The organism is Paraburkholderia sp. RL17-381-BIF-C, assembly GCF_046026435.1.
Classification (GTDB): Bacteria; Pseudomonadota; Gammaproteobacteria; order Burkholderiales; family Burkholderiaceae; genus Paraburkholderia.
Genome location: NZ_JARESX010000042.1, coordinates 1 through 57671 on the forward strand (window position 1 = coordinate 1; position 57671 = coordinate 57671).

Consider the following 57671-nt stretch of genomic DNA (forward strand, 5'->3'; position numbering starts at 1 on the left):
CCGCCCGCGTCTTTTGTTTATAAGACACCCCACAAACGGGGGGCGCTGTTTCGGTGGGGGCCGGGGCGCGGTGCCCGCGCGTGCGCCCCCACGGCTCACCTGGACACGGCCTTGAAATAAGACATATTTTTCGGGGGTTGTCATGACCATACATTTCAAGCGCGCCGGCGCGGCACAACCGGCGCATGAAGGCACCGCGCGTTCGGCCGGCGCCACTTATCAACGCCACCTGGCCGCGCCGCGCGCCATGTTCGCCGCGCCGCCGGCCGATCTGCTGACGCTGGTCATTGCCGAAGCAATCAAGCGTAAGGCGCAGGCGGAGATCCAGCGCGAGGCGTTGCGTGACGCGATGTATGAGATGCCGGCATCTCCGGACCGATACCACGATCGCGGGGCGGACATTCGCCCCTCCGATTCCGACGAATAATCAGAACATAGACCGTTGTCGCGGTGGCCACGGCAACCGGACGGCGGCTGAGCGGCGGAGAGCCGGCATGATCGACATCTTCCTGATTTCATCCAGCATGGAGCGCGCGCCGCAAATCGTCGCGCGTCTCGAGGCAAGCGGCGTGGCCTACCGGCTGCGCACCGCTCACGGTTCGGCCCGGCAGGTGCGCGCGCACGCCCGTGCGGTCCGCAGCGCCGAGCTGCTGATCGTCGACGATGTCGATCTGAGCGCGCGTGACCTGGACGGCATCGAGGAGGCGCTTGCCTGCACGCCGGCGCTGCATTGCGTGCTGATGACGCCGGCGCCATCCACGGCATTACTGGGCGTGGCGATGCGTGTCGGCGTGCGGCACGTCCTGTCGTGGCCGCTCGACGCCGACGAGCTCACCACCATCCTGATTCAGGTCGAGGCGCGAAAAAACGCGAGCGGACGGCGCGCCGGACGTGTCGTCTCGCTGGCTTCGAGCAAAGGCGGCAGCGGCACGACGCTGATTGCCGTGAATCTCGCCTATTCGCTCGCCGCGCTGAGTAACCGGCGTGTGCTGCTGATCGACCTGAGTCAGCAATTCGGCGACGCCAGCCTGCTCATGGCCGACAAACCGCCGCCCACCACGCTTGCCGATCTCTGCTCCCAGGTGGAGCGCCTCGACGCCGCGCTGCTCGAATCTTGCGTGATGCATGCCCACGCAAATCTCGATGTGCTGGCGGGCGCAGGCGATCCGCTCAAGGCCGCCGAACTGCTGCCGGCCCAGTTGGCGCGGATTCTCGCACTGGTGCGCGAGCGTTACGACGCGGTGTTGATCGACATTGGCCAGAGCCTCAATCCGCTCACGATCCATGCGCTCGACCACAGCGATGTGATCTGCATGGTGGTGCGCCAGAACCTGCTGTACCTGCACGGCGGGCGCCGCATGCTCGATATTTTCAGGGAACTGGGTTATCCGGCGAGCAAGGTGCGGGTCGTGGTGAATCAATACGACAAGAACGCCCAGATCAACCTGCCGAAGCTCGAACAGACGCTCGGCGCGAAGGTGGCGCATCAGCTTCCGCGCGACGACAAACAGGCCAACGAGGCGCTCAGCCGCGGCGTGCCGCTGGTGACGTCGGCTAAAGACAGTACGCTCGCGCAAGGCATCAGCCTGCTGGCGGACATGCTCTGGCCGTCCAGCGCCGAGCGCCGCAAAGGCGTGCTCGGCCGGCTGTTCGCGTCGCGGCCGAATACGCCGCCGCAGCTCAAGCCGGGGCATTGAACTCCACGGGTCAAGCGCGATCTGCTACGTGTTAGCAGGGAATTCGCACGCGCGTGGCATGATCCTGAGTGGAAGGACGCACCGGGTGAAAGTCCGGCCCGCCCGATCCGCCCGATCACTCTCGAGAGCGCCACCGTGAGCGCCGCATCGACCATGCAAAACGAGTTCAACGGTCTCAACGATATCGCGTCGATCCTGTCCAATCCGATTCTCAACACGGATTCGTACAAGGCGTCGCATTACCTGCAATATCCGCCCGAAGCGTCGGCGATGTTCTCGTACATCGAATCGCGCGGCGGGCGCTACGACCGCACGCTGTTCTTCGGCCTGCAGATGCTGATCAAGGAGTACTTGTGCCGCCCGGTCACGCCGGCCATGATCGATCAGGCCAAGGCATTCTTCACGACGCACGGCGAGCCGTTCAACGAAGCCGGCTGGCGCCACATCGTCGAACACTACGGCGGCTATCTGCCGGTGCGCATTCGCGCGGTGCTGGAAGGCTCGGTCGTGCCGACGCACAACGTGCTCGTCACGGTCGAGTGCGACGATCCGCAAGTGTTCTGGCTGGCTTCGTATCTGGAAACCATGCTGCTGCGCGTGTGGTATCCGATTACGGTGGCGACGCAAAGCTGGCATCTACGTAAGACGATCCGCGACTATCTGCTCAGGAGCAGCGACGACCTCATGCAATTGCCGTTCAAGCTGCACGACTTCGGCGCGCGCGGGGTGTCGAGCGCGGAGTCGGCGGCGATTGGCGGCGCGGCGCACCTTGTCAGTTTCATGGGCTCGGATACCGTGCTCGGCGTGGTCGCGGCGAACCACTACTACAACGAGGCGATGGCGGCGTTTTCCGTGCCGGCAGCGGAGCACAGCACGATCACCTCATGGGGACGCGAACGGGAAACCGACGCGTTTTGCAACATGATCGCGCAGTTCGGCAAGCCGGGCGCGATCGTTTCGGTGGTGTCCGATTCCTACGATCTGTTCGCCGCGCTGCATGCCTGGGGCACGGAGTTGAAGCAGGCGGTGCTCGACTCCGGCGGCATGCTCGTGATCCGGCCCGACTCTGGCGATCCGCGCACGATCGTCCTGCAAACCATGCAGGCCCTGGAGGCGTCGTTCGGTTCGTCGGTGAATGGCAAAGGCAGGCGCGTGCTCGACAACGTGCGCGTGATTCAAGGCGACGGCGTGAATCCCGACTCGATCGAAGCGATCCTCGCCGCCATCGACGAAGCCGGTTTCGCGGCGGACAACATCGTGTTCGGCATGGGCGGCGCGCTGTTGCAGCAGATCAACCGCGACACGCAGCGCTTCGCGATGAAATGCTCCGCGATCCGTTTAGGCGATGAATGGCACGACGTGCTCAAGGACCCGGTCACGGACGCCGGAAAGCGTTCGATGAAAGGGCGGCTCACGCTGCTGCTGAATCGCCATACCGGCGAGTATCGAACCGCGACGCTACCCATTGAGTGGAACGAACGCACGGTCGAAGGCGATTGGGAAGAGGCGCTGGTGACGGTGTTCGATTCCGGCAAGTTGCTGATCGACATGTCGCTGGCCGAGATCAGGAGCCGGGCTCACGCGCACGAAGCCTGACGCGAGCCGCTCGCTTGCCAGACCGCAACGCCTGAAGCGCGGAAGTCGATCCTGCACGGCGCGCCTTCGCGTAGCCGGGTGTCTTCATTGGCCATGTCGAACCGGACCCCGGCAATATTCACGCGGACATAGCGCTCGCCGCGCCGCAATTCGACCGCGTCGACCACGCCGGCATGCATGCCGTCGTCCGTCACGTGAATGGCGTGCGACGACACGCGCCACATGATCCGCTCGCCGGCGTCGAGCGCGAGCCCGCTGTCACCCGTGCCGATCACGAAGCCCGGAGCGATCTCCACGTATGCCGAGGCGCTCATCACCCCTTCGCCGACGTTGTGCAAGCCGAGCAGGGCGGCCACCCGCATCGACGCCGGCCGCTCGAACACGGCGTCGATCGGACCCGCTTGCAACACGCGGCCCTGTTCGACGACCAGCACTTCGTCAGCCAGCAAAGCGGCTTCATCCGGATCGTGCGTGACGATGATCGTCACCGCCGCGATCTCGCGCTGCAAGGCGCGCAACGACTGCTGCAAGCGGCGCCGCCGCGGCGTATCCAGCGCGGCGAACGGCTCGTCGAACAGCAGCAGTTCGCTATGCCGGGTCAGCGCGCGCGCGAGCGCGACCCGCTGGCGCTGGCCGAACGACAATTGATGCGGCAGGCGCGCGACCAGTTGCGCGAGACCCAGATGATCGAGCCAGTAACGCGCGCTGGCGGGATCGGCATCGACGGGGAAGGCCAGTTGCCGCGCTACCGTCATATGCGGAAACAGGCCGTAGTCTTGCGGCATATAACCGATCTGCCGACGCTCGGGCGGCAGCGTGTCCAATTGCGTCGTGCCGAGCATTACATTGCTCGACGCGTTGGACTCGAGCCCCGCAATCAGCCGCAGCGCCAATGACTTGCCAGAGCCGGACGGCCCGATGATCGCAAGACGCCGCGTGAGCGGCGTCCATGCAATGTCGAGATCGAACGCGCCGAGGCGGCGCCGCAAATGGAAGGCGAGGCGCAGGTCCGTGGTGTCGCCGCGGCTCGCGCTCAGGTCCGTGCCGGGTTCGAGCGCGTCGTCGCCATTTTCGGTTCGTGGGAGTGCGCGCTTCTGCCGAAGGCTGTAAATCGACAATGCCGCGCAGACGATCGCGATGCCAAGCGTAGGCAGCAGCAAGGGCATCATCGCCGGAAGGCCCTGGCCGCCGAATACGACATATGTATAGACCGGCAACGAATACGGGTGATAGGCGACCATCACGGTCGCACCGAATTCGCCGAACGCGCGCAGCCACGCGAGCGCGAGTCCCGCGCGAATCGCCGGCCACGCCACCGGCAACATGACCCGGAAAAAGCGGCTGGCGGCGTGATGGCCGAGTGTCGCGGCCACGTCGTCGAGTACCGGATCGACGGCGGCGAACGCGGATTTGGCGGCGATGATCAGGAACGGCGCGGCGACGAAAACTTCCGCGAGCACGATGCCTGCGAACGAATCGGTCAGCATGCCGTGAGTCAATTGACCGACCCAGCTATACGAGCCGAGCAGAAACAGCAGCAGCACGCCGCTGGTGAGCGGCGGCAACGCCAGCGGCAACTGCACGAAAAAACCGAGCAGCGCCACCTTGCGCGAATTCGAGCGCGCCAGAAAATAGCCGAGCGGCATGCCGCCCAGCAAAATCGCGAGCGAGGCCACGCTGGCGCTCGCCGCCGAAACACCGACTGCGGACCACGTGGCGCGCCAGTCGACGTTTGCCCAATCCGCCGCGCCGAGCTGCGGCACACTCGCGATAAACGGAGCGCACAGATAGACGGCCAGCAGCGCGGCTAGCCACAGCAGCGGACGCGCAGCGGTGCGTTTCACCGCGCTTACCGCGTGGCGGCGTCGATCACGGCTTGCAGCGACGGCGGCATGGCCTGCAGGTTGCCGCTCACGGTCGGTTTGATGACGTCCACGCCATGTTGCTTCAGCAACTCGCGTCCTGTTGCGCTCAACAGGAAGTCGGCGAAGCTGCTCGCGCCTTCACGGTTCGGCGCGTCGCTGAGAATCGTCAGCGTGTAGCTGGCCTTGGCCTGCAATTCGGGCGCCGGGCGGAGCGCCGGAATCTTCAGGTCGGATGTTTCGGTGGAATAGAAAAAGCCGGCGTCGAGCTGGCCAGATTGCAGGCGGCCAACCAGCGTTTCCTCAGGCAAGACCTGCTCCGGGTTCTCCGCTGCGCCAAGCGTCTTTTGCACGAGGTCCGGCTGATGGTAGAGCTCGGCCGCCCTGTTCATCATCTCGACGGTGAATGCGCCTTTGGGGTCGAGCTTCGGATCGGTCCGGCCGATGCGGATGCCCGGCTCCTGCAGCACCTCGTCCCAGCGTTTGGTCTTGAACTGCGCGGCGAACCGGCTCTGCGGGTTATAGCCGATCATCAACGGCGATTCGGCGAAGTTCACATACCACGTAACGTGATCGCCGTTCGCCGCGCCCATCAGACTGTCATTCACCTTGGGGCTCGCGCTGATAAACACGTCGCCGCGACGCAGCTTGCCCTTGATCTCGTTGGCGATCTTGTTCGAGCCCGCTGCGTAGCCGCGGAAATGCTGGCCGGTGGCCTTCTCGAATGCCGGGCCGATGCTGCGCTCCATCAGATTGACGAGCGAGCCGGCGTACAGCACGTTGACCGTGTTGTCCTGCGCCAACGCGGGCGTCGCGGCCACGATGCCGGTGACAGCCACGAGTGGAGCAACGAGAGAAGCGAGCAGCTTGCGAATCATGCGACGACCCCGAAACGTTATTAAGAGCGCTATATTACGACGTCGGCGCGTTGCACGCCTTGCAGCCCCCACTGATTGCCTCGTTTGAGCAGCATCGTCGCCGGGTTGTCCGGATTGTGAAGACTACGGACACTGTTTCCCCGGCCCCCGCTGACGGCTATCCGGCCAGGTGGCAGCACCAGGCGGTTCGTGTATGCTTTCGCGCATGGCCGACACCCCCAAAACCAAATCCGCACCCGCGGCAAAAAAAGCCGCGAAGGCGCGCCCCGAAGTGCGCTTCAGAATGCGCATTCGCAGCGCAGACGCGGTCGCTCTCGGGCCGGGCAAAGTCGACTTGCTCGAAGCCGTGCGCGAATTCGGCTCGATCTCGGCGGCGGCGCGCAGTCTCGGTATGTCGTACCGGCGCGCGTGGCTCCTGATCGACGAGCTGAACCGTTCGCTCAAGTCGCCTGCCACGCATTCGGAGCAGGGCGGGCAAAGCGGCGGCGGCTGCACGCTGACTTCCGTTGGCGAAACCATCATTCGCCTGTATCGCGACGTCGAAGTCGAGGCGCAGCGAAGTTGCGCGAAACAGATTGCCGAGCTGACCCGGTTGATCCGCTCCTGAACGGTTGAGTCTTTCAGGCGTTGCTAGCCGTGTCGCAGGCAAAAAGCCGAAGACGGCGGATTGGCGAGTCGCGCGAGATTCTCGGGGTTCAGGCGGCCCATCAATTCGACAAAGCTCGCCACGCTCGCCGTACGTAGCGGGCGATAGTCGATCTGGTGGCGCTCGCACACGCGTTTGAGCGTATTCATCGAATCATGATCGACGCAGTCAACCGGAAACACCACAAGATCCGCTCCCGGCAATGCCGCGGCAAGCAGGCCTTTGCGGTCTTCCACGCCGCCGTCGTGCACGACCAGATCGCCGCCGGCCGCTTCCACCAGCCGCTTGAGCGCGGCGTTGGAGCCTGGCCTTCCGCCCACATACACGATCCGTTTGCCGCGTACGCTGTCGAGGCTCGCCGCGCGCGCGCCCGGTCCACTCGCTGCGTCGGCGGTTGCGTGCTCGAGGGCGTCGCATTCGCTCTGGACCAGCTTGAGCAGCGTCAGCGTTTGATCGTAGCGCTTGCGCAGCGCGAGCGCCGCGTCCTGTTCCTGGAGCACCCGTTGCTCCGCGGCCTCGCGACGGTTCGTATGCAGCGCGACACGCTGATCGGCATCAACCAGTTTGTCGCGTAGCCGGTGTATCTCGGCTTCGAGACCGGCGGTGTCGGCTGGTATCTGACGGGGTGTCCGTGCTGTGAGCCGGGCGATCTGCTCATCGAGCGCGGCACGCGACGCGTCGTGTTGCAGGGTGAGTTCCTGCATGCGGCGCTGCTGCTGTTCAATTTTGTCTCTCAAGGCGGCGTTTTCCTCTTCGAGCGCGACCAGCCTGCGAATGTCCGCGCGATTGGCGGCGCCCACCAGATGCGACAGCATGTGCAAGTCGCCGAACGCCTTCTGGCGCACGGGCATGGTTGCACAGGGATGCGTCATTAACGCCCAATAGGCCGGTGGGATTTCGCCGCTTTTCAGCGCCTCATCCCAGCGATCGAGCAGGTCCGCGTCATTGGTGGCTTTGTCGAAGCGGCGGATCGCGCCGGCATAGTGGTCGTCGAGCAGCTTATGCAGCGCTTTGGCGGCCGCACCGCCTTCGATCGCGAGTTCGACCGCCGCGTGATGAATCTCCAGATCGCTCGCGTCGTGGCGATCGAGTCCCGTGAATTTGGGCACCAGCTTGCGCAATTCGTGCGTGCCGAGACACGTGCCGATGATCGAACAATGCAGATGGCTGTCGAGTTCGCCGAGGCGCGCGCGCCGTTTGGTATTCGGGAGCGACACCTTGCCGGGCGTGCAGCACGGATCGGTGCCGCGCATGCCGGTCACGGCAAGCTCGTCGCCGGAGAGTTTCAGACGCGTGGGCTGGGCGAGGCGGAACGGGGGCGTGTGCATGGGAATCTCGAATCCGGTTTGGTCAGGCGGATTGAATGTGCGTGCAGAGCGCGTCGCGCACTTTCGCTGCGCGAGCGTGGGTACCGATATATTCGGAAGGATATAACGGTGGGCGAGAGAAAGCGTTCATCTGTGGCAGTCGCGATTCAGTCGTTCGAGCGGGCGAGGGCGGGTTCGGCGGTGCGCAACTTGCGTCGGTCCACGGTGGCGTCTGTCGTGCCTGGGGCTGCGGCGCGTTTGCCGGCTGCCGGAGCCAGTTCGCCCGCCGCCCATGCGTGCTGGTCGAGCACATGCGCGACGCACAGGCCCACGAAGGCCGCATCGAGCCGTTCGAGTTCGGCGACCACCTTGCGTAGCGCCGCGAGGTCGTTGCTGAACGTGTCGGAAAAGATCGCGTCGCGCAACTGTTCGGCGCAGCGTGCTTCTTCGATCGTCGCTTTCAGATCGCGCAGACGCACGAACGCCGCGGCTTTCGCCTGCTCGGCGAGGACCGATAGCAACTGGTTCAGCGAGTGCGAGCCGGACGTGCCGACCGAGGCGAAATTCCACTGCTCGTCGGTCAGCATGAGGACGAAGCGCTGCACGCTGCCGTAGAGGCGCCGGTAAGCGTCGACGACATCGCGGATCGACTCGGCGCGACCGCGCTCGGACGCCGACTTCACCGCGACGATGGTCGACGAAAGCTCGTTCGGCAAGCGCGCGAGGCGTCCTGCTGGGGCGGATGAAATGGATCGGCTGCGCACCGCTACTGGCTCCTGCTTGCTTGTTTTGCTTCGTCGCGCGCGGCGGGGAGGCGCGATGAAAGACACGCCGCCACGCACTACGAAGCCTACCGTGATATTCGGCAGGATATAATGAAAAGCAAAAGGTGTGTTGAATAGACGCCGTTTCCCGATGCATTACGCCAGATTTGAATTGCGATCGGCGAATCGCGCGATCCCAACCTCGGTCGGCCTGCTCTCGCCAGCCGCCCTCTGTTCGGCACCGCGCTCTGCCGCGCAGCGCGGCGTCGAACGGATAGGCGTGCCGGGCCGCCCACGTGGGTCCGGTTTTCCGATATCGTGTGCTGCGTGTCCGTCGCCGAATTTTCGCCGGGCCGCTTTCCGGATCGCATTCACGACCGGGCAACGCAAAACGTCAAAACAATGAGCCATCCCAACACCGAACTGATCCAGCGTTTCTACACGGCGTTCCAGCAACGCGACGCCGAAACCATGGTGGCCTGTTATGCCGACGACGTCGTCTTCAGCGACCCGGCGTTCGGCGAGTTGCACGGCGACGAAGCGCGCGATATGTGGCGCATGCTGGTGGCGCGCGCGCAAGACTTCTCGCTGACGTTCGAAGGCGTCGAAGCGGACGACCGTCACGGCCGTGCGCACTGGGTGGCCAGTTACCTCTTCAGTCAGACGGGTCGTGCGGTGGTCAACCGCATCGACGCCCGGTTCGTGTTCCGCGACGGCCGTATCGTCGAACATCGCGACAGCTTCGATTTGTGGAGCTGGACCCGTCAGGCATTGGGCCTCAAGGGAACGCTGCTCGGCTGGTCGCCGCTCGTGCAGCGCGCCATCCGCGCCCAGGCGAGAAAGGGGCTCGACCTTTACCGGCGGCGGCAACGGCGCGCGTGAGCCGCGCGTCGCCTTCAGGCCGAGGGCGGCGCGCTTGCTATCATTCAGCCACGTGATGCTGTATTTCTTCAAGCGGACGAACGAGGAACGTTATGCCAGTAGTGGATGCCGCATGGGAAGAGTGGCTGAGCAGCAACGTGGCGCGCGGCTGCAGTCCGGATTCGATGATCGACGCCATGGTGCAGGCCGGTTTCGCCACAGATGCCGCGCGCCTCGCCGTGCACAAAACCTTCGGTCTGAACCCGGCCAATGCCGCCTTTGCCGCGGCCGCCGCGACCGAGGCGGCGCTAGCCAAGGCCGCGCCGCAAACGTACCAGTACGACGATCCGCCCGTCGCGCGCGGCAACGTGATCCGGGCGTACGATCGTGACGTGCGCGTGCTGATGCGCTGCGAGCGGCCACAGGTGATCGTGTTCGGCGACGTGTTGTCGCCGGATGAGTGCGCCGAGATGATCGAACGCTCGCGGCATCGGCTGAAACGGTCCACCACTGTGAATCCGGACACCGGCAAGGAAGACGTGATCCGCAACCGCACCAGCGAAGGCATCTGGTATCAGCGCGGCGAAGATTCGTTTATTGAGCGGATGGACCGGCGCATATCGAGTCTGATGAACTGGCCGGTCGAAAATGGCGAAGGGCTGCAGATTCTGCATTACGGCACGACCGGCGAATACCGCCCACATTTCGACTACTTTCCGCCGGATCAACCCGGCAGCGCGGTGCATACCGCGCAAGGCGGCCAGCGCGTGGCCACGCTGGTGATCTATCTGAACGACGTACCCGACGGCGGCGAAACGATCTTCCCGGAAGCGGGCATGTCGGTCGCGGCACAGCAGGGCGGCGCGGTGTATTTCCGCTATATGAACGGCCAGCGTCAACTCGATCCGTTGACCTTGCACGGCGGCGCGCCGGTGCTCGCCGGCGACAAATGGATCATGACGAAGTGGATGCGCGAACGTGCTTACGGCTAGCGCACGCGCACTCCGCGCAGCCGCCTGAGCGGCGCTAGCGGATTTGCTCGCCGGCCTGATTCGTTGTGGTGTGGTTCGCCCGCGCCGTGTTCAAGCTGTCTTGTAGACGTCGGGGTTATGCAACTCCATATAACGCTCCGGATTCGCCGGTGCCCGGAAGCCATGCGGCTCGTAGACGTGATGCGCGTCCGTCGTCACCAGCATGATTCTCCGCAAAGCCTGGAGCGAGGGGCTCGCGAATACGTGCTTCATCAATGCGGACGCATATCCCTTGCCGCGATAGGCCGGCAACACGAAGACATCGCACAGATACGCGAAGGTCGCTTCGTCCGTAATCAGGCGCGCGAACGCGATCTGCCGGCCTTCGATATAGCCGCCGAAACATAGCGAGCCCGCGACAGCCCGCTCGAACGTCTCGCGCGGCATGCCCTTGGCCCACGCGGTTTCCTGCGACAGGAACGTGTAGACCGTTTCCATCTCGAGATCGGCCTTGTTGCTCGAAATCGTCAACTCGTGTGTGTGCACTGTGTCTCTCCGCCTGTTTTGTCGAAGCGTGCCGCCGTCAACCTTTCGCCGGATCCTCGCTGCCGCGCGACCCGCCGCCTATGCTCTGGCCGGCATTGCGCGCGAGACCCATGTAACCGGTCACGGATACCAGTGTCACGACGCCCGCGAACAGGAACGCGAGGCGAAAATCGTCGAGTGTGAACAGGCGGCCGGTGGTCTCGCCGTTGAAGAAGGCTGCCGCGCGCAACGACACGGCGCCGAATGCGATGCCGAGGCCGATCGTCATCTGCGCCGCCGCGCTCCATAGCGTGCTGGCCGCGCTCATCTGCGGTTGGGCGACGTCAGCGTAGGCCAGCGTGGCGAGTGTCGAGAACTGCATCGAACGCGCCACGCCGTAGACGAATACGACGAACAGCACCAGCACGAGCGGCACGTTCGGCGTCAGCAACCCGCACGCGATGATGAACACACCGGCCACCGTCACGTCGACGATCGACACCATGCGGAAACCGTAACGCTGCAGGATGCGCGTGGTCAGCGCCTTCATGCCGAGATTGCCGAGCGCGCTCGCGAGCAGCAACAGCCCCGACTTGAACGCCGACAAGCCAAAGCCGACCTGGAAGAGCAGCGGCATCAGATAAGGCACCGCGCCGATGCCGATGCGCGTGAACGACCCCGTCACGACGGTCACGGAGAAGGTCGGGATCTTCAGCGTCGAGACATCGACGAGCGGATGGGGATGACGTTTCGCGTGCTGGAACGCCACCACGCCCATCAGCAGGCCACCGAGGATGATCGCGCCGGCGACCCACGGATTCTCGCCGGGCTGGCTCGCCAGTTCCGCGCCATAGAGAATCGCTGTCAGCGTTGCGCCGCTCAGGAGCAGGCCGACCACGTCGAGCGGCTTGCGTTCGGTGCCGCGCAGGTTCGGCACCAGCACGAGCGCGATCGCCATGGCCGCGAGGCCGAATGGCACGTTGAGCAGGAAAATCCAGCGCCACGACGCGTAGGTGGTGATGAAGCCGCCGATCGGCGGCCCGACCACGGGAGCTGCAATTGCCGGCCATGTAATGGTGGAAATCGCCTGCATCATGCGGCTTTTTTCGGTGCTGCGGACCACGATCAGGCGGCCCACCGGCACCATCATCGCGCCGCCCATGCCTTGCAGCAGACGCGCGGCGGTGAACTCCACGACGTTCTGCGAGAGACCGCACAACACGGAGGCTACGGTGAATATGCCGATCGCGCTGAAGAACACCGTGCGTGAGCCGCAGCGGTCGGCGACCCAGCCGCTTGCCGGAATGAAGATCGCCAGCGCCAGCATGTAGGCCGTCATGCCGAGGCTGAGACTGTTGGGACCCACGCCGAACGAGTGCGCCATCTGCGGCAGCGCAGTGGCGATCACGGTGGTGTCGAGGTACTCCATGAAGAAGGTGGCGGCGACGATATAGGGCAGCCAGCCGACATGCGCGTTGCGCGTATCCGTGCCGCTCATTGCGCTGTCTCCGCCGCGCTGCGTGCCGTGTCGTGCGAACGCCGGTGGGCGTCGATGCGGTGAGCGCGCCGGTGCGTTGGGCGCGATGGTTTGGCCTTCATGTTCTTGCGACTACCTTTCGAAAACGTGTTTCCGGCATCCGCGTGAGGCGGACGAGCGACGCGCGCGCAGCCGCGTTTGACGCGCCCGCGAAACCATCCTGGATGGCACGCGAGCGCCAGCCCTGAATCCTAACGCAATAAATGGCGCCACACCGAAGGTGAGGACGGTCGCCGCGCATCACGCAGGCGGCGCACGGGGCATGCCTGCAAGCCGGCCTGCGCCCCTCTACCGGAAACACTGCTTTCTATAAACCGCTCAGTCTTTCGCGGCGTACTCGCGGTCCAGCTTGTCATACAGCGGCTTGTTGACGAGCCGCTGACGTTCGCTAAACGGCGCGACGAGCGTGGCGTCCTCGTCGAGGCGGCCATTGCTCTTCAGCGTGCCGAGCGCGCGCTGCATGCCGAGCACCGCGCTTTGCAGCGCCGCATTCGCGTACAGCACGATGCCGTAGCCGAGCTTGGCGAGCGCCTCGCGCGATTGCACCGGCGTCTTGCCGCCAATCACGATATTGATCAGTTGCGGCTTGTCGAACAGACCCGGCAGACGCTCGATGTCGGCGAGCGATTCGGTCGCTTCGATAAACAGAATGTCGGCGCCGGCTTCGATGAAACGATGGCCGCGCTCGATTGCGTCCTCGATACCGTGGACCGCGGCCGCGTCCGTGCGCGCCATGATCTGCAGATTGCCGTCTTCGCGGGCATCCACGGCTGCGCGAATCTTGCCGACCATCTCGCTTGCGCTCACCACTTCCTTGCCGGCGAAGTGGCCGCATTTCTTCGGCATGATCTGGTCTTCGAACTGGATCACGTCGGCGCCGCTACGCTCGAGCACGCGCACCGTCTGGCGCACGTTCAGCGCGTTGCCGAAGCCGGTGTCGGCGTCGACGATCAGCGGCAGCGCGACCGCGTCGCGAATTCGCGCCGTGTGTTCGGCCACTTCGGCAAGGCCGATGAAACCGAGGTCGGGCAGGCCGAGCGACATATTGGTGACCCCCGCGCCCGTAATGTAGATCGCCTCGAAACCGGCGTCCTCGATCACGCGCGCGCTCATCGCGTTGAAGGCGCCAGGCACGAGCAGGCCCTGGCGTTGGTTGACTTTGGCGCGGAAGGCGGCGCGGCGGGTAGCGGAAGTGCTCATGACAGTGTGTCTCCAGAAGGAAAAGGCAGGGCGTAGTTGTGCAGGAAGCGTGCCATTTCGTCGTCTCGGCGATTTGGTTCGAACAATCAACAGGTTAGCTGGAAAGCCGAGGCGTGACGGTTGGTGGCACAATGGAGCCCGTGTTCCGTGGAACGTTTCATGGAACGTTTCAGAAAAGAACGGAGCGCTGCTGTGTCCACTTTCCCGTCGTCCCTCGCGAATGCCGATCCGGGCCGCCCAGGCGTTGCATTGGTGAGTATCAGCCGGTTGCAGTCGCTTTGCGAGACCGTCGCGCCGCGCTATGCCGGGCGCGCGAAATTCTTTTCGGTTCGGGAAGGCTACGGCGCCGCCGTCACCGCCTTGCAGGCTTACGTGGACGCGGGTTCGGTGGACGTCGTGCTGGCCGCCGGCTCGAACGGCGCGTACCTGCGCGATAACCTGAATGTGCCGGTGGTGATGGTCAAGGTGAACGGCTTCGACGTGCTGAGCGCGATCACCCGCGCCACGACCAGCTGGCCCAACGCGCAGATCGGCCTCGTCCTGCACGAAACGATCTCGCACGAACTGGCCGACCTGAGCGCGTGGTTGAAAGTCGGCCTGAAACAGCGCGCCTACCGTTCGATCGACGAAGTGCGGCTCGCGGTCGACAACCTCGCCGCCGAAGGCTGCAGCGTCATCATCGGACCCGGCATGGCCTGCGATTTAGCCCAGCAGGCCGGCCTCGCGAGCGTGTTCCTGTATTCGCTGGGCGCGGTCGAGGAAGCGTTCGAGCGCTCAGTGGAACTGGCGCGCGTGAGCCGTCAGAAGGAATCGAAACGCGTGCGCCTGAATACGATCGTCGCGCATCTGCGCGACGGCGTCGCCGCTTTCGACGACGCCGGCCAGGTCGAGGCCGTCAACCCGGCCATGCTCGATCTGCTCGGCATCGACCGCGAGCGGGACGTGTCCGCGCAAGTGGAGCGCGCCGTCGGGCCGCTGCTGCGCGAGACGCTCGACCATGACCTTCCCATCGAGGAGCGTATCGAGCAGATCGGCGCCCGCGCGCTGATCGTCAATTGCGTGCCGATCGTCGAACAGGGCGTGCGCTCCGGTTCCGTGGTGACGCTGCAGGACGCGCTGGTCGCGCAGCGGATCGACCGCTCGCTGCGCACCAGCCAGCGGCCGAAACATTTGGTGGCGCGGCATCAACTGGACGATCTGATCGGTGACTCGGCGGCGCTCGGCCGTGTGCGGCGGCTCGCGCGCGCAGGCGCGGCGCACGACGCGACCGTGCTCCTCAGCGGCGAAAGCGGAACCGGCAAGGAACTGGTCGCGCAGGGCATCCACAATGCGAGCCGGCGGCGCGGCAATCCGTTCGTCGCGTTCAATTGCGCGGCGCTGCCCGAAGGGCTGATCGAGAGCGAACTGTTCGGCCATGAGGAAGGCGCGTTTACCGGCGCGCGGCGCGGCGGCAAGCCGGGCCTGTTCGAAATCGCCCATACCGGGACGATTTTCCTCGACGAAATCGGCGAGATGCCGGCGGCGCTGCAAAGCCGTCTGCTGCGGGTTCTGCAGGAGCGCGAGGTGATGAAGCTCGGTTCGGGACGCGCCACGCCGGTCGACGTTCGAGTGATCGCCGCCACGCACCGTGACCTGCACGCGCTGGTCGAGCAGGGCGGATTTCGCGCGGATTTGTATTTTCGTCTGAATCTGCTTCAGATAGAATTGCCGCCGCTACGCGAACGTCGTGAAGACGTCCCGCAACTGGCGCAGCACTTGTTAAGCCGCAGCGCGCTCCAATATGGGTTGTCGGAGGCCGCGGTGGAGAGGGTGCTGGCGTTTCTTGCGCCCCTGTTCGCCCGCTACGCGTGGCCCGGCAATGTCCGGGAACTGGAAAATCTGTTGACGCGCGCCGCGATCTATCCTGGCGGCGCTGCCGGCGAAGCCGATGAGGATTGGCAGGCGGTGTTTCCGGAATTCGGACGCATGGAGCAGGCGACGGCCGGCAAAGCGAGCATAAGCGGCCCGAATGGCTCGAACGGCACCGCCGAAACCGCCCCGGCCCGCTCGAGCCCGACCCGCGAGGACGTTCTGGACGCTCTCGAAAAGGCTGGCGGCAACCGCGCAGCGGCAAGCCGGGCGTTAGGAATCGGCCGCACGACCCTCTGGCGGCTCATGAAAGACCAATCCACGGCGTGATAGCCCGCGAGAGCTGATAAATAGCGTAAGACTATCGCCATCATTAAAACAATCCGCTTTACCTATTAAGCGACGTCTGACATACTGACTCCACTTTCCAACCACTCAGAAAGAGGACTCAGCAAAATGCCGATCATCAATAGTCAAGTCAAACCGTTCAAGGCACAGGCTTATCACAACGGCGATTTCGTGACCGTTACTGAAGAAAGCCTGAAGGGCAAGTGGTCGGTTTTCGTTTTCTATCCGGCCGACTTCACGTTTGTTTGCCCGACCGAACTGGGTGACCTGGCCGATCGCTACGCCGAATTCCAGAAGCTCGGCGTGGAAATCTACAGCGTGTCGACCGATACGCACTTCACGCACAAGGCATGGCACGACACGTCGGACACGATCCAGAAGATCAAGTACCCGATGCTGGCTGACCCGACGCTCGCGATCTCGCGCGCATTCGACGTGCTGATCGAAGAAGAAGGCCTGGCACTGCGCGGCACGTTCGTGATCAACCCGGAAGGCGAGATCAAGCTGAGCGAAGTGCACGACAACGGCATTGGCCGTGACGCCGGCGAACTGCTGCGCAAGGTGCAAGCTGCGCAATACGTCGCGGCTCACCCGGGTGAAGTGTGCCCCGCCAAGTGGACGCCGGGCGCAGAAACGCTGACCCCGTCGCTCGACCTGATCGGCAAGATCTAAGGTCTCAGGACCAGTGTTACCGGGCGCCTCGCGGCGCCTCATCGTGCGGACCGCTTCTTACAGTGGTTCGCGCGTCCCCGGACCGCACCTGTCCTATCCGGATGCGTGCGGCGCCGGGAACCCAACACCCATCGTCACGGAATCGAATAGCCATGCTTGATGCCAATCTCAAGACTCAGTTGAAAACGTACCTCGAAAAGGTTAGCAGGCCTATCGAGATCGTCGCATCGGTCGACGACAGCGCAAAATCGCAAGAGCTGCTGGCATTGCTGAACGATATCGCGACGTTGTCGGAACGCGTCACCGTGATCGAGCGTCGTGGCGACACCGAGCGCAAGCCGTCGTTTTCGATCGGCGAGCCGGGCAAGGAAACGGGCATCCGTTTCGCCGGTATTCCCATGGGGCATGAATTCACGTCGCTCGTCCTCGCGCTGTTGCAGGTCGGCGGCCATCCGGTCAAACTCGAAGACGCCGTGATCGAACAGATCCGCAATCTCGACGGGGACTATCAATTCGAAACGTATTTTTCGCTGTCATGCCAGAACTGCCCGGAAGTCGTCCAGGCACTGAACGTGATGGCGCTGATCAACCCGCGCATCCGCCACGTGGCGATCGACGGCGCCCTGTTCCAGAACGAAGTCGAAGCGCGCCAGATCATGGCGGTACCGACCATGTTCATGAACGGCGAAGTGTTCGGCCAGGGGCGCAGCGGCGTGAAGGAAATTCTCGCGAAGCTCGACACCAACGCCGGTGCGCGTGCCGCGAAGGAACTGGAAAAGAAGCCGGTGTTCGACACGCTGATCGTCGGCGGCGGGCCCGCGGGCGCGGCTGCGGCCATCTACTCGGCGCGCAAGGGTATTGCGACGGGCGTGGTGGCGGAGCGCTTCGGCGGCCAGGTGCTGGATACGCTGGCTATTGAAAACTTCGTCTCCGTGACGGAAACCGAAGGGCCGAAGTTCGCCACGGCGCTCGAACAGCACGTGAAGAGTTACGAAGTCGACATCATGGACGTGCAGCGCGCTGAAGCGCTGATCCCCGGCCGCATCAACGAAGTGCGTCTCGCGAATGGCGCGGTGCTGAAGGCGAAGACGATCATTCTGGCAACCGGCGCGCGTTGGCGCGAAATCAACGTGCCGGGCGAGCGCGAGTACCGCAATCATGGCGTGGCGTACTGCCCGCACTGCGATGGTCCGCTGTTCAAGGGCAAGCGTGTTGCGGTGATCGGTGGCGGCAATTCGGGCGTCGAAGCGGCAATCGACCTCGCGGGTATCGTGCGTGAAGTGACGCTGTTCGAGTTCGGCGCCACGTTGCGTGCCGACGAAGTGCTGCAACGCAAGTTGCGCAGTCTCGCGAACGTGACCATTGTCACGCAGGCACAGACCACGGAAATCACCGGCGACGGCAAGAAGGTCAACGGTCTGGTCTATAAGGATCTGCGTTCGGGCGAAGTGAAGCAGGTCGAACTGGAAGGCGTGTTCGTACAGATCGGTCTCGTGCCGAATACCGAATGGCTCAAAGGCACGGTGGAGTTGTCGAAGCACGGCGAGATCGTTGTCGATGCACGCGGCGCAACCTCAGTGCCGGGCGTGTTCGCCGCGGGCGACGTGACCACGGTGCCGTTCAAGCAGATCGTGATCGCCGTGGGCGAGGGCGCAAAGGCATCGCTCTCGGCATTCGATTACCTGATCCGCAATAGCGAAGAAGTGGAAGTGGCTAGTGAGGTTGAGGCCGAAGTAGCAGCTTGAGGTGGTGGTAGGGAAAGTGGACGGCGGCCTTCGGGCCGCCGTTTTTGTTTGAGGTTGCCGTACAGGGCTGTTGCGCAAGAGTCTCGTTCCTCGGTGGAGTGCCGTGTTTTGCAACGGTTTTTTAGGAAAGGCCTTATCGAGTTTTCCATTGCTCTTGCTTGAATGAGACATTGTCGGTATCGACTAAGAAAGCGGCGAGTCCTATGTCATTTGGTAGAGTCAATCTGCATAACGAATGAATGAGTGAGACGTAGAATGTAACCGGTCCATGCCCGTCGTTCGTCTATGTCGAAGTTTGAAATACAAGTACTTGATTCAGCCGAACACGCTGTACACCGCTTTCAATCAATCGAATACGATGGCTCAACATGGGATTTGAGCCACCTGGATTCTTTCGCTTTCAAATGTGACCTTGGTGGCAATTGCGTGGTAACAGTGGTCGTGATGTTTTCCTGCCATTGTTTTTCGCACAGCTTCGCACGCGATGAAAGAGCGCGTGCGGAAATTCCAGACACCGAGATTTACGACGACGGGCGTGAGCAGCGAGTGCTCGATCCCGGCCGCTACAGGTTGTCAAAGCGTTTGCTGAGAAATCTCGTGATGACACTGTGCAGTCGTCCCATTGTTGTCGCTGATGAGCGGCAACCGAATTTTGTGACCATGCAACAGATAAACGACGATGGAACGTCGTCGTTATACGCAGTGTTTTTCGACGTGGAAAAGAATAAGGCGAGACGGCAACGTCTTGTCTTAAGGATTCAATCCGCCTATCTTCTCGAGCGAAATCTGACCAAACGCCAGCGGCAGGCCAAGAGGGTGGCCTTGACGACTTTATTGCGGGCGACCTATGAAGGTCGGAAGATTCGTGCGTAGACGCGAGAAAGCGAGCCTAAAAAACCAACGGCCGCCTTTCGGCAGCCGTTGTATGCGGGGTTCTCTATCTGCCTCTCGGCGAATTTTCCACTCCAGGTGGAACCCGGTTGCCCGGGCGGCGCTACGTTTTTCGCACCCGCTCGTACGTAGTTTTGAAAGCTGATTATATGGATTCGCCCAGCAAGGGTCAAGCCGCCTTGCGCGAGGCGAGCCGCTTCCCAAACACCCGTTTCATTCCCCCGCTCGATCCACACTCCACACGCCTCTTCAGCGCCCCCTATGTTTGGAGACTCCCACCTGGCGCAATTCCTTGGCTATCCCGCTCGCCAAGCCATATAAATCTGGGAGTCGGGAAAAGTCCCGCCGACCCGTGCGTGCGCCTTGCCGCCACGCGTGGACACCGGGCGACATAAAACAAGGAGGGAGACAATGGCAACATCGCAAGCGGCGCCCGCGCGGTGGGTCGACGGCAAGCGCTATTGGTGGCTGCTCGGCGCGCTCACCATCACCTTGCCGCTGCACGCCGCAAGTCTGGCGCTGAACACCGGTTGGCACATCTTCTGGTGGTTCGGGCCGATTTTCGTGTTCGGCATCATTCCGGTACTCGACTATCTGATCGGCGACGATCCCAGTAATCCGCCCGAGGAGATTGTCCCCACACTCGAAAAAGAGCGCTATTACCGCCGCGTCGTTTATCTCGCCACGTTCATCGAGTACATGTCGTTTTTCGGCGCGCTATGGATCGTGGGTACACATGCGCTGAAATGGTACGACTACCTGGGCTTCGCGCTCTCGCTCGGCGCGGCGACCGGCGTGTCGATCAACACGGCGCACGAACTCGGCCACAAGACGGATCGCTTCGAGCGATGGCTCGCCAAAATCACGCTGGCGCCGGTCGCTTATGGACACTTTTTCGTCGAACACAATCGTGGGCATCATGTGCGGGTGGCCACGCCGCCCGATCCCGCCAGCGCGCGCTACGGCGAATCGTTCTGGGCCTTTCTGCCACGCACGGTGTCGGGCAGCATCGCGTCCGCGTGGCGGCTCGAAAAACAGCGCCTCGCGCGTCTTGGCAAGTCGCCGTGGACGTGGCGCAACGAGGTCCTGCATTCATGGGCCATGACCGTGGTGCTGTGGGGGGCGATGATCGCGCTATTCGGCAAAACGGTGCTTCCGTTCCTGCTGATTCAGGCGGTGTATGGTGCGTCGCTGCTCGAAGTGGTCAATTATCTGGAGCACTACGGACTTGGCCGCAAGCAGCTTGCGAGCGGCCGTTACGAGCGTTGCCAGTCACAGCACTCGTGGAACAGCAATCGCATCGTGACCAATCTGTTTCTGTATCAATTGCAACGTCACGCCGATCATCATGCGAATCCGACGCGGTCGTTTCAGGCGCTGCGTCATTTCGACGGGGCGCCGCAATTGCCTTCCGGCTACGCCACGATGATCATGCTCGCCTACGTGCCCCCACTCTGGTTTCGCGTCATGAATCCACGCGTGGTCGCGCACTATCGAGGCGACATGGCGCAGTCGAATATCCGCCCGGCCATTCGCGAGCGCGTCCTCGCGCAGTTTGCGGGCTAGCGCTGACGGGTTGATACAAACAAAAAGCCGCTCGGGGTCAACCGCGCGGCTTTTTTGTCAGTGTGCTGTGCAGCGGCGTGCGGATTCAACGCCGGTCGATCGAATACTTCCCTGCGCCTGTCACGCACAACAACAGCAGTCCGCCGATAATGCTGATGTTCTTGTAGAAGTGAATCATATTGTCGTACTGCACCTCACCAGTCATATTCCAGTAATGGTGGCCGATGATCGCGGTGCCGAGCGTATACACCGCCAGCAACAGGGCAAGCGGCCTGGTGAAGAAACCGACCAGCAGCGCAATGCCCACCACCAACTCCATCACCACGGCGATCACCGCCGACAACTCGGGCACCGGTGCGCCGCTCGAAGTCATATAAGCCACGGTGCCGGCAAAGCCGGTCAGCTTCGACCAGCCGAACATGATGAACAGCACCATCAACAGAATGCGGGCGACGAGAATGACCGCGTCTTTCTGATTTTCCAATAGCGTATAGCGCATGATTTTCTCTCACAGGATAGGAAGAGTGGGGCCCGCCAGTGTTTTCCGGCGAGTCCCGCCCAGATTCTGGACCCTCGGGCCTTCAGGCCTTCAGGCCGCGAGGCCAGTCAAGTCACGCAAGCCGCTTAGGCCCACAACTCCGACATTTCGATGTCGCGCAGGTCGAACACCAACACTTCCGCGTCATGCCCTTGCGTGAAGGTTAGCGCTTCTTCGCCGCGCACACGCGCACCGTCGCCTGCCTTGAACTCGACGCCGTTCACGCTCACGCTGCCGCGCGCCACGTGAACATACGCATAACGATTGCTGGCCAGTTCGAGCCGTGCAGTTTCTTCGCCGTCGAAGAGACCGGCATAGACCCGGGCGTCCTGTTGCAGCACCAGCGAGTCGTTCGCGCCATCCGGCGAGAGCACGAGGCGCAAGACACCGCGCTTCTGGTCGGCACCGAAGTGGCGCTGCTGATAACGCGGCGCCGTACCCTTTTGCCCCGGCGCGATCCAGATTTGCAGGAAGTGCACCGGCTCGCTCTTCGAATGGTTGTACTCGCTGTGCGCGACGCCGGTTCCTGCGCTCATCAACTGGATGTCGCCAGGCACGATCACCGAGCCGGTGCCCATCGTGTCCTTGTGCTCCAAGGCGCCTTCCAGCACATACGAGAAGATTTCCATGTCGCGGTGCGGATGCTTGCCGAAACCTTGTGCCGGCGCGACGCGGTCGTCGTTGATGACGAGCAGGTCGGAGAAGCCATTCTGCTTCGGATCATGATAGTTCGCGAAGGAAAATGTGTGACGCGAACTGAGCCAGCCGTGCTCCGCGCGGCCGCGTTGACTGGCGTGTCTGATTTCAAGCATCTTTTTTCTCCTGAGTTGTGCGATCCGGCCAGATGTTTGTCCGCGATCCATGAACGACAGTGTAGGTCAATCCGGATGGCTATAATCGAGCTTAAAACGGAAACACTGTCACTATGGAGTGGACAATTCAATGCAGCTCGACGACATGCGGATTTTCGTCGCCACGGTCGACGCCCATAGCTTCACGGCGGCCGCGAACCGGCTGTCGCTGTCAAAGCAGTTCGTCAGCCGGCGGGTAATGGGGTTGGAAGAGACGCTGGGCGTGCAGTTGCTGATCCGCAATACGCGCAAGCTGGCGGTGACCGATCTGGGACAGGAGTTTTACGAACGCGCCAAACGCATTCTCGGCGAGGTCGAAGACGCGGAGCAGGCCATGTCGCTGCGGCGCGCCGGGCCGCGCGGGCTGTTACGCGTGAGCGCGCCGATGTCGTTCGGCATGGCGCATCTGTCGCCGCTCGTCGCGACCTTCCTGCGGGAACACGGCGACGTGCACATCGAGATGGACTTGAGCGACCGTACCGTCGACGTCGTGGGCGAGGGCTTCGACATGGCGATCCGGATCGGCACCTTGCCCGATTCCACGCTGATCGCGCAGAAGCTCGTGGACATCAGGGTGGTGGCGTGCTGCAGTCCCGGCTACGTGCGGCGCCGGGGTGCGCCTGTGGTGCCAGGCGATCTGACGCGTCATTCGTGCCTCTTGTATGGCCACGGCGGGGCGGTGAGTTGGGAGTTCGTCGTCGATGGCGTGACGAAGGGCGTCGAAGTGCACGGTCCGTTGCGCGCCAACAATGGCGAGCTGGTGCGCGATGCGGCCGTTGCGGGTTTGGGGATTGTTCGGCTTCCTGACTTTATCGTCGCAGACGCGCTAAGGAGCGGTCAGCTCGTGCCGGTGCTCGAAGATTTTCTGCCCACCGCGACGAGCGTCTACGCCGTTTATCCGCAGCACAGACAAAGCTCCCTCACGATCCGGGCGTTCGCGGAATTCTTGAGGGAGCATTTGAAGGCGCGTTTGATGGCGTAAAGCCGTGTGTGCCGCGCGAGGATTCCATGCGGGCGGCAATCCGGTTCAGCCGTACGATTGACGCGGCGACCCGCTTGACGGGAGCCTGCCGCAGCGTGTCATTGCCGCCGCCCGTCCCGGCGTTTAACCGTCGCGGAAAATAAAGCTATAGCCGTTCAACGCCGGCACGCCGCCCAGGTGCGCGTACAGCACGCGCGACCCTTCCGGAAATTCGCCGTTACGCACCATCTCGATCATGCCATGCATCGATTTGCCTTCGTAGACGGGATCGGTCAGCATGCCTTCCGTGCGTGCACACAGGCGGATCGCTTCCAGCGTGCCTTCATTCGGCAGCCCGTATTCCGGACCCGCGAAGCGCTCGTCGAGCACCACGTCCGCGCTCGTGATATCGCGCTCCAAACCGACTTTTTCCGCGGTCCGTCTGGCGATTCTTGTGATCTGCTCGCGCGTTTGCGCGGGCTTTGCCGAAGCGTCGATGCCGATCACACGAGCGGCGCGCTCGTCAGCGGCGAAGCCCACGACCATGCCGGCCTGCGTGCTGCCGGTCACGGAGCACACTACGATGTAGTCGAACTTGAAGCCCAATTCGGCTTCCTGCTCGCGCACCTCCTCCGCGAAGCCGACGAAGCCGAGGCCACCGAGCGGATGGTCCGAACAGCCGGCCGGAATCGCATACGGTTTGCCGCCGGCGGCCCGCACGCTTTCCAGCGCGTCTTCCCAGCTCTTGCGAAAACCGATGTCGAAGCCATCGGGCACGAGCCGCACGTCGGCGCCGAGAATGCGCGACATCTGGATGTTGCCGACCCGGTCGTAGACCGCGTCCGAATAGTTGACCCAGTTCTCCTGGACCAGCACGCACTTCATGCCCAGGTGCGCCGCCACGGCCGCGACCTGGCGCGTCTGGTTCGACTGAATTCCGCCGATCGACACGAGCGTGTCGCAACCCTGAGCAAGCGCTTCAGGGATCAGATATTCGAGCTTGCGCGTCTTGTTGCCACCAAATGCGAGGCCGCTGTTGCAGTCTTCACGTTTCGCATACAGATGCACTTTGCCGCCGAGGTGCTTGCTCAGACGCGCCAGCGGTTGGATCGGCGTCGGCCCGAAAGTGAGCGGGTAACGAGGGAAACGTTGCAGGTTCATGGCCTCTCCTTGGCGGGTAAGTTTGACGCGAACAGCATCTCGTCGCGTTGGAGAAATGGTAGGTAAAACCGTTGGAAATGTGCTTGCAAAAAAATTGCCGGCGGCATACTTTTAGGACAAGATTAACTTAAATTGATTAACAAAGATGGTATCCAATGGCATATGAGCGCAACAAAATTTCGTAAGACCCGCGACGGTGCCATTGCCGCTGCCGCCGTTCAACCCGATCCGCTGCAATCGCTCGACCGCATCGATCGCGCGATCGTGCGGCAACTGCAGATCGACGCGTCGATTTCAAACGTGGCGCTGGCGGCCAAGGTCAAGCTGAGCGCACCGGCGTGCTTGCGGCGTGTCGAGCGACTCAAGGAATCCGGATTGATCCGCGCGATCGTCGCGCTGATCGACCCGAAGGCGGCGGGGGCGGGAATGCTGGTGATCATCGGCGTGGTGCTGGATCGCTCCACGCCGGATTCGTTTGCCGAGTTCGAGAAGGCGGCGCAGAAAGTGACCGGATGCATGGAGTGCCACGTCGTGACCGGCGAGTTCGACTATTTCATGACTATCCGCACGCGCGACAGCGACAGCTTCAACCGCCTGCACGCGGAGCAGTTGCTCTATCTGCCGGGAGTCCGGCAAATCCGCTCGTTCATGGTGCTCAAGGAAATTCTCTCGACCACGAAATTTCCGTTGTGATCGTGCTTCGATCCCCCGGCGCGCGCGCCTGCCCGCGCGCATCCGATCTTCGTCATCCCTGATCCGAACCCGCCTTCTACGGGCTGGGCCCGCATTTTGCAATGGTGCGTCCATCGGCAAATCTTTCGGACCGGTCTGCTTAGACAAATGCCTGACTGACGGTGTGTCGGCCGTGTGCGAGTCGTGTGTTTTGCCGGGTAGCGGGTGACGTTCGCTGAAAAAGTTACATGCCGTACGTAGTTAGGCGGCGGCCGCGCTCGGCTTTTTTATCCATTGCGGACCGTGGGCGAAAACATAACCATCCTCGCGAGTCGCGAGATCGGAGAACTCTGGTGTTCAAGAACCATAAGAAGCGGGGCGGCAGGCTCCGCAATAAACAGGCAGGCATTGCGGCAACGTCACTCGTCGCCGCGACCATTGGCGGTGTCGCCGCGCTACCGGGTTCGGTTTCGGCACAGACACCTTCGCCGCTCGGCGAATGGCAATATTCGGTCGGCATTCCGCTACAGAAGATGTGGCAGCCGAATATTCCGGACTGGCAGGTGCGCCTCGGCATGGCAACGTCGTTCCAGCCGCGCTACGAGGGCTCCGACCGGTATCACCTGATGGCCGGTCCAAGTGTCGACGTGCGCTACAAGGATCTGTTCTTCTTATCGAGCGGCGAGGGTTTCGGCGTGAATTTCGCGCAGGGACCGAACTGGCGCGCCAGTCTTGCGGCCGTCTACGATCTCGGACGGCGCGGCCATGACGACCCGCAGGAACTGAACGGCCTCGGTAACATCAATCCCGCCCCAGGTATCAAACTGGCCGGCGAATATGTGGTTTCGAAGGATTTCCCGCTGGTGCTGCGTGCCGACGTCAGACGCTATTTCGGCGGCTCGAATGGCTGGACCGGAGATTTCGGCGCTTATATGCCGATGCCGGGCAGCACCAAGCAGTTCTTCTGGTTCGCGGGTCCAAATGTGACCCTCGCGGACTCGACCTACATGAATAGCTGGTTCGGCGTGAATCAGAGTCAGGCGGCGCATTCGCAGTTTTCGCAATATCACGCGAGCGCGGGTTTCAAATCGGTGGGCTTCGGCGTTAGCGCGGTGTGGCTGTTCGACAAGCACTGGTTCGCCACTGCGGACGGCGCATTCGAACAACTGGTGGGCAGTGCGGGCAATAGTCCGGTGACGCATCGCAAAGCCAACGGCGTAGCCGATATTTCCATCAACTACCGCTTCTGATAATGGGCGTTCAGGGCTGAGCTGCGGCGCCCAAATGCGGCGCGCTGCAGCGCTAACTATTGGCAATCGGCAAACGCCACGGTATAGGCAATTGCCACGGCATAGGTAATCGCCACCGCATAGGTAATCGCCACCGCATAGGCAAACGCCACGACATCAGCAATCTCTACAGCAACCGGCATTAACAATAATCGCGCCGCTCGCGGGCCTACCCGCGGGTACACCGCTTGCTGCCTCACTCCAATGCGTCAGACCGGATTCCCCCCGCCGGCACGCCCCGAACGCAAGGAGCAGATTCTCATGGCAGGAAAAACGAACGCACAGAAGCCCGCAGCGAAGAGCGCGCAGGCGAATGGTCCGCAATCGGATGCGAAATCGAAGGATCTCGAACAGTTTCGAGTCAGTCCGGAAGGCGAAGCGCTGAGAACCAATCAGGGCGTCAAAATCTCCGACAACCAGAACACCCTGCGCGCGGGACCGCGCGGCCCTTCGCTGCTGGAAGATTTCATCATGCGTGAGAAGATCACGCACTTCGACCATGAGCGTATTCCCGAGCGTATCGTGCACGCGCGCGGCTCGGCGGCGCACGGTGTATTTGAGGTCTATGAGTCGATGCGGGAATACACCAAGGCCGCGTTCCTGCAGGACCCTGCTGCACAAACGCCGGTTTATGTGCGTTTTTCCACGGTACAGGGCCCGCGCGGCTCCGCCGATACGGTGCGCGACGTGCGCGGCTTCGCCGTGAAGTTCTACACGCAGGAAGGCAATTACGATCTGGTCGGCAACAACATGCCGGTGTTCTTCATTCAGGACGCCATCAAGTTTCCCGACTTCGTGCATGCGGTGAAACCGGAAGCGCCGAACGAAATGCCCACTGGCGGTTCCGCACACGACACCTTCTGGGACTTCGTCTCGCTGGTGCCCGAATCCGCGCATATGGTGCTGTGGACCATGTCGGACCGCGCAATCCCGCGCAGCCTGCGCACCATGGAAGGCTTCGGGATTCACACGTTCCGTTTCGTGAATGCGCAAGGCAAGGGCCGCTTCGTCAAATTTCACTGGCGTCCGGTGCTGGGCTCGTACTCGCTGCTGTGGGACGAAGCGCAGAAGCTGGCGGGCAAGGACCCGGATTTCCATCGGCGTGATCTGTGGGAGTCGATCGAACGAGGCGACTACCCGGAGTTCGAACTCGGCGTGCAGATTATCGAAGAAGCGGACGAACACAAGTTCGATTTCGACCTGCTCGATCCGACCAAGCTGATTCCCGAAGAACTGGTGCCGGTCAAGATCATCGGCAAGATGACGCTCAACCGCAATCCCGACAACTTCTTTGCCGAGACCGAACAGGTCGCGTTTCATCCGGGCCATGTCGTACCGGGTATCGACTTTTCGAACGATCCGCTTTTGCAAGGGCGTTTGTTCTCGTACACGGATACGCAGATCAGCCGTCTGGGTGGCCCGAACTTCCATGAGATTCCGATCAACCGGCCTGTGTGCCCGTTCAACAACAATCAGCGTGACGCCATGCACCGCCAGACGATCAATGTCGGACAGGCCTCGTATGAGCCGAATTCGCTGAGCGGCGGTTGGCCGAAGGAAACCGATCCGGCGCCGTCGGACGGCGGCTTCGAAAGTTATCAGGAGCGCGTGGAAGGCACCAAGATTCGCGTGCGCAGCGAATCGTTCGCCGATCATTTTTCGCAAGCTGCGCTGTTCTACAACAGCATGTCCCAGCCGGAGAAAGACCATATCGCCGCGGCTTATCAATTCGAACTCGGCAAGGTGACGAAACCCGAGATTCGCGCGCGCGTGGTCAACGAAATTCTCGCCAACTTCGACGCGGGACTCGCAGCGCAGGTGGCCGCCGGGTTGGGTTTGCCGGCGCCGAAAAAGGGCACGGCGAAGCTGTCCGGTCCCAAGGACTCACCGGCGCTGAGCCTGCTCAACCGGGTGAAGCCGGGCATCAAGACCCGCAAGATTGCGTTGCTGGCCGCGCCCGGCTCCGACGGCGCCGCCATCAGGAAGCTTCAGCAGGCGCTGCAAGGCGAGGGCGCGGCGCCCATGTTGATCGCGCCCACGCTTGCCGCGATCGACGGCATGGCCCCGGACGCCACGATTGCCGGATTGCCGTCGATCATGTTCGACGCGGTCATCGTGGTGGGTGGCGACCAGGGTGCGAAGACGCTCGCGCAATCGGGCGATGCGCGGCATTTCGTGCTCGAAGCGTTCAAGCATCTGAAGGCGATTGCGGCGATCGGCGCGGGGTGCGATGTGCTCGCCGCCGCGCACCTGCCGGACAATGCCGACGGCGTCGCTACCGGCGATGACAAACAGGCCGCCGACGTGCTGAAGGCCTTCATCGAGGCGGCTGGCCAGCATCGTGTGTGGTCGCGTGCGCAGCAGGCTGAAACCGTGCCGGCGTAAGCGTCTCGCGAGTTGTGCGAAGCCCTGGCCAGTGCGAACCGGCCAGGGCTTTTTTCATGCTATGGCGCGACTCGCGCGCCATTCAGCCGGTGCGTATTCTTCGGCGCGGCGGCAGCAGCAGAGGCGGCCGCCGACACACCCGCCGGCCCTTCGGGAATATCGCCGGGACGCGAGGCCTGCACCGCTTGCGGATACAGCACGAGCAGCGCGCGCAGCACGCCATTGGTCCAGCCAAAGCCGTCCTGCAACGGATACTCGCCGCCGCCTGCTGAGACGCCGGGTGTGGCCGCATCGATATCGTATTTCTCGACGAGCTTGCCCGTGTGCTGGTAGTACGACACATTGGTTCTGATCCAGCGTGTCGCGATGGTTTGCGCGAGCGCCGGTTCGCTGTAGCGCCGCAGGCCGATCACGGCCAGATATTGCAGAGGCGCCCAGCCGTTTGGCGCATCCCATTGCTGGCCGCTCGCCACCTGTGTGGTGGCGAGACCGCCGGGGCGCAGCAATTCGCGCTGCAACGTGGCGGCGACGCTCTTCGCCTGCTGACGGCTGGCTATGCCCGTATATAACGGATACACCGTCGCGGCGGTGAGCCTGTGCGTCAGCGTGTGATGCACGAAGTCGTAGTCGCCGAATGCCTGCAACTGCGGGTCCCACAACACGCGGCGAATCGCGTCGGCGCGGGTGGCGGCGCGCTGCTCCATATTTTCCGCATGCGTGATGTCGCCGCGCAGGCGATAGGCCTTCGCCAGCGTGCGCTCGAGATCGGCGAGCAGGCAATTCAGATCGACGGGCACGAGAGAGGTCACGTCCACGGTGGCGAGCGTCTTGCCGTCGGCGAACCAGCGCGAGCTGAAATCCCAGCCGGTTTCGCCGCCCGCGCGCAGATTGCGCCACAGATCGGCGGCGTCGCGTTGCGGAGTCTGCTGCGCGGTCAGGACGTCTTCGCGATACGACTCGTCGCGCGGCGTCGCGCGTTCGTCCCAATAACGGTTGAGCAGCGTGCCGTTGGGCAGGCGCACCACATGCCGGTTTGCGTGGCCGGCGGCGAGGCCTTCGCTGCCGTCCATCCAGTACGCGTATTCGCGCTGCAATTCGGGCAGGTATTGCGCGTAGACGGCGTCGCCGTCTTTTTCGGCCACGAGGCGCACCATCTGCGCGAAAAACGGCGGTTGCGAGCGGCTCAGATAGTAGGTGCGATTGCCGTTCGGAATATGGCCGTAGCGGTCGATCAAGGTCGCGAAGTTCTTCAGTTCGTCGACCACCAGCGCATGCTGGCCGCTCTGTTCGAGACCGAGCATGATGAAGTACGAGTCCCAGTAGTAGATCTCATCGAAGCGGTCGCCCGGCACGATATACGCATACGGCAGCGGCAGCAGCGAGGACCACGGGCTCGCGGTCGCATCGGGCTCGCGGCGCAGCACATTCCAGAGCGTATCGATATGGCCGACCACGTCCTGATCGGGATCGGAGACATACGCTTTCGCCGTGCGCGTGGGCAACGTGAAGTTGTGCTTCACGAAATCGGCGAGGCTGAAGTTGCGCTGTTGCTTCGCGGTGGCGTATGCGGCGGCGGTCTCAGCAGGCGATGCAAGCGGCACCATGTCCGCGAAAGTTTTGCTGTCGGGAAACAGATGCGCGAGCTGCACATCGCGATAGAGCGTGGGGTATTGCTCCGACGGTGGAATCGGTACGACGGGCGACGCTTGCGTGGGCGGCTCGACGTGCACGGCGGCGGCCACGATGCCGTCGTGTGCAGCAGGCGCAGTGGCTGCCTGCGCCACGCCGCTCGCCGACGCATGCCATACGAGCGCGGCGGCGAGCAGGGTGCGCAACGGGTTGCGGGAGAGTGCGATGAAGGCGTGAGAAGGCATCGGCTACCAGATCAAAGTGGGCGGCGATCGAATGATCGAACGGGGCGAAATTGCATTCCTCGCATGATTGACCCGCGTGCGTCGCGCAAAGTTGCGTCGGCCGGCAACAGCCCCGCCCAGTAAGCCTAAAACCGCATTCGGGCATCTCAAAACAAACACCCATCCTGTATGATTACGCCCGTCGTAGCGCGACAAAATGAATCACCCGACATACCCGAAAAATATTCCGAATCGCCACGATTCGCCCAGCCGAAGACAGAAAAAATGACCGCATCTCAGGCCGTCGACCAGAATCGTTTTCGCAGCATCATTCGCCGCAATATTGCGTTGCCCCTGGGTGTCGGCCTGGTGACCATGGCGGTCTTCGTCGGACTGATCGCGTATCTGGTTTCGACCATGAACTGGGCCGAGCACTCCGAGCGCGTAATCGGGCAGGCCAATGAAATGCTGCGCCTCGCGGTCGATCGCGAATCCTCCATGCGCGGCTTCCTGATCACGGGCGACGAGAGTTTCCTCACGCCGTATGAAGAAGGCGGCCCGCGATTCAAGACTCAGATCGAGGCCCTGCAGGAGCTGGTCTCCGACAACCCGCCCCAAGTCGAAAAACTCAAGCAGATCGCTGCGATTCAGCAACGCTGGAGTAACTTCGCCGAACAGATGATCGACGCGCGCCGGCGTAATCAGGATTTCGAAAGTGCCGTGGCGAGCGGCCGTGGCAAGATCGAATTCGATGAAACGCGCCGCGAATTCGGCGATTTTCTGGATGTCGAATTGCGCCTGCGCCAGGAACGCGCGGAAGCGACGCGCCGCGTCACCACCACGCTCGTGAGCGTGTTTCTGCTCTTCAGCCTGAGCGTGAGCGGTCTGCTCGCGTGGATCGGGCGGCGCGAACTGATGAGCCTGTCGTCCACCTATGACAGCGCGCTGCGGCAGCAGGCCGACCAGACGGAGATGCTGCAGGAGCAGGTGTGGTTGCGCTCGGGGCAGCGTCTGCTTGCCGAAAAGGTCGTCGGTCAGACTACCTCGCCGCTCGTGGGCCGCGCGATGCTCGACTTCCTCGCACAGTATCTCGACGCCGTCGTCGCCGCGCTCTACGTGCGCGACAAACGGCATGGCACGCTGCGCCGCATCGCGACTTATGGGTTTAGCCGTGAAAGCGAGCAGGCCGCGGCGCGCAATTTCGAAGAAGGCGAGACGCTGATCGGGCAGGCGGCCTCGGCGCGCCGTACGCTGGTCTTGCGCGATGTGCCGGCCAATTACGTGCAAGTGGTGTCGGCCACCGGCAAGAGCGTGCCGAAGAATCTGCTCATCATGCCGATCGAAAACGACGGCGATGTCAACGGCGTCGTCGAACTGGGCTTTGTGCGCGAGCTGACTGTGCGCGACCAGGAGTTCATGGAACTGATCGCGAACAGCATGGGCGACTTTGTCGAAGCGGCGCTGTATCGCGAGCGGTTGCAGGACGCGCTGGCCGAAACGCAGCAGCTGAACGAAGAATTGCAGGTGCAGCAGGAAGAGTTGCGCGTCTCCAATGAAGGGCTCGAAGAACGCGGCCGCGCGCTGATGGAGTCGCAAACGCGGCTGGAAGCGCAGCAGGCCGAACTCGAACAGACCAACGTGCAACTGGAAGAATACGCGCAGCGTCTCGAGCGGCAAAAGTCCGATCTGCTGCGCGCGCAGGACGACCTCGCGGCCAACGCGGCGCGCCTCGAACAGTCGAGCCGCTACAAGTCCGAATTCCTCGCCAACATGTCGCACGAACTGCGCACGCCGTTGAACAGTTCGCTGATTCTCGCCAAGCTGCTGCAGCAGAACCGCACCGGCAATCTGACCGAAGAACAGGTGCGCTACGCGGAGACGATTCACGCTTCCAATAGCGACCTGCTGGTGCTGATCAACGACATTCTGGATCTTTCCAAGGTCGAAGCCGGGCAGGTCACGGTCGAACTCGAAACGGTATCGATCGACGCGACCCTTCAGGCGCTCGAGGAAATGTTCAAGCCAATGGCCGGCGCCAAGCATTTGCAGCTCACCTTCGACCGCTTGCCGGGCACGCCGGATACGTTCATCACGGACGGCCAGCGCGTCACGCAGATTCTGCGCAACCTGCTCTCGAACGCGGTGAAGTTCACCGAACGCGGCGAGGTGGCGCTCTCGGTTGCACCCGCTGAAGGCGGCATGCTGCGGATCGACGTGCGCGACTCCGGTATCGGCATTGCGCCCGACAAGCTGGACATGATCTTCGAAGCGTTCCAGCAGGCGGACGGCTCGACCAGCCGTCAATACGGCGGCAGCGGTCTGGGTCTGTCGATTTCGCGTGAGTTTTCGCGCTTGCTGGGCGGCCGCATTACCGTTGCGAGCGAGATCGGCAAGGGCAGCGTGTTCACGCTGTGGCTGCCGATCGATGCGGAAGCGGCCCTGAACACGAACTCAGGCGCGCACAATCCGGCGCCGGTGTTTGCACCGGCCGTGGCGCCGGCCGGTCCCCAGGCCGCGGCCGGATCGGCGGTAGAACCGCTGCTGGCGCGGACGTCTTCGGTCGGCAGTCCGCCCACGGTGATCACGCCCGCCAATGGCCTCATGAACGTCCACACTGGCGGTCACGGCACGGGCACTACGCTCGAAACGCCGATTCGCCCGATTGCCGACGACCGTGACAACCGCACGCGTGCGGGCCGTCTGATCGTGGCCGTGGAAGACGATCTCGCGTTCGCCGAAATCCTGCGCGAGCTGACGCATGAACTCGACTTCGATTTCGTCCACGCGAGCGACGCCGCGAGCGGCCTCACACTGGTGCGCGACATGCGCCCGGCGGCCGTGCTGCTCGATGTCGGCCTGCCGGACCGCTCCGGCCTGACCGTGCTGGAGTGGCTGAAGAACGACCCGCTCACGCGGCACATTCCGATCCATATCGTCTCCGCCACCGATCACGCCGACAAGGCGCTGCACCTCGGCGCCATCGGCTATACGCTTAAGCCGACCGCGCGCAGCACGATGGAAGCCGCGATCCGCCGCCTCGAAGCGCGTTTGCAGCAGCGCCTCAAACGCGTGCTCGTGATCGAGGACGACGCGCCGATGCGCGAAAGCATCCGCGCGCTCCTGCAAAGCGAAAACACCGAGATCGTTGCGGTCGCAACCTTGGCGGAAGCGTTGGAGTATCTGGCAAAGGTCTCGTTCGACTGCGTGGTGACCGATCTCGCGCTGCCCGACGGCACCGGCTACGACCTGCTCGAACGGCTCGCAACGAACACCGCGCATGTTTCGCTGCCCGTCATCGTGTATACCGGCCGCATGCTCTCCGACGAAGAAGAGCACCGCCTGCGCCGCTATTCGAAATCGATCATCATCAAGGGGGCGAAGTCGCCCGAACGGCTGCTCGACGAAGTCACGCTGTTCCTGCACAGCGTCGAGTCGTCGCTCGCACCCGAGCAGCAGCGCATGCTGCGCACGGTACGTCAGCGCGATAATGCGTTCGAGGGCCGCACGATCCTGCTGGCCGAAGACGACGTGCGCAATATTTTTGCGCTCTCGCACGTGCTGGAGCCGCTCGGTGCGAAACTGCAGATTGCGCGCAACGGCCGCGAAGCGCTCGAAGCGCTGGAAAACGGTCCCGAAGTACATCTGATCCTGATGGATATCATGATGCCGGAGATGGACGGTTTGACCGCGATGGGCGAGATTCGCCGCAATCCGCGGTTCGCTCATCTGCCGATCATCGCGCTGACCGCGAAGGCGATGGCGAACGACCGCACCCGCTGCCTCGAAGCCGGCGCGGACGACTACGTTTCCAAGCCGATCGACGTGGACAAGCTGGTCGCGCTGTGCCGCGTGTGGTTGCGGCAACGCTAGCAGGGGAAGGGAACACGTGAGCGAGTACGCATGAGCGAGTGCCAATGAGTCAGTCCGAATTTGACGCGCCGCAACGCATCAGCGATTTCGACATCGAGTTGAAACTGCTGCTGGAGGCGATTTATCTCAAGTATCAGCACGACTTTCGCCACTATGCGATGTCGTCGCTGCGGCGCCGCCTGTCCCAGGCGCTCGACGAGTTCGGGCTCAAGACGCTGTCGCAGTTGCAGGACCGCATCATGCGCAACGGCGACGAGTTCTCGCGGCTGTTCCAGTACCTCACGGTACAGGTGAGCGACATGTTTCGCGATCCGGCGTATTTCCTCGCGTTGCGCGAACATGTTCTGCCGCGTCTGCGCACCTATCCGTCGATCAAGGTGTGGGTAGCGGGATGCAGCACGGGGGAGGAACTCTGGTCGCTGAAAATCCTCTTCGACGAGGAGGGGCTGACCGAGCGCACACTGTTCTACGCGACCGACATCAGTCCGGACGCGCTGGCGCGCGCCGAGTCCGGCATCTACGCGCTCGACCGGATTCAGGGCTTCACGCAGAACTATCTGGCGGCGGGCGGCAAGCGTTCGCTGTCCGACTACTATCACGCCGCGTATGGCGGCGCGCGCTTTGCCGGTTCGCTGAAAGAGCGCGTGGTGTTCGCCGACCACAGCCTCTCCACCGACGAAGTTTTCCTCGAAGCGCATCTGGTATCGTGCCGCAACGTGTTGATCTATTTCGATCGTGGTTTGCAGGATCGCGCGCTGGGTCTGTTCGAGAACGCGCTCGTGCGGCGTGGTTTTCTGGGTTTGGGCAGCAAGGAAAGCCTGCGTTTTTCCCGTCATTACGAAGCGTTCGACGAGTTCCGCCCGAGCGAACGCATTTATCAGAAGCGCTAGCACGCTCACCATGCCAAGCTCATCTGTTCACCCTGCTGCCGACCCTCAACCGCGTGCCGAAGCGGCACGCGGCTACGAGCTCGTCGTGATCGGCGCCTCGGCGGGCGGCATCGAAGTGCTGAACGTGCTGCTCGGCGCGCTGCCCGTGGACTTTGCCGCGGCCGTCATGATCGTCACGCACCTGCCGCCTGATTCACCCAGCTATCTGGTGGGCGCGTTCGCGCACCGCTGTGCTTTGCCGGTGCTCGAGCCCGATGCGGGCGAACGCATCGGGGCGGGCCGCGTGCATATTGCACCGCCGGGCTATCACATGCTGGTGGAAGTGGACCGCACTGTCGCGCTCTCCACCGACGCCGCCGTGCGCTTTTCGCGCCCCTCGATCGACGTGCTGTTCGAGTCGGCCGCCGCCGTGTATGGCGAGCGCCTGCTGGCGATCCTGCTGTCCGGCGCCAACGACGACGGCGCGCAGGGCCTGAAGCGGGTGCGTGCGCTGGGCGGCGCCACGTGGGTGCAGGCGCCGGACACCGCCGGCTCCCCCGAAATGCCGCGTGCCGCGATTGAGCGCGGCGCGGCGCAATTTATTTACACTCCTGAAACCATGGCCCGGCGGCTTGCCGCATTGCCGGCCTCTCTTGACCCGATGCCATGACGAATTCACCCGTGAACATTCTCATCGTCGACGACATCGTCCACAACATCACGGCGCTCGAGGCCTTGCTGGCGCGGCCGGATCTGGCCGTGCTGGTGGCCGATTCGGGCACGGCGGCGCTCGACCTGCTGCTCAAGCACGAAGTCGCGCTGGCGATTCTCGACGTCAACATGCCCGGCATGAACGGCTTCGAACTGGCCGCGCTGATGCGCGGCAGCCCGCGAACCTCGCACGTGCCGATCATCTTTCTGACGGCGACCGCCCAGGATGCTTCGCGCACCTTCCGCGGATATGAGGCCGGCGCGGTCGACTTCCTGTACAAGCCGTTCGATCCGCGCATTCTGCAATCGAAGGTCGACGTGTTCGTGCAACTCGAACAGCAGAAACGGCAACTGGCCGCGCAGCTCGTCACCACGCGGCAAATGCTGGAGGCCAACGAGATGCTGATGGCGGTGCTGAGTCACGATTTGCGCACGCCGCTCGGTGCCGTGCTGGCGTCGGCGGAATACCTGATGCGCACGGCCGCCGACGAACAATCGGCAACTGTCGCCGCGCGCGTGAAGAACAGTTCGCTGCGCATGGCGCGCATGGTCGACCAGTTGCTCAATCTGGCCCGTTTGCAGGGCGGGCGCCTGCCGTTGCAGCCGCGCTCGATCGAGTTGGCGACGCTGTGCCGCTCGGTGATCGACGAGTTCGCGTCGCGGGAGAACGGCAAGCGGATCGTGTTCGCGAGCCGCGGCAATACCGCGGGCGCGTGGGACACCGACCTCGTCTGGCAGGCCGTGTCGAATCTGGTCAGCAATGCGCTGCATCACGGCGTGCCGGGCGGCGATATCGGTGTCGAAGTGGATGGCGAAGCGGTCGATTCAGTGCGCCTGAAGGTCGCCAATCGCGGGACCATTCCGCCCGAGGTGTTTCCCCACCTGTTCAAGGCGTTCGGGCCGAACAATAGCGGCGCACGCTCGCGTGAAGGGCTGGGGCTCGGCCTTCATATCGTGCAGGAGATCGCCCGCATGCACGGCGGCAACGTCAGCGTGCATTCAGACGAAGCCACGGGCACGGTCTTCACGATCGAGTTGCCGAGAATGGTCACGTTCCAACGCGGGTCGTTTACGCGCAAGTGAGCGCGCTCATCCGGGGTGCTGAACCGGCAGTGAAAGATGGCTCGCGCGTGGCGCTGTGCTACGCTTGCAGGACCGAACCCAGCACGGCAACCCGTATCCATCATGCGTTCCTGGCGCATTTCTCCACCGCACCGCAGCGAACAGATCAGCACCTCGCGTGCGACTGAACTTGTCATGTCGATTTCGCATGCGGATGCCGATGCGCTTGCCGCCAGCATACTGAAAACGGTCGGCGATACGCTGCCGGTTTCGCAGTGCACCATCTTCGCGTACGAATTCGACGCGCGGCCGCGCACGGTTTCCGCGGCCGATCATCGCGGAGGCCGTTTTCTGCGCGACATCGCGGATCGCTATGCCACGCATTTCTATGCACTCGACGGCAACCGCGCGATCATCGGCCGGTCGCATGAAAAACCGGCTCGCGACGCGCTGGTGCTGCACCAGCAGCATAGCGACGAGATCGAAAACGAGGCCTATCGCGCCGCCTGCTACGCGCAGCCGAATGTGTCCGACCGGTTATCGTTGCTCGTGCAGCCCATGGAAAGCGTCTGGCTGTCGATCAACCTGTACCGCGACCGTGCCTATGGCGTGTTTCAGCCAGGTGAACTGGAGCGCGTGGAGAGTCTCGCGCCTCTGTTCGCGCACGCGGCCAAGGGCCATTACGCGTTGAATGGGCAGCATCAGCAGGGTTCGGCCGCGGCGATGCTGGCGCGTGTCAGGCGCGCTTGCCCCGCACTCACGCCGCGCGAACTCGACGTGCTGCGCGGCACGCTTGAAGGCGCGAGCGCCGTTGAAATCGCACAACGTATGGGCGTCAAGCCTGCCAGTGTGATCACCTACCAGAAGCGCGCCTACGCGCGCCTCGGGATATCGAGCCAACGCCAGCTGTTCGCGTTGTGCATGGTGCCCGAGCGGGCCTGAGCCGACGGGCTGTCGCTGCTGCTGCTGCGCGTCATACGCGCCTTGATCGCGCGTCGGCCTGTGTCTCGCGATCCCAGCGTTTCAACCACGGCATGATGAAATCCGCGAAGCCGTCGGCGGGCGGCGACAGCGCGCGCTCGGTGGAACGATACACGCACACCTCGCGGATCGTTTCCGGATCGACAATGCGCTTCATGACCAGCCCGAAGCTGCGTGCCAATGGCGCGACGTAGGCGGGCGCGAGCGTGACGGCCAGCCCCTGCGCGGCAAGGCCGAACGCCGTGGTCACATTGTCTACGACATCTACGGGAATGATGCGCGCCTCCACCGGCAGGTTAGCCAGCATCTGCCCGACTGCGCGCTCGTGGTCGCGGCCGGTGGCGATGATCGGCACGCCGCGCAAATGCGGCCACTGCACGCGGCGGCGCGCGTTCAACGGATGGCTCGGCGCGCACCACATCACCCAGGGGCTCGCGAACGCCGGATCGCAACGCACGCGCGCGCCGCTTTGACGGTCGGGGCCGATTGCGAGGTCCACGTCGCCGCTTTCCACGCGCTCCACCAGTTGCTCGACCACGGTGTCGCAAATGCGGACCACGACCTTCGGTTTGTCGCGTGCGTAGTCGGCGATGGCGGCGGGCAGCGCGGTCGCCGCCAGCACCAGGGGCGCACCGATCCGCACGATGCCGGCGGCGCGGTTGCGGATATCGTCGGCGGATTGCGCGGCGGCGCGCACATGGCGCAACACCGATTCCGCCGACGACAGAAAATCCTGGCCCGCGCTCGACAGATTCACGCGCCGTGTGGTCCGGTCGAAGAGCCGGAAGCCGAGTTCCGTTTCGAGGTCGCCCAGCAGTTGGCTGACCGCCGAAGAAGTCAGCCCGAGCCGTTCCGCCGCCGCGCCGATGCTATGCAAATCGACGATAGCGAGAAAGGCTTCGAACTGGCGGATGGTGACGCGCGTGAGTGGCATCAGGCGATTCTAAAGAAAAACTAACGAATCGTGAAAAATCGATTGATTGTGTACCGCGTGCGGTTCGCGGAGACTTGTCCCAATCGACGCACTCAGCCAAACCCGCTTAGACTTCCGTCTCGCCGTGTCGTGAGCAAAGCTGCCGCGCACGCCGCTGCACAAGTCGGGACGCAAGCCGCTGCACAAACCGGGATGCGCCGTGCAGTGCAGTGCAGTGCGGTACGCCACTGCGCCAAACCGAGGCCACCACGAGGCCCTATTCAAGGAATCACCATGTTCGACCATATTCCCGCTTATCCAGGCGATCCGATCCTGAGCCTGAACGAAGACTTTCAACTCGACCCCCGGTCGAACAAGGTCAATCTGAGCATCGGCATCTATTTCGACGACGCCGGCAAGCTGCCGGTCATGGACGCCGTGCGCCGGGCCGAAACCGCGTTGCTCGACTCGATCGGCCCGCGCTCGTATCTGCCGATGGCCGGCCTGCCGCTCTATCGCGATGCGGCCCAGGCGCTGGTATTCGGTGCGAACAGCGAGGCGCGCGCGGCGGGGCGGATCGCCACGTTGCAAACCATCGGCGGATCGGGCGCATTGAAGGTCGGCGCCGATTTCCTGAAGCGCTATTTCCCGGGTTCGCAGATCTGGATCAGCGACCCGAGCTGGGAAAACCATCGCGTGGTATTCGAAGGCGCGGGGCTGACGGTCAACACCTATCCGTACTACGACGAACTCACCGGCGGATTGCGTTTCGCCGACATGATCGACACGATCAGCCGCTTGCCGGAACAGAGCGTGGTGCTGCTGCACGCCTGCTGCCATAACCCGACCGGCGTCGATCTGAGTCCGGCGCAATGGGCGGAACTGGTGCCGGTTCTGCAGCGCCGCAAGCTGATCGCCTTCGTGGATATGGCTTACCAGGGTTTCGGCGCGGGTCTGGAAGAAGACGCCGCCTGCGTGCGCCTGTTGGCCGACGCGGGCGTTCCGCTGATCGCCGCGAATTCGTTCTCGAAGAATTTTTCGCTGTACGGCGAGCGCGTCGGCGCGTTGAGCGTAGTCTGCAAGAGCGCGGAAGAGGCTGGCCGCGTGCTCGGTCAATTGATGTCGACGGTGCGCGCGAACTACAGCAATCCGCCCACGCACGGCGCGCGGCTCGTCGCCAACGTGCTGGCCGATGCGTCGTTGCGTGCTTCATGGGAAGCGGAACTCGCCGCCATGCGCGAGCGGATTCTCGCCATGCGCGGCACGATCCACGCCGGCCTCGAAGGCCGTGTGGACGAAGTCATGCGCGCGCGCTACCTCGCGCAGCGCGGCATGTTCACCTACACCGGCTTGAGCGAAAGCCAGGTGGAGCGCCTGCGCAGCGAATACGCGGTGTACGTGCTGCGCTCCGGGCGCATGTGCGTGGCCGGACTGAACGCACGCAACGTGGATTATGTGGCGTCGTCGATCGCGGCCGTGGTGTCGGGCGCATAAGCGCGATACTTTCGATCAATAGAACGATAACAATGGAGCTGCACATGACCACTCTCGACATCCAGGCGCCGAGCGCGCCGAAGGCCCACGCGATGCATCCGGACGAATGGCAGGCGCGCGTGCAGCTCGCCGCGTGCTATCGCATTTTCGACCTGCTCGGCTGGACCGAAATGATCTACAACCACATCACGCTGCGCGTTCCCGCCAGTGTGAGCGGTGGCGAACGCCAGTTCCTGATCAATCCGTTCGGGCTGCACTATAGCGAAGTGACGGCAAGCAACCTCGTGAAGATCGATGCACGCGGACGCGTGCTCGACCACTCGCCATATCCGGTGAATCCGGCCGGGTTCGTCGTGCATGCGGCGATTCACGAAGGCTTGCCGGATGCGCACTGCGTCATGCATACGCACACCACGGCGGGCGTCGCCGTGGCCTGTCTGGAAGACGGTTTGCAGCAAACCAATTTCTACAGCGCGCAATTGCACGACCGCATTGCGTATCACGACTTCGAGGGCATCACCGTGCATGCGGAAGAAGGTCCGCGGCTGCTCGAACATATCGGTGACCGGCAGGCGGTGATCCTGCGCAATCATGGCCTGCTTGCGTGGGGCCACACGTTGCCGCAGACTTTCGCGATTCTGTGGACGCTGAACCGCGCCTGCGAAATCCAGATGGCGACGTTTGCGATGGGCCGGGCGCGGCCGGTGCCGGAAGACGTCGCGATTCGCTGTTCGCGCGACGCGCTGCAGTTCGATCCGCGTCACGGCGCGGGGCAGGATGTGTTCGATGCGCTGGTGCGGCGAGTGGACCGCATCGACGCCAGTTACAAGGATTGAAACGATGAAAGTAGCTATCTACGGCGCAGGCGCGATCGGCGGCTGGATGGGAGTGAAGCTCGCGCAGGCCGGCCATGACGTGAGCGTGGTGGCACGCGGCGAGACGCTGGCCGCGCTGCGCGAGCACGGCCTGCGTCTGATCGAAGGCGGCGTGACGCATGCTGTGAAGGTGAAGGCGAGCGACAATCCCGCGGATCTCGGTGTGCAGGACCTCGTCGTGGTCGCCGTCAAGGGGCCGGCCATGGCATCTGTGGCCGGGCAGATCGCGCCGCTGCTCGGCGCGCAGACCATCGTGCTGACCGCGATGAACGGGGTGCCGTGGTGGTTCTGCGACGGGCTCGGGCGCGACTTCGCCGGCAAGCGCCTGAAGTCGATCGATCCCGACGGTGCGATCGCCGCCGCGATTCCGACCGCGCAAACGGTGGGCTGCGTGGTGCATGCCAGTTGCCTCGTCGAAGCGCCGGGCGTGATCCGTCATCATCAGGGCAACGGGCTGATTATCGGCGAGGCGTCAGGGCAGGCGAGCGAGCGCGTCGCGTCGCTCACGGCCACGCTCGCGGCGGCCGGCTTCAAGGCGACGATGTCGGCGCAGATTCAGCGCGACGTCTGGTACAAGCTGTGGGGCAACATGACGATGAATCCGATCAGCGCCATCACCGGCGCGACCACCGACCGGATTCTCAGCGACGAACTGGCGCGCAACTTCGTGACGAGCATCATGCTGGAGGCCAAGGAGATCGGCGCGCGCTTCGGTATTCCGATCGAACAGGAGCCGGCGGACCGTCACGAGGTCACGCTCAAACTCGGCGCGATGAAAACCTCGATGCTGCAGGACGTGCAGGCGGGTAAAGCGGTCGAACTCGACGCGCTGGTGGCGGCGGTGCGTGAACTGGGGCAACTGACGGGCGTTGCCACGCCGTACACGGATGCGTTGCTCGGCCTCGCGCGTCTGCATGCGAGCACGCTGGGGTTGTATCCGAAGCAGTGACACCTGCATGAAGGATGAGCCGCACGCGCTGTGCCGCACGGTGATATCTGCCTGACGGAAAGGCAGAGGGAAGCCGCCGCGTCCATACCGGGCGCGGCGGCTTTTTTCGCTTTATGCGGTCACCGCGGTCGAAGCCAGCAGCCGTGCCGCTTCGATCAACGACAACGCCCGCTGCGGGTCGTCGAGTTCGGTGAGGCACAGCATCGCGAGGCGCGCCAGATATAACGGCGCTTGAGCTTCGCCTTCGTTAGTGAGGGTTTTGCACAGCGTCGTGTAGACCAGGTCGAGGTCGCTGTCCGTCATGATGTGAGTCTCCGTGAATCAGATCGTCAGCGCTGCGCTGATGGCGCGCTGCGTGGCCGCCGCGCTGCCGTTGCGCCAGCGGGCGAGTACATGGCCGTCGGGCCGGATCAGATAGACCGTGCCGGGCGTGGCGTCGAGCATGTCGTGCAGGCGGCCGGTGTGATCGTGCATCGTCGGGTTGGCGGCCGGTGCGGTTTCGTCCTTAGCCAGCGTGATGGCTTTGAACGGAATCCCTGTTTCGGCCAGCGTGCCTTGCAATTCCTGCCACGCATGCTCTTGCACAGAATCGGCATTCGCGCCGAAGCGCAGCGCGGTGAAGCAAGGCTCGAGCAGATCCGTGAGATGGATATCGACGCTCGCGCTGCCGTCCAGTCGTTTGAGCCGGCATTCCGGCAACACGGTGCCGGGCGCCGGGCCTCGGCTGAACGAGCCGGCGGCGTCCGCGGCGGCCTCGTTGAGCGGCGACTGTGTATAAGCGATGGCATGCGTCTGCCGCGGATTGATCAGCGGACGCACGGCGGCGTGCCGCTCGGCGAGTCCGAGCACGGCCTCGCGCATCAGATTGAAGGCGAATGACGGCGGCGCCATGAACTCCGTACTCTTCATGCCGTAGCTCAGGTTTTCACGCGCCGCGAAGACGCGCTCCACGCTGTAGCTGTCGAGGAGCCGCGGCGAAGCCACGCCGTTCACCACGCAGGCCAGCTTCCAGCCGAGGTTGTCCGCGTCGTCGATACCGGAATTGGCGCCGCGCACGCCGAAAATTGGTACGAGATGGGCGGCATCGCCCGCGAACAGCACCGAGCCGTGCCGGTAGCGTTCGAGCGTCAACGCGTTCGCTTTGTAGACGGTGATCCAGATCGGCGACCACTCGCCCGTCTCGCCCATCGCGTCGAGCACGCTCTGCACGCGCGGCAAGACGTTCTCGGGCAGGACGGCGGCTTCCGGGTCTTCGTCGTCGCGAAGCTGGTAATCGATACGCCAGACGTTGTCAGGCTGCTTATGGACCAGCACCGTCGAACCGGGATTGGACGGCGGATCAAAATAGGCGAGGCGCTCGGTGGCGCGCTTGCTGTTTAGCTCGATATCCACGATCACATAGCGGCCTTCGTACGTGGTGCCGGTGAGCTTGAGGCCGAGTGCCTCGCGAATCGTGCTGCGGCCGCCGTCGCAGGCGACCACCCAGTCGGCGTGCATCTGCCACGCGGTGTCGCCCGTGCGCAGCGTGAGCGTCGCGCCCGCCGTACGGTCCGGCTCGCCGCGGCCGTCCTGCGCCGGTTCCTGCTCGATCCCGGTCACGCGAGTCTGCCAACGCATATCGATCAGGTCGGCATGCCGCTCCACCTCGTCGAGCAACAACTGTTCGATCTGGTATTGCGCGATATTGATCATGGGCGGCAGCGATTGTTCGTCGTCATGATGCATGGCGAAGCGAAACACTTCGGTGTCGCGATAGAAGCTGCGGCCGCCGGCCCACGGCAAGCCTTTTTGCAGGAAGCCTTGTACGACGCCGAGGCGCTTGAAAATTTCCAGACTGCGCCGCGAAATGCAGATCGCGCGGCTTCCGGTACATACGCTGTCGTCGGCTTCGATCAGTACCGAGCGCACGCCCTGGCGAGCCAGCGCGAGCGCCAGCGTCATGCCGACCGGGCCGCCGCCGACGATTGCCACGGGCCGCCTGAGCGGGTCGCGCCCGTCGACCAGCGGCGGCACCATGCCCTCGTGACGACGGGGCGAAAACGGATAGGGTTTGAAGGGGCGGTTCATGCGCGTCTCCTGAATCTTCGCTGCCGGGATTGCCCGCCGGGGCCGGTTAGCTCTTCACAGGCGGTGCGAATCGATAACGAAGTATGAAGGAGGGCGCATGCGGCGCTGTCCTCATTTTGGGTACGGACATGGATGGCGCGGCCGCGCCGCCTGCTCGGAAAGGCCGGACGAAGGGCGGCGCGCCGCACTACTTGGTAGCGGGCGGCATGGAGGTCAAACGGTCCGCGTTGGTACGAAACCACTCGACCGAAAAGTCGACGAATGAGCGGGTTTTTGCGGAAATGTGACGGCGATCCGCATACACCAGCGCTAACTCCTTGTCGGCATTCGTGATACGGAAGTCTGTCAGCACCTGCATGAGTGTGCCGTTGCGCAAATCGGTCAGCACATGGTTCTCAGGCAAGACCGCGATCCCCATGCCCGCAAGCGCGGCTTGCCGCAGCATCAAGGCGTTGTTCACCACGAGCGCGGCGTCGAGCGTGACGCGTTTCTCGCGCCGATCCGGCGAAACGAAGATCCAGTTGCCGTCATGCGAGGCGGCGCTGAGGGCGAGAAAGGTGTGGGAGGTCAGATCCGCCGGCCGCGACGGCACGCCTTTCACGGCGAGATAGCTGGGGGACGCGACGGCAATGGGACGGACACTCAGCAACGAGCGTTTAATCAACGTGGTGCCGCTGATCTGCTTGGGCAGCACGATGCCGACGTCGAAGCCCTCCTTCACAAAATCGACGTGCTGATGCAGCAGCGTGACCGAGAGTCTGACGTTCGGATACTGCAATAGATACTCCTGTAGCAGGGGTGTCAGGCTGGACAGTGAGAACGACGCGCCGGCAGCGATTCGCAAGGTGCCGGACGGCTCGATCGTGCCGCGTATCGCAACCGTTTCGATCTCCTCGATTTCATCGAGAACGTTGCGGCAGCCCTTCGAGTAGATCTCTCCCTCTTCGGTCAGGGAGAGGCTGCGGGTATTGCGATTGACGAGTCGTGTGTTGAGGTGAGCTTCGAGTTGCTCGAGGTAACGCGTGGCCATGGCATTCGAAATGCCGAGATTGGCCGCGGCCTGTCCGAATGACATGGTTTCTGCGATGTTGATAAATACGCGCATTGCCTGAAGCTGATTCATGATATCACCAACGCTGTAACGGATAGGTGCGGAAAAATTGAGATATTAGTTTTTAACAGATAATCAATGGTCTCCCGGCCTGCGATTTATAGGCGGGTTAAATGTGAATTAATTTTGATTTACGGTATCGGTATTTCGTTCTCAAAAAAAGACGGGGTTTTGTTTTGTTGGGCTTCAGCAACGGTCAATCCTGGCGTCGTATCGAGCGGCAATGGGCATGAGCGATGCGCATCCTGCGCTGCGTGGGCCTCGCCCGTCCTTCGCAAGAATATCTCAAATATAAGTTGAAAATACTTTTGCATAGTTTTGCGCGGTTGCGTCAAAGGCGGGCGTCTAAAATTCAAATCGCACGCAGAATCTGTCTTCAATGCGAATTCAAATGAATTGGAGATGGGTGCATCCTGGTTGCGGCAGGTTTGTTCTTATGTCGGCAACTTAGTTTTAAGATAAAAAGCCAAGGTATTCCAAATGAAAAAAATCATTACTGCGACCGCCGTATCCGCCACTTTTGCGTGCGCGGCGCACGCCCAGAGCAGCGTTACGCTTTACGGCATTGTCGATGCCGGTCTGACGTACGTGAGCAACGAAGTCAGCAAGGATTCCACCGTCACGTCCGACGGGCGCGTCACGAATGGCAAGGCCATGTTCGGCATGACCGGCGGCAACATCCAGCCGAGCCGCTGGGGCCTGCGCGGTGTCGAAGATCTGGGTGGCGGACTGAAAACGGTCTTCAACCTGGAAAGCGGTTTCAACATTGCCAACGGCAACCAGGCGGTGTCCAACAAGCTGTTCAACCGTCAGGCGTACGTCGGCCTGTCCAACGATTACGGCACGGTTTCGTTCGGCCGCCAGTACGACTCCGTAGTCGACTATCTTGCACCGCTCACGGCGGCCGGCAGCTGGGGCGGCACGTATTTCGCCCATCCGGGCGACAACGACAACGCCAACTCCTCGATTAGCGTCAACAACTCGGTCAAGTTCCAGAGCGCGAACTACGGCGGCTTCTCAATGAGTGGCCTGTACGGCTTCTCGAACAATGCGGGCTTCGCCGACAACCGGGCGTACAGCGTCGGCGCGGGTTACCGCAACGGTGGCTTGCAACTGGGTGCGGCCTATCTCCAGTACCAGGGCATGGACCTGAACCAGAGCAATGGCGCGGTCAGTGGCGGTACCTTCGCGGCGTCCGCCATCAGCGGCGTTCAGAATCAACGCACTTGGGGTCTCGGCGGAAGCTATGCGTTCGGTCCGGTCATTCTTGGCACCGTATTTACGCAAAGCCGCTTCCAGGACAAGTTTTCGGATATCTCGGTTCGCTATAACAACTACGAGGTCAATGCACGCTACAACCTGACGCCGGAACTGGGTCTGGGCGCGGCCTACACCTACACGCAGGCATTGCGCGCGGCGCCGGGCACTAGCGACACGAATACCGGCGCGGCCCACTGGAATCAGTTCGGACTGCAGGCTGACTACTCGCTGTCCAAGCGTACTGACGTCTATGCGGAAGCGGTCACGCAGCTTGGCGCGAACAACGGTCGCGGCCTGAACACCGTGCAGATCAACGGCACCTCGGCGCCGTCCACGGCGAGCAATCAGTTCCTCGTGACCACGGGCATCCGTCACCGGTTCTGATCTGACTGCTGTTTCCGTTTGCAGGGCTGATGCGACCGACCATGTCTTTCGGGGTGTGAGCGGTTTTCAGCCAGCGCAATTGATTCGCGCACAACTAACGGCCGCGCCTTGCGGCGCGGTCACACGCAATCAATTGCTTTGGCGCGCATGCCCGGCTGTCGAACTATTTTTCACGGACCGTTCATGCCAGTTTTGCTGTTGCGATGCCTGATTCGCTCGTTGAACGCACCGAAACGCCTGCTCGGTGAGACGCGGGGACGGCTAGCGCTTATGTTGGGTCTGTTCGCTTTACTCACCGCCTGCGGCAAGCCCGCCGCTCCCGAAGCCTCCCAGCCGGTCGACGTAACGGTCACGACCGTGACGCCACGCGATACGCCCGTGGACTTCGAGTTTGTTGCCCAGACCCAAAGCTCGCGCGCCGTGGAAATTCGCGCCCGCGTGGATGGTTTTCTCGACAAGCGAGCCTACACCGAAGGCGAGATGGTCCGTCAGGGGCAGACGCTCTTTCTGATGGATCCCAAGCCATTCGAGGCCGCGTTGCAATCGGCACAGGGCGCGCTGGCCCAGCAGCAGGCACGGCTCGGTGTCGCGAAAGCCAATCTCGCGCGCGTCATGCCTCTCGCCGCGCAGAACGCCTTGAGCAAGAAGGATCTCGATGATGCGACCGGCAGCGAGCGCGAGGCCGCGGCCGCGGTCATCGCCGCGAAAGGGCAGGTTGAGGCCGCGCGATTGAACCTCGGCTACACCACAATCAAGTCGCCGCTCGCCGGCTTGTCGAGTTATGCAAGACAGCAGGAAGGCAGTTATGTGACGCCCGCCCAGTCTGGCCTGTTGACGTACGTGTACCAGATGGATCCGATGTGGGTCGAATTCAGCATCTCGGAGAACGAGATGCTGCGGTATCGCGACCAGATTTCAAAAGGCCAGTTGCGCTTTCCCGCTAACGACCAGTTCGAGATCACGCTGTTGCTGGCTGACGGTTCGACGTTTCCCGCGCGCGGGCGTATCGACTTTGCCAATCGCGTGTTCAGTGCGCAAACAGGCACGTTCCTCGTACGAGCCGTATTCGCCAATGAAAAAGGTGCGTTGCGTCCCGGCCAGTTCGTGCGCGCGAGGGTGTCCGGCGCCGTGCGGCCGAATGCCGTTCTGCTTCCCCAGCGGGCCGTGCAGCAGGGCGTAAAAAGCCATTTCGTATGGACGGTCGACAAAGACAACAAACCCCGCCAACGGGTCGTCGAGATGGGCGAATGGCAGGGCGATGACTGCTTTATCAACGACGGCTTGCGCGCTGGCGACAGAGTCGTTGTGGACGGGGCGCTACGGTTGTCACCCAATGCGGCGATCAGCATAACGGGGAATGCTTCTTCCGTGGAGCATCGCGCCAAAGTCATGCCGCCCGTTGCGCAACAGCAATCCGAACAGAACTCCGCGCGTTAATCCCGCGTTAACTCCGCGTTAACTCTGCGGACTAACTCCGCGCTCCAGGCGGCAAACCGGATGAAGCTCTCCCATTACTGTATCGACAGGCCGATCTTTGCGTCGGTCATCTCCATCGTCATCGCGCTTGGCGGCCTGTTGGCCATGTTTGCCTTGCCCGTCGCCCAGTACCCGGACATCACGCCGCCGCAAATCACGATTACCGCCAGCTACCCGGGCGCCAGTGCCGACGTGGTGGCGAACAACGTTGCCGCGCCTATCGAGCAGCAGGTCAACGGTGCGGACAACATGATCTACATGACCTCGTCGAGTTCGTCGACCGGCAGTTTGACGATCAACGCGTTCTTCCGCAACGGCACCAATCCGGATCTGGCTCAGGTGGACGTGCAGAACCGCGTCAACCTCGCGTTGCCGCAATTGCCGCAGTCCGTGCAATCGCAGGGCGTGCAGGTGCAGAAGAAATCGTCCGCGTTCATGATGGTCATCGCGGTGTACTCGCCCGATCACCGCTTCGATTCGACTTACGTCGCCAACTACGCGAACGTGTATGTGCTCGATGCGCTCAAGCGCATTCCGGGCGCGAACCAGGCCAGCATCTTCGGCACACCCGACTACGCGATGCGTATCTGGTTGCGCCCGGATCGCATGGCGCAGCTCGGTATTACGGCTACCGACGTGCAAAACGCGGTGGCGAACCAGAATCAGCAGTTCGCAGTCGGGCGTCTCGGCCAGGCGCCGACGGGCCTGCCAGTGGAACAGTCGTTCGCGGTGACGACGAGTGGGCGGCTCGCCAACCCCGCCGAATTCGACAACATCATCATTCGCGCGTCGAGCAACGGCGCGGCGATCGTCCGTTTGAAAGACGTCGGCCGGGCCGAACTCGGGCAGAAAGACTATTCGATACGCAGCCGGTTCCAGGGCAAGCCCGCTACGGTGATCGCGATCTATCAACAGCCTGGCGCCAATGCGCTGGATGTATCGAAGCAGGTGCGCGCAACGCTGGCTGAGATGAAACGGTCGTTCCCGGAGGGTATCGACTACAACATCGCAATGGATACCACCGACTTCACGCGAGCGTCGATCGCGGACGTGGTGAAGACTTTCTTCGAAGCCGTCGTGCTGGTGGTGATCGTCGTATTCATGTTCTTGCAGAGCTTTCGCGCCACGCTGATTCCGGTGCTGGCGGTGCCGGTCTCGATCCTTGGGACGTTCATGGGCATGGCCGCTCTGGGTTTCTCGATCAACATGCTGACCATGTTCGGCATGGTGCTGGCAATCGGCATCGTGGTGGACGATGCGATCGTCGTGATCGAGAACGTCGAGCGCAACATGCGTGAGTTCGGCCTCTCGCCGAACGCGGCGGCCAAGCGAGCCATGGATGAAGTATCGGGCCCGGTCGTCACGATCGTGCTGGTCATGTGCGCGGTATTCGTGCCGGTTGCATTTCTGGGCGGCATTACCGGGCAGATGTACAAGCAGTTTGCCATCACCATTGCGATTTCCGTGGTCCTTTCCGGCGTCGTGGCCCTGACATTGTCGCCAGCGCTCGCGGCGGTGCTGCTGAAACCGCAAGCGCATGCAAAACATCGTTTTTTCAGGTGGTTCGATAACGCATTCGCTCAGGTCACGGCGGGCTATGGCCGCGCCGTGTCGCTCACCATCAGACGCTTTGGCGTTGCGCTGCTGCTATTCGCCGGCATGCTCCTGCTCGCCGTCACGATGATGCGCTCCATTCCGCACGCTTTCCTGCCGCCTGAAGATCAGGGCTACCTGCTCGGCGCGGTCATCATGCCCGATTCGGCGAGTCTCGATCGCACCGGGCGGGTGTCGTCGCGCGTGACCGACTACTTTGCGAAGCAACCCGGGGTGGGCAGCGTCACCGTGGTCGATGGTTACAGCCTGCTCGACAATCAGACAATGAATAACGCTTCGACATTCTTTGTCGGACTGAAGGATTTCGACGAGCGGTATGCATGGGCGAACATTCGCACGCAGAATGCGCGTGCGTTGCTGCTCGGCGCTTACCGGGCGCTGTCGCGCATCAAGGAAGGTATCGTCGTGCCGGTCAACCCGCCGTCGATTCCCGGGCTCGGCACGACGGGCGGCACCGAAATGTGGATTCAGAGCAAAGGCGACGGGACTACGGCGCAACTCGCGCAGGTCGTGCAGGATTTTGTCGCGAAGGCGAAGGCGCGTCCCGAACTGGCGGGCGTCACGTCGACCTTCAACGCCTCATCGCAGCAGTTGCGTGTCGATGTGGATCGCGACAGGGCGGCCACACTCGGCGTGCCGATCGACGAGGTGTACAGCACGATGCAGACCCTGTTCGGCTCGCTGTACGTTTCGCAGTTCAATCAGTCGAGCCGTCTGTGGCAGGTCATTCTCCAGGCAGAGCCCTCGTACCGGTTGAAGCCCGCGGATCTCGAGCAGGTATTCGTGCGCAGCGCCACGGGCACGATGGTCCCGCTCAAATCGGTCGTGATGTATCGGTACGTGACCGGACCGTCCCTGATGACGCGCTTCAACGATTTCCCCGCCGTGCTGATCACCGCCAATGCGGCACCGGGCCACAGCTCCGGCGAGGTGATCGCCGTGCTGGAGGAGCTTGCGCGAACCATGCCCGCGGGATATGGCGTCGGGTGGAGCGGCGAAGCCTATGAGGCCCGCCAGTCAGGCGGCACGTCGGGCCTCGTTTTCGTGTTCGGTCTGGTGATGGTGTTCCTGATTCTGGCCGCGCAATACGAACGCTGGAGCTTGCCCGTCGGCGTTCTGATGGCGGTGCCGTTCGCCCTGTTCGGCGCTTTGCTGGCCATCCTGATAAGAGGCTTGAACAACGACGTCTATTTCCAGATCGGTCTCACCATGCTCGTCGCACTCGCGGCGAAAAACGCGATCCTCATTTTCGAGTTTGCAGTGCTGAATCGCGCCCAAGGCGCATCGGCGTTCGATGCGGCGGTGACCGCCGCCCGCGATCGGCTGCGGCCGATCGTCATGACGTCGTTCGCCTTCATTCTCGGCTGCGTTCCGCTTGCTATCGCGACCGGCGCGTCGCAAAACAGCCGGCATTCCATCGGCACCGGGGTGATTGGCGGCATGTTGGGGGCGACCGGCGTCGCCGTGTTCTTTATTCCGATGTTCTTCTTCCTGCTCGAATCGGTGAACGAGCGGCGCGCCGGCAAAAAGAACGCAGGCGCGATACCGGAGAGGCAAGGTGAAGGGAGCCTGTCCGATTCGCCCTCATTGGCTAACAGATCGACCGGTGTGGACCCCGGCACGAAGCGGGGTAATTGACATGCGTCCAGCCGGTTCAAATGTTTCCTGGGTATCGGCACTCGGGCTTTGCCTGTGTCTGAGCGGGTGCGTGATGGGCCCCGACTATGCGCGGCCGTCAATCGCCACGCCGGCCACCTTCCGCTTTTCGGATGGCGCGCAGGCGAAAATCGTCGATACGGCGTGGTGGGCGCAGTTCGGCGATCCAGTGCTGAACGAACTCATTGCCACGGCGCTCGCGCAGAACAGGGACCTGAAAATCGCAGCCGCCCGCGTCGACGAATTTCGCGGTCAATTCGTCACCACGCGCTCGCAACTGTTTCCGCAGATCAGCGCCGGTTTCAACGCCGGTCGCCAGCATGTCTCGCCGCTTGCGCAGGCGTCGTTGCCGGCGGGTCTTGGCTCGGCCTACAACTCGTTCAATGCCACGTTGCCCATCTCATGGGAGATCGACGTTTTCGGCCGTGTGCGGCGTCAGACCGAAGCCGCGCGCGCGAATCTGCTCGCTAGCGAGGAAGGTCAACGGGCCACCGTGCTCACGCTGGTGGCGTCGGTTGCCACGTCCTACATCAATCTGCGCAGCCTGGATCGGCAACTCGAGATTGCAAAGGCAACCGCGGCGAGCCGCGAGAGTTCGGTGAAAGTGTTCGAACTGCGCTTCAACGGTGGGCAGATTTCGCAGGTCGAACTGGCCCAGAGTCAGTCGGAATACGAGGCGTCGCTGGCGGACATTCCCGCCATCGAGGCGCAGATCGGGCAACAGGAAGACGCGCTTTCGGTATTGCTCGGCCGCAACCCCGGTCCGATTCTTCGCGGCCGTACGCTCGATGAACTCCAGTCTCCCAACGTGCCGGCAGGCTTGCCATCCGCGCTGCTCGAGCGCCGTCCGGACGTGTTGCAGGCCGAGCAGAACCTGATTTCCGCCAACGCGTTGATCGGCGCCGCGCGCGCGCTTTATTTTCCGCAGATTTCGCTCACCGGGCTGCTGGGCTCGTCGAGTACGCAGTTGAGCAGGCTCTTTAGCGGGCCGGCGAACACATGGGCGTTTGCAGGCGCACTGACCCAGCCGATTTTCTCCGCCGGCAGCATTGCCGGGCAGGTCGAGCAGGCCAACGCGCGTCAGCAACAGGCGCTGTATGCGTACCAGAAGGCTGTTCAGTCCGCATTCCAGGAGGTCAGCGACGCGCTTCTCGGCGTCGAGAAGTCACGTGAAAGGCTGAGCGCGCAATCTCGCCAGGTGGACGCGCTGAGCGCCTATGCAAGACTCGCGCGACAACGCTATGAAGGCGGTTACACCAGCTATATGGAAGTTCTCGATGCCGAGCGAAGTCTGTTCAGCGCGCAGTTGGCTTATGCGCAGACCCGCAGCAATGAGTACACCTCCCTTGTTACACTTTACAAGGCGCTTGGCGGCGGTTGGGGCGCTGACGCGCTTGCCGGATTGGAGCGGGACCGAGCGGTTCTACAAGGCGACACAAGATAGTCGTCGAGCGATTCGGGTTCGTGGCTAGCAGGTGGCGGGGTACAACGTGCAGACTGGCCGGGCAGGTCCGCGGTCGGATCACGAGCTAAGGCTTGCGCGCACGCGTACCCGCGCGGCCGCGCTGGTCGCGCGCGTGGTTGCCGGCGTGCGATCAATCCGCTCCGCCCACATGCAAAGGGTGGCGCGCATGCTGCAAGGTGGACGCCGCGAGGCATTCCTCGATCATCGCGCGGAAGGTGGGCGCCGCGTGCGAAGCGCCGGTCGCGCCCGACTCGGGGCCGCCCTCCGGTGCGCCGCCCACGCCGAGCACGAGCGTCGAGCGAGGGCGCCATTCCCGCGTGCGTCGCAGCATGTTGCGCAAGTACGGCGGCGATTCCGGCGCGTCGAGCGAGACGATGCAGATGATCGACGCATCCTTGAAACTCGGCTCGTCGGCGCGCGCGCTCCGGTAGCCCGAGTGCGTGGCCATCATCGGCGCGAGATTCTGGCGGCCGAGCAATTGCACGGCGATCGCGGTTGTCACTTCGTCGAATGAACCGCGACCGGGCACGCATAGCACTGACGTTTTTTCGGCTGCGCGGGGCATTGGCGGATGGGCCGAAACAGGGCCGCCGTGCCGCTCGGAAAGATCGGCCGAAGCCGAGGCCGACGCGTGCAGCGCGCTCGCGGCGTCGGCGGCTTCGGTGCGCGCCAGGCGGTCCGGCAAGCCGTCCGCGATCTCCAGGTTTTCGACGATGTCCACCAGCGCGTCGTTGACGCGCTGCAACTGGTCCGGCATCAGCACGCCGCGCATCGCATCATTGCGGGCGAGCTTGAGGCCTTCGAGCACGACTGTGTCGTAGTAGTCGATCAGCGACATCTCGCGCAGCAACCGCTCCGCCTGCACGATGGCCTCGTGCGGATCGTCCGCCAGCAAACGCTGATAGAAGTTCTGCGCGGGTGTGAGCGCGGGCTGATCGCCGAGCAGCACCGTGAGGAAGTTCAGCCGGTCCGCGTAGCGCCCCATCGTGACCACGCACAACGTGAGCGGGGTCGACAGGACGAGGCCGATCGGCCCCCACAGCCAGCTCCAGAAAATCGCCGCGACCACCACCGCGAGCGGCGACAGCCCGGAGCGGTGGCCGTACAGCAGAGGCTCGGCGATCTGCCCGGCCACCAGGTCGACCACGATGAACAGAATCAGCGTATAGACCGCCATGGTCCATTGCGGCTGAATCGCGGCAGCAAGGAAGACCGCGAGAATCGCGGCGATCCAGATGCCGATATACGGCACGAAGCGCAGCAAGGCTGCGATTACACCGAACAGGAGCGCACCCGGCACGCCGATAATCGCGAGCCCAATGGCGATCACCCCGCCCGCGCTGAGGTTCACGCCCAGTTGCGCGACGAAGTAGCGGCTTAGGCGCACGGCGGCGTCGTTGATCGCGGTCGTGGTGCGGTGAAGATCGCGCGAGCCGAACAGGCTGATCAAACGGTCGCGCAGATCCTCGCGCTGCAGCAGGATAAATATCGTCACGACCAGCACGATGAAGGTCGTCTCGATCGGCGCGATGGCCGGCGACAACGCGCGTTGCGCGAGCTGCATCGGCGTGGGCGCGGGCTCATGCACTTCCACCGGCTGCGGCACGGCGGGGGCGTTGCGCGCCGCACGTCCGGTGGGGCGCGGCGGGTTCGGCTTGGAAGGGGCCACACGCTGAAGTGCGACGGCGGCGCGGCTCATCAGCGAATCGGCGCGGCCGACGGTCTTTTCCTGAACCGTTTCGATCTTCTGCTCGATCGCCACCTGATACTGCGGCAGGTCGCCCGCGAGTTGCACCAGCTGCGCGCCGATCAGCGCGCCGACCGCGAGCAGGCTCGCCAATGCGAACAGCACGGCAATGAAAATGGAGGGCAACTGCCCCATGTGCAGACGCCGCAACATTTGCACGAGCGGCGCGAGCAGGAAGCTGAGCAGCACAGACAGCGTAATCGGGATCAACACCGCGCGGCCGAAGTACAGCCCGCACACCACCACCACGCCGGTGATCACCGAAGCGAGGCCATGCAGGCTGGGCGTGCCCGGCGGGTAAACGCGGTTCGGCCGCCCATTTGGCGGTAACGAGATTTTCATGAGCACACGTTCCGATTCAGAAGCGCTGTTGTTCTTATGCTGATCGCTCGCGGACAAACTGATGGCGTCCGGGCAATGCGCTGGAGCAAGTCATATGCCTGGATTGTAGGCGCTTTGACGCCTCACGGGTCTATCGCCTATCGCAAGTGCAGGCGCAGCAGCTCGAACAGTTGCGAGCTCCCATACAGCAGCAGGCCGATAAAGCCGCCGACAATCGTCCCGTTAATCCGTATGTATTGCAGATCCTTTCCGATGTTCAGTTCGATCTGCCGTGACATGTCGCGCGAGTCCCAGTTCTTGACCGTATCGCTGATATGCCGCGTAAGGAATTGCGCAAAGTCCGGCGCCATGGTGCGCGCCGCTTCTTCGAGGTGGTCGTTGAGCGACTGGCGCAACGCCGGATCGTGCGCCAGTTCGCGTCCGACCCATTGACCCATCGCCATCACGCGGGCATGCAAGGCCGAGTCGCTGCTTTGCAGATCGCGCTTGAGCCACGCGCGCAATTCGCCCCACATGTCTTTTACATACGAACTGAGCGCGTCGCCTTCCACCAGGTAGCGTTTCAGTTCCTCGCCTTTTTGCAGGAAGGCGGGATCGGTCTTGAGCTTGTCGATCAGTTTGTGCGCGGCGTCATCGAACTTCTCGCGAAGCTGGTGCGTCGGGTTTTCGCTGATCTGTTCGAGCATGCGGTTGACCGCGTTGGCAAGCGCTTCCGCGCCTTTCTCGCCGAGCCATGCCGAAGGCAGGATCATCTCCATCTTCGGGTATTCGCTCTTCACCCAATCGACGATGCGCTCGGCGATGAACTCGCGCGCCTGCGGCTCGCGCAGCAGCGCGATGACCTGTTCGATGCCGGCGTCGAGCAGTTCCTGATGGCGGCCGTCCTTGGTGAGCGTGTCGAGAATGGCGCCCATCGACTGCGACAGGTCCACCTTGGCCAGCACGTCGCGCAGCGCGTCCTTGATGAAGACCTGAATGCGCACGTCGTCGGTCAATTCCAGAATGCCGCTGGTCAGTTTGACGACGTAGTCGCCCAACCGCGCGGTGTTGGCCGGCTGCGTGAGCCAGCCGGTAATGCTTTGCGCCGGGTCGTGTTTCTGGATCAGGCCGACCAGCGAAGGCACATCCAGAAACTTGTCCTTCACGAAGACCGCGAGGTTGTCGGCGATCTTGTGCTTGTTCCTCGGAATGATCGCGGTATGGGCGGAGACGAGCGGGATCGGCACGCGGCGAAACAGGGCGGCCACGGCGAACCAGTCGGCGAGCGCGCCGACCATCGCGGCCTCGGCGATCGCCTTGATGCCGTCCACCCAGACGCCGCGCGGCATGAACGCGGTGACCACGAAAACGCAGGCGGCCGCGAGCAACAGGAGTAAGGGTGTGCGCTTGGCTTTTTTCAGTTCGATGGCTTTGTTCATCGGCGGCAGGGCAGCGGGTTCGGGGCGATTGAAATCACGCGGCGCGCTTCACGCGCGTCCAGAACCGCGAGTGTAGCGCCGCCCGCCAGCCCATGTACCAACCGGCTGGGACTATCTTTAGCGCGCCGGCACGGTAACATCTACGGCTAGGCTGCGCGGGCTCGCCCGGCGAGGCAGATTGCAATTGAATGGAATGGAGGCACAGTGATCAGGTTTCTGCACACCGCGGACTGGCAGATAGGCACGCAATTCGGCCAGTTCGAGCCGGACGAGGCGGCGCACCTTGCCGAAGCGCGCTTCGAGACCGTGCGCAGGATCGCCGCCGAAGCCGCCGCGCGCAAAGTCGACGCCGTGCTCGTGGCCGGCGACGTATTCGATCTGCAAACGGTCTCGGACACGGTGATTCGCCGTCTGTTCGGCGCGCTGCAAGGCTTCACCGGACCGTGGATCATGTTGCCGGGCAATCACGACGCCGCGCTCGTCGAGAGCGTATGGACGCGTGCCCAGCGCCTGAACTGCATCGCGCCGAAAGTGCGCGTGGTGCTCGAACCGGGCGTGGTGTTGCTGGACGACTGCCGGTGCGCGTTGCTGTGCGCGCCGCTGACGCAACGCATCACTTATGACGACACCACCGGTTTCTTCGATACCACGCAGACGCCACCCGGCTATCACCGCGTCGGGCTCGCGCACGGCAGCGTGAGCGGGATTCTGCAGGAGGGCATCGACTCGTCCAATCCAATCGCGCCGACGCGTGCCGCGAGCGCCCGTCTGGACTATCTGGCG

The 57671-nt window shown here is 63.0% G+C and carries 46 protein-coding genes (1 of these 46 running past the window's edge); 28 read left to right on the forward strand and 18 right to left on the reverse strand.

Annotation, left to right across the window (positions count from 1 at the left end):
* The first annotated feature begins 142 nt into the window (after positions 1-142).
* From P0D70_RS23575 to P0D70_RS23585, 3 genes are all read left to right on the forward strand, one after another.
* A complete protein-coding gene (locus tag P0D70_RS23575; RefSeq protein ID WP_408186225.1) occupies positions 143-427 on the forward strand; it encodes a hypothetical protein in 285 nt (94 codons plus the stop codon).
* A 67-nt stretch (positions 428-494) separates the two neighbouring features.
* Positions 495-1697: a CpaE/TadZ family protein gene (locus P0D70_RS23580; protein WP_408186226.1), complete on the forward strand. Its 1203-nt coding sequence runs from the start codon at positions 495-497 to the stop codon at positions 1695-1697.
* 153 nt (positions 1698-1850) lie between these two features.
* Positions 1851-3293, forward strand: coding sequence for a nicotinate phosphoribosyltransferase (locus tag P0D70_RS23585; RefSeq protein WP_408186268.1), 1443 nt, complete (start codon positions 1851-1853; stop codon positions 3291-3293).
* On the opposite strand, the gene P0D70_RS23590 is transcribed toward P0D70_RS23585, so the two are convergent.
* Together P0D70_RS23590 and P0D70_RS23595 are read right to left on the reverse strand one after the other, a co-directional pair.
* Positions 3275-5137, reverse strand: a complete 1863-nt coding sequence (locus tag P0D70_RS23590) for an ABC transporter ATP-binding protein/permease (protein WP_408186227.1) — start codon at positions 5135-5137, stop codon at positions 3275-3277. The genes P0D70_RS23585 and P0D70_RS23590 overlap by 19 nt on opposite strands.
* Positions 5138-5142: 5 nt before the next feature.
* Entirely contained in the window at positions 5143-6033 is an 891-nt protein-coding gene (locus tag P0D70_RS23595; protein WP_408186228.1) for an extracellular solute-binding protein, read from the reverse strand.
* 205 nt (positions 6034-6238) lie between these two features.
* Here P0D70_RS23595 and P0D70_RS23600 point away from each other — a divergent pair, with 205 nt between their 5' ends.
* Positions 6239-6640: a winged helix-turn-helix domain-containing protein gene (locus P0D70_RS23600; RefSeq protein WP_286162198.1), complete on the forward strand. Its 402-nt coding sequence runs from the start codon at positions 6239-6241 to the stop codon at positions 6638-6640.
* 23 nt (positions 6641-6663) lie between these two features.
* On the opposite strand, the gene P0D70_RS23605 is transcribed toward P0D70_RS23600, so the two are convergent.
* Together P0D70_RS23605 and P0D70_RS23610 are read right to left on the reverse strand one after the other, a co-directional pair.
* A complete protein-coding gene (locus P0D70_RS23605; protein ID WP_408186229.1) occupies positions 6664-8007 on the reverse strand; it encodes a DUF2325 domain-containing protein in 1344 nt (447 codons plus the stop codon).
* A 146-nt stretch (positions 8008-8153) separates the two neighbouring features.
* On the reverse strand, positions 8154-8750 hold the full coding sequence (locus tag P0D70_RS23610) for a hypothetical protein (RefSeq protein WP_408186230.1): 597 nt from the start codon (positions 8748-8750) through the stop codon (positions 8154-8156).
* A gap of 402 nt (positions 8751-9152) precedes the next feature.
* Between P0D70_RS23610 and P0D70_RS23615 the strand changes: the two genes are divergently transcribed.
* On the forward strand, positions 9153-9632 hold the full coding sequence (locus P0D70_RS23615) for a nuclear transport factor 2 family protein (protein ID WP_091809265.1): 480 nt from the start codon (positions 9153-9155) through the stop codon (positions 9630-9632).
* Positions 9633-9724: 92 nt separating this feature from the next.
* Positions 9725-10603, forward strand: coding sequence for a 2OG-Fe(II) oxygenase (locus tag P0D70_RS23620; RefSeq protein ID WP_408186231.1), 879 nt, complete (start codon positions 9725-9727; stop codon positions 10601-10603).
* Between the two features lie 90 nt (positions 10604-10693).
* Here the strand turns inward: P0D70_RS23620 and P0D70_RS23625 are convergent, their stop codons facing one another.
* From P0D70_RS23625 to P0D70_RS23635, 3 genes are all read right to left on the reverse strand, one after another.
* A complete protein-coding gene (locus tag P0D70_RS23625) occupies positions 10694-11128 on the reverse strand; it encodes a GNAT family N-acetyltransferase (protein ID WP_408186232.1) in 435 nt (144 codons plus the stop codon).
* A gap of 37 nt (positions 11129-11165) precedes the next feature.
* On the reverse strand, positions 11166-12605 hold the full coding sequence (locus P0D70_RS23630; RefSeq protein WP_408186233.1) for an MFS transporter: 1440 nt from the start codon (positions 12603-12605) through the stop codon (positions 11166-11168).
* Between the two features lie 357 nt (positions 12606-12962).
* Positions 12963-13844: an isocitrate lyase/PEP mutase family protein gene (locus P0D70_RS23635; protein WP_408186234.1), complete on the reverse strand. Its 882-nt coding sequence runs from the start codon at positions 13842-13844 to the stop codon at positions 12963-12965.
* 192 nt (positions 13845-14036) lie between these two features.
* Here P0D70_RS23635 and prpR point away from each other — a divergent pair, with 192 nt between their 5' ends.
* The 5 genes from prpR to P0D70_RS23660 all read left to right on the forward strand — a co-directional run bounded on the left by prpR (position 14037) and on the right by P0D70_RS23660 (position 20914).
* Entirely contained in the window at positions 14037-16022 is a 1986-nt protein-coding gene (gene prpR, locus P0D70_RS23640; protein ID WP_408186235.1) for a propionate catabolism operon regulatory protein PrpR, read from the forward strand.
* Positions 16023-16148: 126 nt separating this feature from the next.
* A complete protein-coding gene (gene ahpC, locus P0D70_RS23645) occupies positions 16149-16712 on the forward strand; it encodes an alkyl hydroperoxide reductase subunit C (protein WP_408186236.1) in 564 nt (187 codons plus the stop codon).
* 152 nt (positions 16713-16864) lie between these two features.
* Complete coding sequence (gene ahpF / locus P0D70_RS23650; RefSeq protein ID WP_408186237.1) at positions 16865-18457, forward strand: alkyl hydroperoxide reductase subunit F; 1593 nt, start codon at positions 16865-16867, stop codon at positions 18455-18457.
* Between the two features lie 285 nt (positions 18458-18742).
* Positions 18743-19330, forward strand: a complete 588-nt coding sequence (locus tag P0D70_RS23655; RefSeq protein WP_408186238.1) for a YjaZ family protein — start codon at positions 18743-18745, stop codon at positions 19328-19330.
* A gap of 429 nt (positions 19331-19759) precedes the next feature.
* Positions 19760-20914: an alkane 1-monooxygenase gene (locus P0D70_RS23660; RefSeq protein WP_408186239.1), complete on the forward strand. Its 1155-nt coding sequence runs from the start codon at positions 19760-19762 to the stop codon at positions 20912-20914.
* Between the two features lie 85 nt (positions 20915-20999).
* Here the strand turns inward: P0D70_RS23660 and P0D70_RS23665 are convergent, their stop codons facing one another.
* Positions 21000-21413, reverse strand: coding sequence for a DoxX family protein (locus tag P0D70_RS23665; protein WP_408186240.1), 414 nt, complete (start codon positions 21411-21413; stop codon positions 21000-21002).
* A gap of 125 nt (positions 21414-21538) precedes the next feature.
* Positions 21539-22264: a pirin family protein gene (locus P0D70_RS23670; protein ID WP_408186241.1), complete on the reverse strand. Its 726-nt coding sequence runs from the start codon at positions 22262-22264 to the stop codon at positions 21539-21541.
* A gap of 130 nt (positions 22265-22394) precedes the next feature.
* On the opposite strand from P0D70_RS23670, the gene P0D70_RS23675 reads away from it, so the two are divergent.
* Complete coding sequence (locus P0D70_RS23675) at positions 22395-23285, forward strand: LysR family transcriptional regulator (protein WP_408186242.1); 891 nt, start codon at positions 22395-22397, stop codon at positions 23283-23285.
* A 123-nt stretch (positions 23286-23408) separates the two neighbouring features.
* Here P0D70_RS23675 and P0D70_RS23680 read toward each other — a convergent pair whose 3' ends face one another.
* On the reverse strand, positions 23409-24425 hold the full coding sequence (locus P0D70_RS23680) for a 1-aminocyclopropane-1-carboxylate deaminase (RefSeq protein ID WP_408186243.1): 1017 nt from the start codon (positions 24423-24425) through the stop codon (positions 23409-23411).
* Between the two features lie 162 nt (positions 24426-24587).
* Here P0D70_RS23680 and P0D70_RS23685 point away from each other — a divergent pair, with 162 nt between their 5' ends.
* Positions 24588-25118: an Lrp/AsnC family transcriptional regulator gene (locus P0D70_RS23685; RefSeq protein WP_408186244.1), complete on the forward strand. Its 531-nt coding sequence runs from the start codon at positions 24588-24590 to the stop codon at positions 25116-25118.
* Positions 25119-25450: 332 nt separating this feature from the next.
* Positions 25451-26347, forward strand: a complete 897-nt coding sequence (locus P0D70_RS23690; RefSeq protein ID WP_408186245.1) for a MipA/OmpV family protein — start codon at positions 25451-25453, stop codon at positions 26345-26347.
* 56 nt (positions 26348-26403) lie between these two features.
* Here P0D70_RS23690 and P0D70_RS23695 read toward each other — a convergent pair whose 3' ends face one another.
* Entirely contained in the window at positions 26404-26529 is a 126-nt protein-coding gene (locus P0D70_RS23695; protein WP_408186246.1) for a hypothetical protein, read from the reverse strand.
* A gap of 118 nt (positions 26530-26647) precedes the next feature.
* On the opposite strand from P0D70_RS23695, the gene katE reads away from it, so the two are divergent.
* On the forward strand, positions 26648-28771 hold the full coding sequence (gene katE / locus P0D70_RS23700) for a catalase HPII (protein ID WP_408186247.1): 2124 nt from the start codon (positions 26648-26650) through the stop codon (positions 28769-28771).
* 59 nt (positions 28772-28830) lie between these two features.
* Here katE and treF read toward each other — a convergent pair whose 3' ends face one another.
* Positions 28831-30645: an alpha,alpha-trehalase TreF gene (treF, locus tag P0D70_RS23705; protein WP_408186248.1), complete on the reverse strand. Its 1815-nt coding sequence runs from the start codon at positions 30643-30645 to the stop codon at positions 28831-28833.
* A gap of 264 nt (positions 30646-30909) precedes the next feature.
* Between treF and P0D70_RS23710 the strand changes: the two genes are divergently transcribed.
* The 5 genes from P0D70_RS23710 to P0D70_RS23730 all read left to right on the forward strand — a co-directional run bounded on the left by P0D70_RS23710 (position 30910) and on the right by P0D70_RS23730 (position 38078).
* Positions 30910-34494, forward strand: a complete 3585-nt coding sequence (locus tag P0D70_RS23710; RefSeq protein WP_408186249.1) for a response regulator — start codon at positions 30910-30912, stop codon at positions 34492-34494.
* Between the two features lie 44 nt (positions 34495-34538).
* Complete coding sequence (locus tag P0D70_RS23715; RefSeq protein ID WP_091808107.1) at positions 34539-35384, forward strand: CheR family methyltransferase; 846 nt, start codon at positions 34539-34541, stop codon at positions 35382-35384.
* Positions 35385-35394: 10 nt separating this feature from the next.
* Positions 35395-36033, forward strand: coding sequence for a chemotaxis protein CheB (locus P0D70_RS23720; RefSeq protein ID WP_408186250.1), 639 nt, complete (start codon positions 35395-35397; stop codon positions 36031-36033).
* Complete coding sequence (locus P0D70_RS23725; protein WP_091808113.1) at positions 36030-37157, forward strand: hybrid sensor histidine kinase/response regulator; 1128 nt, start codon at positions 36030-36032, stop codon at positions 37155-37157. The genes P0D70_RS23720 and P0D70_RS23725 overlap by 4 nt, the downstream gene beginning before the upstream one ends.
* Positions 37158-37259: 102 nt before the next feature.
* Positions 37260-38078, forward strand: coding sequence for a helix-turn-helix transcriptional regulator (locus P0D70_RS23730; RefSeq protein ID WP_408186251.1), 819 nt, complete (start codon positions 37260-37262; stop codon positions 38076-38078).
* Between the two features lie 31 nt (positions 38079-38109).
* On the opposite strand, the gene P0D70_RS23735 is transcribed toward P0D70_RS23730, so the two are convergent.
* The gene (locus P0D70_RS23735; protein ID WP_091808118.1) at positions 38110-39051 is read right to left on the reverse strand and encodes a LysR family transcriptional regulator; all 942 of its coding nucleotides are present in this window, start codon (positions 39049-39051) and stop codon (positions 38110-38112) included.
* 273 nt (positions 39052-39324) lie between these two features.
* On the opposite strand from P0D70_RS23735, the gene P0D70_RS23740 reads away from it, so the two are divergent.
* Genes P0D70_RS23740 through P0D70_RS23750 form a run of 3 tightly spaced genes read left to right on the forward strand, consistent with a single transcriptional unit; the run spans position 39325 to position 42348 of the window.
* Positions 39325-40524, forward strand: coding sequence for an amino acid aminotransferase (locus P0D70_RS23740; protein ID WP_408186252.1), 1200 nt, complete (start codon positions 39325-39327; stop codon positions 40522-40524).
* A 44-nt stretch (positions 40525-40568) separates the two neighbouring features.
* The gene (locus P0D70_RS23745) at positions 40569-41360 is read left to right on the forward strand and encodes a class II aldolase/adducin family protein (protein ID WP_408186253.1); all 792 of its coding nucleotides are present in this window, start codon (positions 40569-40571) and stop codon (positions 41358-41360) included.
* Positions 41361-41364: 4 nt separating this feature from the next.
* The gene (locus P0D70_RS23750) at positions 41365-42348 is read left to right on the forward strand and encodes a 2-dehydropantoate 2-reductase (protein ID WP_408186254.1); all 984 of its coding nucleotides are present in this window, start codon (positions 41365-41367) and stop codon (positions 42346-42348) included.
* A gap of 111 nt (positions 42349-42459) precedes the next feature.
* On the opposite strand, the gene P0D70_RS23755 is transcribed toward P0D70_RS23750, so the two are convergent.
* The 3 genes from P0D70_RS23755 to P0D70_RS23765 all read right to left on the reverse strand — a co-directional run bounded on the left by P0D70_RS23755 (position 42460) and on the right by P0D70_RS23765 (position 45538).
* Positions 42460-42651 (reverse strand): hypothetical protein, encoded by a 192-nt coding sequence (locus P0D70_RS23755; RefSeq protein ID WP_408186255.1) that lies wholly within the window; start codon positions 42649-42651, stop codon positions 42460-42462.
* Between the two features lie 18 nt (positions 42652-42669).
* The gene (locus P0D70_RS23760; RefSeq protein WP_408186256.1) at positions 42670-44415 is read right to left on the reverse strand and encodes an FAD-dependent oxidoreductase; all 1746 of its coding nucleotides are present in this window, start codon (positions 44413-44415) and stop codon (positions 42670-42672) included.
* Positions 44416-44602: 187 nt separating this feature from the next.
* Positions 44603-45538 carry a LysR family transcriptional regulator gene (locus P0D70_RS23765; protein ID WP_408186257.1) on the reverse strand — a complete coding sequence of 312 codons (936 nt, stop codon included), beginning with the start codon at positions 45536-45538 and terminating at the stop codon, positions 44603-44605.
* Between the two features lie 468 nt (positions 45539-46006).
* Between P0D70_RS23765 and P0D70_RS23770 the strand changes: the two genes are divergently transcribed.
* The 4 genes from P0D70_RS23770 to P0D70_RS23785 all read left to right on the forward strand — a co-directional run bounded on the left by P0D70_RS23770 (position 46007) and on the right by P0D70_RS23785 (position 53360).
* Positions 46007-47170 carry a porin gene (locus P0D70_RS23770; RefSeq protein ID WP_408186258.1) on the forward strand — a complete coding sequence of 388 codons (1164 nt, stop codon included), beginning with the start codon at positions 46007-46009 and terminating at the stop codon, positions 47168-47170.
* 183 nt (positions 47171-47353) lie between these two features.
* Complete coding sequence (locus P0D70_RS23775) at positions 47354-48607, forward strand: efflux RND transporter periplasmic adaptor subunit (protein ID WP_408186259.1); 1254 nt, start codon at positions 47354-47356, stop codon at positions 48605-48607.
* A 60-nt stretch (positions 48608-48667) separates the two neighbouring features.
* The gene (locus P0D70_RS23780; protein ID WP_408186260.1) at positions 48668-51898 is read left to right on the forward strand and encodes an efflux RND transporter permease subunit; all 3231 of its coding nucleotides are present in this window, start codon (positions 48668-48670) and stop codon (positions 51896-51898) included.
* Between the two features lies 1 nt (position 51899).
* Positions 51900-53360, forward strand: a complete 1461-nt coding sequence (locus P0D70_RS23785; RefSeq protein ID WP_408186261.1) for an efflux transporter outer membrane subunit — start codon at positions 51900-51902, stop codon at positions 53358-53360.
* A gap of 151 nt (positions 53361-53511) precedes the next feature.
* On the opposite strand, the gene P0D70_RS23790 is transcribed toward P0D70_RS23785, so the two are convergent.
* A complete protein-coding gene (locus tag P0D70_RS23790) occupies positions 53512-55470 on the reverse strand; it encodes an AI-2E family transporter (RefSeq protein ID WP_408186262.1) in 1959 nt (652 codons plus the stop codon).
* Positions 55471-55607: 137 nt separating this feature from the next.
* Positions 55608-56888, reverse strand: a complete 1281-nt coding sequence (locus P0D70_RS23795) for a DUF445 domain-containing protein (protein ID WP_091808146.1) — start codon at positions 56886-56888, stop codon at positions 55608-55610.
* Between the two features lie 204 nt (positions 56889-57092).
* On the opposite strand from P0D70_RS23795, the gene P0D70_RS23800 reads away from it, so the two are divergent.
* Positions 57093-57671: the 5' portion of a metallophosphoesterase family protein gene (locus P0D70_RS23800; RefSeq protein ID WP_408186263.1), read on the forward strand. 564 nt of this gene lie beyond the right edge of the window; 579 of the gene's 1143 nt are visible here — the first part of the coding sequence; it begins with the start codon at positions 57093-57095; its stop codon lies off the right edge, out of view.

What these genes read in the sequence shown, in the direction of transcription:
- P0D70_RS23575 (WP_408186225.1), top strand. Translation starts at nt 143, where the DNA reads ATGACCATACATTTCAAGCGCGCCGGCGCGGCACAACCGGCGCATGAA.
- P0D70_RS23580 (WP_408186226.1), top strand. Translation starts at nt 495, where the DNA reads ATGATCGACATCTTCCTGATTTCATCCAGCATGGAGCGCGCGCCGCAA.
- P0D70_RS23585 (WP_408186268.1), top strand. Translation starts at nt 1,851, where the DNA reads ATGCAAAACGAGTTCAACGGTCTCAACGATATCGCGTCGATCCTGTCC.
- P0D70_RS23595 (WP_408186228.1), bottom strand. Translation starts at nt 6,033, where the DNA reads ATGATTCGCAAGCTGCTCGCTTCTCTCGTTGCTCCACTCGTGGCTGTC.
- P0D70_RS23600 (WP_286162198.1), top strand. Translation starts at nt 6,239, where the DNA reads ATGGCCGACACCCCCAAAACCAAATCCGCACCCGCGGCAAAAAAAGCC.
- P0D70_RS23605 (WP_408186229.1), bottom strand. Translation starts at nt 8,007, where the DNA reads ATGCACACGCCCCCGTTCCGCCTCGCCCAGCCCACGCGTCTGAAACTC.
- P0D70_RS23615 (WP_091809265.1), top strand. Translation starts at nt 9,153, where the DNA reads ATGAGCCATCCCAACACCGAACTGATCCAGCGTTTCTACACGGCGTTC.
- P0D70_RS23620 (WP_408186231.1), top strand. Translation starts at nt 9,725, where the DNA reads ATGCCAGTAGTGGATGCCGCATGGGAAGAGTGGCTGAGCAGCAACGTG.
- P0D70_RS23630 (WP_408186233.1), bottom strand. Translation starts at nt 12,605, where the DNA reads ATGAGCGGCACGGATACGCGCAACGCGCATGTCGGCTGGCTGCCCTAT.
- P0D70_RS23635 (WP_408186234.1), bottom strand. Translation starts at nt 13,844, where the DNA reads ATGAGCACTTCCGCTACCCGCCGCGCCGCCTTCCGCGCCAAAGTCAAC.
- ahpC (WP_408186236.1), top strand. Translation starts at nt 16,149, where the DNA reads ATGCCGATCATCAATAGTCAAGTCAAACCGTTCAAGGCACAGGCTTAT.
- ahpF (WP_408186237.1), top strand. Translation starts at nt 16,865, where the DNA reads ATGCTTGATGCCAATCTCAAGACTCAGTTGAAAACGTACCTCGAAAAG.
- P0D70_RS23655 (WP_408186238.1), top strand. Translation starts at nt 18,743, where the DNA reads ATGTCGAAGTTTGAAATACAAGTACTTGATTCAGCCGAACACGCTGTA.
- P0D70_RS23660 (WP_408186239.1), top strand. Translation starts at nt 19,760, where the DNA reads ATGGCAACATCGCAAGCGGCGCCCGCGCGGTGGGTCGACGGCAAGCGC.
- P0D70_RS23665 (WP_408186240.1), bottom strand. Translation starts at nt 21,413, where the DNA reads ATGCGCTATACGCTATTGGAAAATCAGAAAGACGCGGTCATTCTCGTC.
- P0D70_RS23670 (WP_408186241.1), bottom strand. Translation starts at nt 22,264, where the DNA reads ATGCTTGAAATCAGACACGCCAGTCAACGCGGCCGCGCGGAGCACGGC.
- P0D70_RS23675 (WP_408186242.1), top strand. Translation starts at nt 22,395, where the DNA reads ATGCAGCTCGACGACATGCGGATTTTCGTCGCCACGGTCGACGCCCAT.
- P0D70_RS23680 (WP_408186243.1), bottom strand. Translation starts at nt 24,425, where the DNA reads ATGAACCTGCAACGTTTCCCTCGTTACCCGCTCACTTTCGGGCCGACG.
- P0D70_RS23685 (WP_408186244.1), top strand. Translation starts at nt 24,588, where the DNA reads ATGAGCGCAACAAAATTTCGTAAGACCCGCGACGGTGCCATTGCCGCT.
- P0D70_RS23695 (WP_408186246.1), bottom strand. Translation starts at nt 26,529, where the DNA reads ATGCCGGTTGCTGTAGAGATTGCTGATGTCGTGGCGTTTGCCTATGCG.
- katE (WP_408186247.1), top strand. Translation starts at nt 26,648, where the DNA reads ATGGCAGGAAAAACGAACGCACAGAAGCCCGCAGCGAAGAGCGCGCAG.
- treF (WP_408186248.1), bottom strand. Translation starts at nt 30,645, where the DNA reads ATGCCTTCTCACGCCTTCATCGCACTCTCCCGCAACCCGTTGCGCACC.
- P0D70_RS23710 (WP_408186249.1), top strand. Translation starts at nt 30,910, where the DNA reads ATGACCGCATCTCAGGCCGTCGACCAGAATCGTTTTCGCAGCATCATT.
- P0D70_RS23715 (WP_091808107.1), top strand. Translation starts at nt 34,539, where the DNA reads ATGAGTCAGTCCGAATTTGACGCGCCGCAACGCATCAGCGATTTCGAC.
- P0D70_RS23720 (WP_408186250.1), top strand. Translation starts at nt 35,395, where the DNA reads ATGCCAAGCTCATCTGTTCACCCTGCTGCCGACCCTCAACCGCGTGCC.
- P0D70_RS23725 (WP_091808113.1), top strand. Translation starts at nt 36,030, where the DNA reads ATGACGAATTCACCCGTGAACATTCTCATCGTCGACGACATCGTCCAC.
- P0D70_RS23730 (WP_408186251.1), top strand. Translation starts at nt 37,260, where the DNA reads ATGCGTTCCTGGCGCATTTCTCCACCGCACCGCAGCGAACAGATCAGC.
- P0D70_RS23735 (WP_091808118.1), bottom strand. Translation starts at nt 39,051, where the DNA reads ATGCCACTCACGCGCGTCACCATCCGCCAGTTCGAAGCCTTTCTCGCT.
- P0D70_RS23740 (WP_408186252.1), top strand. Translation starts at nt 39,325, where the DNA reads ATGTTCGACCATATTCCCGCTTATCCAGGCGATCCGATCCTGAGCCTG.
- P0D70_RS23745 (WP_408186253.1), top strand. Translation starts at nt 40,569, where the DNA reads ATGACCACTCTCGACATCCAGGCGCCGAGCGCGCCGAAGGCCCACGCG.
- P0D70_RS23750 (WP_408186254.1), top strand. Translation starts at nt 41,365, where the DNA reads ATGAAAGTAGCTATCTACGGCGCAGGCGCGATCGGCGGCTGGATGGGA.
- P0D70_RS23755 (WP_408186255.1), bottom strand. Translation starts at nt 42,651, where the DNA reads ATGACGGACAGCGACCTCGACCTGGTCTACACGACGCTGTGCAAAACC.
- P0D70_RS23760 (WP_408186256.1), bottom strand. Translation starts at nt 44,415, where the DNA reads ATGAACCGCCCCTTCAAACCCTATCCGTTTTCGCCCCGTCGTCACGAG.
- P0D70_RS23765 (WP_408186257.1), bottom strand. Translation starts at nt 45,538, where the DNA reads ATGAATCAGCTTCAGGCAATGCGCGTATTTATCAACATCGCAGAAACC.
- P0D70_RS23770 (WP_408186258.1), top strand. Translation starts at nt 46,007, where the DNA reads ATGAAAAAAATCATTACTGCGACCGCCGTATCCGCCACTTTTGCGTGC.
- P0D70_RS23775 (WP_408186259.1), top strand. Translation starts at nt 47,354, where the DNA reads ATGCCAGTTTTGCTGTTGCGATGCCTGATTCGCTCGTTGAACGCACCG.
- P0D70_RS23780 (WP_408186260.1), top strand. Translation starts at nt 48,668, where the DNA reads ATGAAGCTCTCCCATTACTGTATCGACAGGCCGATCTTTGCGTCGGTC.
- P0D70_RS23785 (WP_408186261.1), top strand. Translation starts at nt 51,900, where the DNA reads ATGCGTCCAGCCGGTTCAAATGTTTCCTGGGTATCGGCACTCGGGCTT.
- P0D70_RS23790 (WP_408186262.1), bottom strand. Translation starts at nt 55,470, where the DNA reads ATGAAAATCTCGTTACCGCCAAATGGGCGGCCGAACCGCGTTTACCCG.
- P0D70_RS23795 (WP_091808146.1), bottom strand. Translation starts at nt 56,888, where the DNA reads ATGAACAAAGCCATCGAACTGAAAAAAGCCAAGCGCACACCCTTACTC.